Origin of the sequence: Achromobacter denitrificans NBRC 15125 (assembly GCF_001571365.1) — a bacterium.
GTDB classification, from domain to species: domain Bacteria; phylum Pseudomonadota; class Gammaproteobacteria; order Burkholderiales; family Burkholderiaceae_B; genus Achromobacter; species Achromobacter denitrificans.
Genome location: NZ_BCTQ01000001.1, coordinates 225,638 through 280,870, shown reverse-complemented (window position 1 = coordinate 280,870; position 55,233 = coordinate 225,638). Strand labels below are relative to the sequence as shown.

At 67.6% G+C, this 55,233-nt stretch carries 52 protein-coding genes (2 of these 52 only partly in view); 23 read left to right on the top strand and 29 right to left on the bottom strand.

What is annotated here, in order from left to right:
• Both ADE01S_RS01255 and ADE01S_RS01250 read left to right on the top strand, forming a co-directional pair.
• Positions 1-162: the 3' portion of an amidohydrolase gene (locus ADE01S_RS01255; protein ID WP_062679640.1), read on the top strand. 1,710 nt of this gene lie to the left of the window's left edge; only the last 162 of its 1,872 coding nucleotides appear in the window; its start codon lies beyond the left edge, outside the window; the stop codon is at positions 160-162.
• A gap of 10 nt (positions 163-172) precedes the next feature.
• Positions 173-586 carry a DoxX family protein gene (locus ADE01S_RS01250; RefSeq protein ID WP_062679639.1) on the top strand — a complete coding sequence of 138 codons (414 nt, stop codon included), beginning with the start codon at positions 173-175 and terminating at the stop codon, positions 584-586.
• Positions 587-621: 35 nt separating this feature from the next.
• On the opposite strand, the gene ADE01S_RS01245 is transcribed toward ADE01S_RS01250, so the two are convergent.
• Positions 622-1,521 (bottom strand): LysR family transcriptional regulator, encoded by a 900-nt coding sequence (locus tag ADE01S_RS01245; protein ID WP_062679638.1) that lies wholly within the window; start codon positions 1,519-1,521, stop codon positions 622-624.
• A 167-nt stretch (positions 1,522-1,688) separates the two neighbouring features.
• Here ADE01S_RS01245 and ADE01S_RS01240 point away from each other — a divergent pair, with 167 nt between their 5' ends.
• Positions 1,689-2,585: a helix-turn-helix domain-containing protein gene (locus tag ADE01S_RS01240; RefSeq protein ID WP_062679637.1), complete on the top strand. Its 897-nt coding sequence runs from the start codon at positions 1,689-1,691 to the stop codon at positions 2,583-2,585.
• Here the strand turns inward: ADE01S_RS01240 and ADE01S_RS01235 are convergent.
• Positions 2,530-3,471: a LysR substrate-binding domain-containing protein gene (locus tag ADE01S_RS01235; RefSeq protein WP_075873284.1), complete on the bottom strand. Its 942-nt coding sequence runs from the start codon at positions 3,469-3,471 to the stop codon at positions 2,530-2,532. The two genes, ADE01S_RS01240 and ADE01S_RS01235, sit on opposite strands and share 56 nt — an antisense overlap.
• 181 nt (positions 3,472-3,652) lie before the next feature.
• Here ADE01S_RS01235 and ADE01S_RS01230 point away from each other — a divergent pair, with 181 nt between their 5' ends.
• From ADE01S_RS01230 to ADE01S_RS01210, 5 genes are read left to right on the top strand one after another with little or no spacing between them, the layout of a single operon-like run.
• Positions 3,653-4,678, top strand: a complete 1,026-nt coding sequence (locus tag ADE01S_RS01230; protein WP_062679636.1) for an ABC transporter substrate-binding protein — start codon at positions 3,653-3,655, stop codon at positions 4,676-4,678.
• A 16-nt stretch (positions 4,679-4,694) separates the two neighbouring features.
• Complete coding sequence (locus tag ADE01S_RS01225) at positions 4,695-5,795, top strand: ABC transporter ATP-binding protein (protein WP_062679635.1); 1,101 nt, start codon at positions 4,695-4,697, stop codon at positions 5,793-5,795.
• Positions 5,785-6,666, top strand: a complete 882-nt coding sequence (locus ADE01S_RS01220; RefSeq protein ID WP_062679634.1) for an ABC transporter permease — start codon at positions 5,785-5,787, stop codon at positions 6,664-6,666. Before ADE01S_RS01225 ends, ADE01S_RS01220 begins: the two co-directional genes overlap by 11 nt.
• 4 nt (positions 6,667-6,670) lie before the next feature.
• Positions 6,671-7,459, top strand: coding sequence for an ABC transporter permease (locus ADE01S_RS01215; RefSeq protein WP_062679633.1), 789 nt, complete (start codon positions 6,671-6,673; stop codon positions 7,457-7,459).
• 47 nt (positions 7,460-7,506) lie between these two features.
• Positions 7,507-8,670: a M24 family metallopeptidase gene (locus ADE01S_RS01210; RefSeq protein ID WP_062679632.1), complete on the top strand. Its 1,164-nt coding sequence runs from the start codon at positions 7,507-7,509 to the stop codon at positions 8,668-8,670.
• Positions 8,671-8,704: 34 nt separating this feature from the next.
• Here ADE01S_RS01210 and ADE01S_RS01205 read toward each other — a convergent pair whose 3' ends face one another.
• The 6 genes from ADE01S_RS01205 to ADE01S_RS01180 are packed head-to-tail and all read right to left on the bottom strand — an operon-like array spanning position 8,705 to position 13,723.
• Positions 8,705-9,034: a YkgJ family cysteine cluster protein gene (locus ADE01S_RS01205; protein WP_062679631.1), complete on the bottom strand. Its 330-nt coding sequence runs from the start codon at positions 9,032-9,034 to the stop codon at positions 8,705-8,707.
• Positions 9,035-9,092: 58 nt separating this feature from the next.
• The gene (locus ADE01S_RS01200) at positions 9,093-10,094 is read right to left on the bottom strand and encodes a hypothetical protein (RefSeq protein ID WP_062679630.1); all 1,002 of its coding nucleotides are present in this window, start codon (positions 10,092-10,094) and stop codon (positions 9,093-9,095) included.
• Between the two features lie 11 nt (positions 10,095-10,105).
• Entirely contained in the window at positions 10,106-10,669 is a 564-nt protein-coding gene (locus tag ADE01S_RS01195; protein WP_062679629.1) for a hypothetical protein, read from the bottom strand.
• 38 nt (positions 10,670-10,707) lie between these two features.
• Positions 10,708-12,450 carry a hypothetical protein gene (locus ADE01S_RS01190; RefSeq protein WP_062679628.1) on the bottom strand — a complete coding sequence of 581 codons (1,743 nt, stop codon included), beginning with the start codon at positions 12,448-12,450 and terminating at the stop codon, positions 10,708-10,710.
• A gap of 29 nt (positions 12,451-12,479) precedes the next feature.
• Positions 12,480-12,809, bottom strand: a complete 330-nt coding sequence (locus ADE01S_RS01185) for an SHOCT domain-containing protein (RefSeq protein WP_131828725.1) — start codon at positions 12,807-12,809, stop codon at positions 12,480-12,482.
• A complete protein-coding gene (locus ADE01S_RS01180) occupies positions 12,806-13,723 on the bottom strand; it encodes a helix-turn-helix transcriptional regulator (RefSeq protein WP_062679626.1) in 918 nt (305 codons plus the stop codon). Before ADE01S_RS01180 ends, ADE01S_RS01185 begins: the two co-directional genes overlap by 4 nt.
• Positions 13,724-14,112: 389 nt before the next feature.
• Here ADE01S_RS01180 and proA point away from each other — a divergent pair, with 389 nt between their 5' ends.
• Positions 14,113-20,091 (top strand): anti-phage protein ProA, encoded by a 5,979-nt coding sequence (gene proA, locus ADE01S_RS01175; RefSeq protein WP_062679625.1) that lies wholly within the window; start codon positions 14,113-14,115, stop codon positions 20,089-20,091.
• A 358-nt stretch (positions 20,092-20,449) separates the two neighbouring features.
• Entirely contained in the window at positions 20,450-21,178 is a 729-nt protein-coding gene (locus ADE01S_RS01170) for an META and DUF4377 domain-containing protein (protein ID WP_062679624.1), read from the top strand.
• 5 nt (positions 21,179-21,183) lie between these two features.
• Here the strand turns inward: ADE01S_RS01170 and ADE01S_RS01165 are convergent, their stop codons facing one another.
• On the bottom strand, positions 21,184-21,903 hold the full coding sequence (locus ADE01S_RS01165; RefSeq protein WP_062679623.1) for a TehB-like domain-containing protein: 720 nt from the start codon (positions 21,901-21,903) through the stop codon (positions 21,184-21,186).
• A gap of 84 nt (positions 21,904-21,987) precedes the next feature.
• Positions 21,988-22,707, bottom strand: a complete 720-nt coding sequence (locus ADE01S_RS01160; RefSeq protein ID WP_062679622.1) for a Crp/Fnr family transcriptional regulator — start codon at positions 22,705-22,707, stop codon at positions 21,988-21,990.
• A 61-nt stretch (positions 22,708-22,768) separates the two neighbouring features.
• Between ADE01S_RS01160 and ADE01S_RS01155 the strand changes: the two genes are divergently transcribed.
• From ADE01S_RS01155 to ADE01S_RS01125, 7 genes are all read left to right on the top strand, one after another.
• Positions 22,769-23,773 carry a substrate-binding domain-containing protein gene (locus tag ADE01S_RS01155; protein WP_062679621.1) on the top strand — a complete coding sequence of 335 codons (1,005 nt, stop codon included), beginning with the start codon at positions 22,769-22,771 and terminating at the stop codon, positions 23,771-23,773.
• Entirely contained in the window at positions 23,770-24,570 is an 801-nt protein-coding gene (locus ADE01S_RS01150; protein ID WP_062679620.1) for an ABC transporter permease, read from the top strand. Before ADE01S_RS01155 ends, ADE01S_RS01150 begins: the two co-directional genes overlap by 4 nt.
• Positions 24,563-25,312 (top strand): ABC transporter ATP-binding protein, encoded by a 750-nt coding sequence (locus ADE01S_RS01145; protein WP_062679619.1) that lies wholly within the window; start codon positions 24,563-24,565, stop codon positions 25,310-25,312. Before ADE01S_RS01150 ends, ADE01S_RS01145 begins: the two co-directional genes overlap by 8 nt.
• Entirely contained in the window at positions 25,309-25,752 is a 444-nt protein-coding gene (locus ADE01S_RS01140) for a CopD family copper resistance protein (protein ID WP_062679618.1), read from the top strand. The genes ADE01S_RS01145 and ADE01S_RS01140 overlap by 4 nt, the downstream gene beginning before the upstream one ends.
• A 63-nt stretch (positions 25,753-25,815) precedes the next feature.
• Positions 25,816-27,945 carry a TonB-dependent receptor family protein gene (locus ADE01S_RS01135; protein ID WP_062679617.1) on the top strand — a complete coding sequence of 710 codons (2,130 nt, stop codon included), beginning with the start codon at positions 25,816-25,818 and terminating at the stop codon, positions 27,943-27,945.
• 93 nt (positions 27,946-28,038) lie between these two features.
• Complete coding sequence (locus ADE01S_RS01130) at positions 28,039-28,482, top strand: CopD family copper resistance protein (RefSeq protein WP_062679616.1); 444 nt, start codon at positions 28,039-28,041, stop codon at positions 28,480-28,482.
• A gap of 34 nt (positions 28,483-28,516) precedes the next feature.
• Positions 28,517-28,687, top strand: a complete 171-nt coding sequence (locus ADE01S_RS01125) for a VOC family protein (RefSeq protein ID WP_082775648.1) — start codon at positions 28,517-28,519, stop codon at positions 28,685-28,687.
• Positions 28,688-28,733: 46 nt separating this feature from the next.
• On the opposite strand, the gene ADE01S_RS01120 is transcribed toward ADE01S_RS01125, so the two are convergent.
• Both ADE01S_RS01120 and ADE01S_RS01115 read right to left on the bottom strand, forming a co-directional pair.
• Positions 28,734-30,359, bottom strand: a complete 1,626-nt coding sequence (locus ADE01S_RS01120) for an ECF transporter S component (protein ID WP_062679615.1) — start codon at positions 30,357-30,359, stop codon at positions 28,734-28,736.
• Between the two features lie 77 nt (positions 30,360-30,436).
• Positions 30,437-31,540: a hypothetical protein gene (locus tag ADE01S_RS01115; protein ID WP_062679614.1), complete on the bottom strand. Its 1,104-nt coding sequence runs from the start codon at positions 31,538-31,540 to the stop codon at positions 30,437-30,439.
• Positions 31,541-31,793: 253 nt separating this feature from the next.
• On the opposite strand from ADE01S_RS01115, the gene ADE01S_RS01110 reads away from it, so the two are divergent.
• Positions 31,794-32,891 (top strand): helix-turn-helix transcriptional regulator, encoded by a 1,098-nt coding sequence (locus ADE01S_RS01110; protein ID WP_131828726.1) that lies wholly within the window; start codon positions 31,794-31,796, stop codon positions 32,889-32,891.
• Here the strand turns inward: ADE01S_RS01110 and ADE01S_RS01105 are convergent.
• Positions 32,873-33,607, bottom strand: a complete 735-nt coding sequence (locus ADE01S_RS01105) for a hypothetical protein (protein WP_062679612.1) — start codon at positions 33,605-33,607, stop codon at positions 32,873-32,875. The two genes, ADE01S_RS01110 and ADE01S_RS01105, sit on opposite strands and share 19 nt — an antisense overlap.
• 217 nt (positions 33,608-33,824) lie before the next feature.
• On the opposite strand from ADE01S_RS01105, the gene ADE01S_RS01100 reads away from it, so the two are divergent.
• Positions 33,825-34,253 (top strand): VOC family protein, encoded by a 429-nt coding sequence (locus ADE01S_RS01100; RefSeq protein ID WP_062679611.1) that lies wholly within the window; start codon positions 33,825-33,827, stop codon positions 34,251-34,253.
• Between the two features lie 21 nt (positions 34,254-34,274).
• On the opposite strand, the gene ADE01S_RS01095 is transcribed toward ADE01S_RS01100, so the two are convergent.
• Genes ADE01S_RS01095 through ADE01S_RS01055 form a run of 9 tightly spaced genes read right to left on the bottom strand, consistent with a single transcriptional unit; the run spans position 34,275 to position 43,517 of the window.
• Positions 34,275-34,982, bottom strand: a complete 708-nt coding sequence (locus ADE01S_RS01095; RefSeq protein WP_062679610.1) for an ABC transporter ATP-binding protein — start codon at positions 34,980-34,982, stop codon at positions 34,275-34,277.
• Positions 34,979-35,698 (bottom strand): ABC transporter ATP-binding protein, encoded by a 720-nt coding sequence (locus ADE01S_RS01090; protein WP_062679609.1) that lies wholly within the window; start codon positions 35,696-35,698, stop codon positions 34,979-34,981. Before ADE01S_RS01090 ends, ADE01S_RS01095 begins: the two co-directional genes overlap by 4 nt.
• Positions 35,695-36,702 (bottom strand): branched-chain amino acid ABC transporter permease, encoded by a 1,008-nt coding sequence (locus tag ADE01S_RS01085; RefSeq protein WP_165695617.1) that lies wholly within the window; start codon positions 36,700-36,702, stop codon positions 35,695-35,697. The genes ADE01S_RS01090 and ADE01S_RS01085 overlap by 4 nt, the downstream gene beginning before the upstream one ends.
• A gap of 5 nt (positions 36,703-36,707) precedes the next feature.
• Positions 36,708-37,589, bottom strand: a complete 882-nt coding sequence (locus ADE01S_RS01080) for a branched-chain amino acid ABC transporter permease (protein WP_062679607.1) — start codon at positions 37,587-37,589, stop codon at positions 36,708-36,710.
• Between the two features lie 26 nt (positions 37,590-37,615).
• Complete coding sequence (locus ADE01S_RS01075; RefSeq protein ID WP_062679606.1) at positions 37,616-38,881, bottom strand: ABC transporter substrate-binding protein; 1,266 nt, start codon at positions 38,879-38,881, stop codon at positions 37,616-37,618.
• A gap of 53 nt (positions 38,882-38,934) precedes the next feature.
• Positions 38,935-40,161 (bottom strand): serine hydrolase domain-containing protein, encoded by a 1,227-nt coding sequence (locus ADE01S_RS01070; RefSeq protein WP_062679605.1) that lies wholly within the window; start codon positions 40,159-40,161, stop codon positions 38,935-38,937.
• Positions 40,162-40,163: 2 nt separating this feature from the next.
• Entirely contained in the window at positions 40,164-41,093 is a 930-nt protein-coding gene (locus ADE01S_RS01065; protein ID WP_062679604.1) for a phytanoyl-CoA dioxygenase family protein, read from the bottom strand.
• Positions 41,094-41,115: 22 nt separating this feature from the next.
• Positions 41,116-42,660: a class I adenylate-forming enzyme family protein gene (locus ADE01S_RS01060; protein ID WP_062679603.1), complete on the bottom strand. Its 1,545-nt coding sequence runs from the start codon at positions 42,658-42,660 to the stop codon at positions 41,116-41,118.
• Between the two features lie 8 nt (positions 42,661-42,668).
• Positions 42,669-43,517, bottom strand: a complete 849-nt coding sequence (locus ADE01S_RS01055; RefSeq protein WP_062679602.1) for a phytanoyl-CoA dioxygenase family protein — start codon at positions 43,515-43,517, stop codon at positions 42,669-42,671.
• A gap of 180 nt (positions 43,518-43,697) precedes the next feature.
• On the opposite strand from ADE01S_RS01055, the gene ADE01S_RS01050 reads away from it, so the two are divergent.
• Positions 43,698-44,666 carry an AraC-like ligand-binding domain-containing protein gene (locus tag ADE01S_RS01050; protein ID WP_062679601.1) on the top strand — a complete coding sequence of 323 codons (969 nt, stop codon included), beginning with the start codon at positions 43,698-43,700 and terminating at the stop codon, positions 44,664-44,666.
• A gap of 81 nt (positions 44,667-44,747) precedes the next feature.
• Here the strand turns inward: ADE01S_RS01050 and ADE01S_RS01045 are convergent, their stop codons facing one another.
• The 5 genes from ADE01S_RS01045 to ADE01S_RS01025 all read right to left on the bottom strand — a co-directional run bounded on the left by ADE01S_RS01045 (position 44,748) and on the right by ADE01S_RS01025 (position 49,802).
• A complete protein-coding gene (locus ADE01S_RS01045) occupies positions 44,748-45,038 on the bottom strand; it encodes a DUF4148 domain-containing protein (RefSeq protein WP_062679600.1) in 291 nt (96 codons plus the stop codon).
• Between the two features lie 221 nt (positions 45,039-45,259).
• Positions 45,260-46,345 carry a helix-turn-helix transcriptional regulator gene (locus ADE01S_RS01040; RefSeq protein ID WP_062679599.1) on the bottom strand — a complete coding sequence of 362 codons (1,086 nt, stop codon included), beginning with the start codon at positions 46,343-46,345 and terminating at the stop codon, positions 45,260-45,262.
• 235 nt (positions 46,346-46,580) lie between these two features.
• Positions 46,581-47,708 (bottom strand): ABC transporter substrate-binding protein, encoded by a 1,128-nt coding sequence (locus tag ADE01S_RS01035; RefSeq protein WP_062679598.1) that lies wholly within the window; start codon positions 47,706-47,708, stop codon positions 46,581-46,583.
• Positions 47,701-49,104, bottom strand: a complete 1,404-nt coding sequence (locus tag ADE01S_RS01030) for a sensor histidine kinase (RefSeq protein ID WP_062679597.1) — start codon at positions 49,102-49,104, stop codon at positions 47,701-47,703. Before ADE01S_RS01030 ends, ADE01S_RS01035 begins: the two co-directional genes overlap by 8 nt.
• Before the next feature lie 2 nt (positions 49,105-49,106).
• The gene (locus ADE01S_RS01025) at positions 49,107-49,802 is read right to left on the bottom strand and encodes a response regulator transcription factor (RefSeq protein ID WP_062679596.1); all 696 of its coding nucleotides are present in this window, start codon (positions 49,800-49,802) and stop codon (positions 49,107-49,109) included.
• 247 nt (positions 49,803-50,049) lie between these two features.
• On the opposite strand from ADE01S_RS01025, the gene ADE01S_RS01020 reads away from it, so the two are divergent.
• Complete coding sequence (locus ADE01S_RS01020) at positions 50,050-51,390, top strand: CitMHS family transporter (RefSeq protein ID WP_062679595.1); 1,341 nt, start codon at positions 50,050-50,052, stop codon at positions 51,388-51,390.
• A 9-nt stretch (positions 51,391-51,399) separates the two neighbouring features.
• Positions 51,400-52,140, top strand: a complete 741-nt coding sequence (phbB, locus tag ADE01S_RS01015; protein ID WP_062679594.1) for an acetoacetyl-CoA reductase — start codon at positions 51,400-51,402, stop codon at positions 52,138-52,140.
• A gap of 7 nt (positions 52,141-52,147) precedes the next feature.
• On the opposite strand, the gene ADE01S_RS01010 is transcribed toward phbB, so the two are convergent.
• Together ADE01S_RS01010 and ADE01S_RS01005 are read right to left on the bottom strand one after the other, a co-directional pair.
• Positions 52,148-53,113, bottom strand: coding sequence for a tripartite tricarboxylate transporter substrate binding protein (locus tag ADE01S_RS01010; RefSeq protein WP_062679593.1), 966 nt, complete (start codon positions 53,111-53,113; stop codon positions 52,148-52,150).
• Positions 53,114-53,153: 40 nt separating this feature from the next.
• A complete protein-coding gene (locus ADE01S_RS01005) occupies positions 53,154-54,485 on the bottom strand; it encodes an arylsulfatase (protein WP_062679592.1) in 1,332 nt (443 codons plus the stop codon).
• Between the two features lie 101 nt (positions 54,486-54,586).
• On the opposite strand from ADE01S_RS01005, the gene ADE01S_RS01000 reads away from it, so the two are divergent.
• Positions 54,587-55,233 carry the 5' portion of a LysR family transcriptional regulator gene (locus ADE01S_RS01000; protein WP_062679591.1) on the top strand. Its footprint extends 259 nt past the window's final position, so only the first 647 of its 906 coding nucleotides appear in the window; its start codon is at positions 54,587-54,589; its stop codon lies beyond the right edge, outside the window.

Sequence of the window (55,233 nt, the reverse complement as noted above, 5' to 3'; positions counted from 1 at the left end):
AGCCAGAACGGCTACCTGGCGTCGGTCGCGGCCCGCTGCGGGTGCGCCAGCGCCTGCGGCGTGCACGGGCACGAGCACCTGGCGGCGGCGCGCCGCGACATGCCGGTGTCCGACGCGGCCTCCTTCTGGGGCGCGCTGGGCTGCGCCTGCTGGGCCGTATAGGGGCGACGCCATGACGATGCCCGTTGCGGCCGCCTGGCCTTCGTCGCCGTTGCCGGGCCGGCTGGCCCGGCTGCTCCTGACCCTGCCGTTCTGGTGGAGCGGCGTGGCCAAGCTGCTGGACTTTCCGTCCGCGCTGGCCGAAGTCGACCATTTCGGCCTGCATCCTCCGCTGTTGTACGCGGTGCTGGTGATCGTCGTGCAACTGGGCGGCTCGATCCTGCTGGTGGCCGGCGCCTGGCCCTGGCTGGCCGCGGGCGCCCTGGCCGCCTTCACCCTGGCGGCATCGGTGATGGGCCACGCGTTCTGGAACCTGCCGGACCCGCAGGCCAGGTTTCATGACATGAACGCGTTTCTCGCGAACCTGGGCCTGATCGGCGGATTGGCGGCGGGCGCCATGACCGCGCGCGCCGCCGGCAGGCGCTAGGGCCTGTTCCCCCTGAATCGAGCCTTGCGCAGGCCCTAGGCCTCCAGGCTTTCCATCATGCGCGCGTAGCGGGCCTCCAGGAACTCGACGAAGGCGCAGAGGTTCGTCGATTGCTGGCGGTGCTGCGGATAGACGGCGCTGACCGGCAGCGGCCTGGGCGCATGGCCCTCCAGCACCGCGACCAGCTCCCCGCTGCGCAAGGCCTCGCCCACGATGAAGCGAGGCAGCAGCGCGATGCCCAGCCCGGCGATCGCGGCGTCGCGCACGATCTCCCCGTTATTGGATAGCAGCGGCCCGCGCACGTCGATCATGCGCGGCTCGCCGTCCACGGTAAAGGGCCAGCCGTTCCTCGCCTCGCGGCCGTAGAGCAGGCAGTCGTGGCGCGGCAGGTCGGCCGGCGTCTGGGGCAGGCCGTGCTGCCGCCGGTAGGAGGGGCTGCAACAGACCGCCATGCGCAGCTCGCCCAGCCGTTTCGCGATCAGCGTCGAATCGGGCATTTCGCCGATGCGCAGCGCCATGTCGAAGGATTCGCCAACGAGGTCCACGTGGCGGTCGTTCAGGATGACCTGGAGCTGCAGGGCGGGATGCCGGGTGAGAAATTCGGAGATCAGCGGGGACAGGTGACGCAGCCCGAAGGACATGGGCGTGCTGATCCTGAGCGTGCCATGCAGCTCCGTGCGGCGCCGCGCCATGGCCTGCTCCGCCCTGGCGATGTCTTCCAGGATGCGTTGGGCGTGCGCATAGAACTCCTTGCCCGATTCGGTCACGGTGAGCTTGCGCGTGTTGCGCACCAGCAGCTGCACGCCAAGCGACGCCTCCAGGCTCGCGATCCGGCGGCTGACGAACTGCTTGGAGAGCAGCAGCTTTTCGGCGGCAGCCGTGAAGCTGCCGGCGTCGACCGCGGCGGCGAAGATGCGAACGTCGTCGAATTGCATGGCGCCAGCTGGAGTCAAGGGCCGCTCATTTTACCCAGGGCAGCAGCGCCGCGGGCGCGCTTTCGTCAACCGGAAAGCGACAATGAATCGCGCGCCGCCTACTTGTCACACGGATTGGCTAGCGTACAGTTCCACAGCAGTGGAGCGCAAACCGATGGAGGGGAACCATGCCGCTTGCCCAACAGCCGCCCGCCGTTTCGGTCATTCATCCTCCCTACTGCATCGGGGCCCTGCGCACGCCTCTGCTGGCGGCGGCGAGGTTCCGGCACGTGGGCGACCACAAGGATGCGCGCGTCCAGCCGATCCCGCAGGCCCGCGCGTACTCGGTGATTTTCCAGATGCAGGATTTCGCATCGCACAAACTCTGGGTGGATCGCAAGCTCATCCATGCCGGCGGCCACTCCCGGGCCAGCATCGCCCTGACCGACCTGACCCATGCCTACGCCTGCCAGCACCTGTCGGACTACGACAACGTGAGGCTGCAGATCCGCAATGACGTGCTGGAGGAGCTGGGCGGCGAACTGTACGCCGGCAAGGTCCCCGGGCTGCGCCTGCAGCAAGGCGCCGAGGACGAGACCATGCGGCTGCTGGTCCAGGCGCTGCTGCCCAGCCTGATGCGCCGCGAGCCCGGCGACGAGGCGTTCATCGAACACCTGACGCTGGCCATGGTCGCGCATCTGTTGCGCCGCTACGGCCAGGCGGGCATGCGGGGCGCGGACGGCAGGGCGGCCGGCAAACTCAGCGGCCCCCAGCTGGCCAAGGCCGCGGAGTACGTGGAGGCGCACCTGGCGCAGAACATCGCGCTGGCCGACATCGCCCGGCATTGCGGCATGTCGAGGGCGACCTTCGCCCGGGCCTTCAAGGCCGCGATGGGCACCACGCCCTTCGCATGGATACGCGAGCGGCGGCTGGAGCATGCCATGAGCCTGCTCAGGCAGTCGGACTTGAGCCTGGCCGATATCTCGGCCGAATGCGGCTTTTCCGACCAGAGCCATTTCGCGCGCAGCTTCACCCGGAATGTCGGGGTCGCTCCGCGCGCCTGGCGGTCGGAACAGCGGAAATAGCGGTGCTTTCGGCCAGTATCCATTCGGCCAGGCGGGTGGCGGCTTCCGTGGGCGGGTCTTCCTCGCGTACGCACAGGTAGTAATCCAGCCCCGTGTCGAGGCGCTGCTCGAACGGCTGCGTCAGGCGGCCGGCGGCAAGTTCCCCTTCAATCAGCGCCAGGCGCAGCAGCCCCACCCCGAGGTCCGCCAGGACGGCGCCCAGCGTGAGCTGCGCATCCTCCAGCAGCGGACCGTTCAGCCGTTCCGGCCGCACGCCCGCCTGCGCGAACCAGGCCGCCCAGCGCGCGCGGTCGCCGTCGTGCACCAGCGGCGCCCGCGCCAGGTCCCGCGCATGCTTGAACGGCCCATGGCGACCGGCAAAGGCCGGCGTGCAGACCGGCACCACGGCGCCCGCCAGAAGGCGCGTGGCCTGGCAGCCGGGCCAGCGGCCGGCGCCAAAACGGATCGACAGGTCCGCCGAATCGCTCGGATACGTGCCGTGCATGGCGTAGACCACATTGATGCCGATGTCCGGATGCTCCCGCATGAAGCGCCCCAGCCGCGGCAACAGCCAGCCGGTGCCCAGCAGGCCCGTCACGCCCACGGTGACCTGGGTCAGGGTGGCGCGTTCCTGCGCCTGGCGCGTGGCGCTGCGCAACACGGTGAACGCCGTGTGGATCGAGCGGTAGTAATCGCGCCCTTCGTCCGTGAGACAAAGTGAACGGCCCTTGCGCATCGTGAGCGGCGTCTGGATATAGCTTTCCAGCAGATGCAGCTGATGGCTGACGGCAGACGGCGTGATGTTCAGCTCGGCGGCGGCGTCGGCGATGGAGCCGTGCTGGGCGAACGCTTCGAATGCGCGTATCGCCCGCAGGGGCGGCTCGGGAGTGTCGCGTTCGGAGATCATGGGTATTCACTCAAAAAATTCATGTGTTGAATTTCAATCAGTTGTTTTCGGATTCGCTGCCCTATAGTCCTCATGAAAACAAGCCGTGCTTATATTGTTTGGTTCAAAGCATATATGAATTTTTTAGATATGAATTGACCCGATGGGCATCCAACTCGATTCATGATTCAAGGGGAACACAATGAAGGCGAAGGTATTGGGCGGCATGATCCTGGCTTGCGCGGCCGCCGGCGCGCAGGCCGATGGCGGCAGCATCACCCTGGCGTCCTGGGGCGGCTCGTTCCAGAAGGCGCAGCGGGAAGCCTGGTTCACGCCCGCCGAAAAAGCGCTGGGCGTGACCATCAGGGAAGACACCACGTCCGGCCTGGCCGACGTGCGCACCCAGGTCGCGTCCGGCAAGCCCGCGTGGGACATCGTGCAGCAGGGCAACCAATCCTGCCCCTTGATGGAGAAGGAAGGCCTGCTGGAGAAGCTGGACCCGGCCATCGTCGACACGACCGGCATTCCCGACAACATGAAGTCGGACTATTGGGTCGCCGACGTGGTGTACGGCGTCGTGATCAGTTGGAACAAGGAGGCCCTAAAGGGAGCGCCGCCCCAGAATTGGAAGGACTTCTGGAACACGCGCGAATTCCCGGGCATGCGCTCCCTGAGGCGTTCCCCGCTCTACAACATCGAGGCCGCGCTGCTGGCCGACGGCGTGGCGCCTTCGGACATCTATCCGCCCGACGTCGATCGCGCCTTCCGCAAGCTGGCCGAACTCAAACCCAGCGTGGGCGCATGGTGGGGGTCCGGCGCCGAATCCGTGCAGCTGATGCAGCACGGGGAAGTCGACATGTCCGGGATCTGGAACGGACGCATCCAGGACCTGATCACCGAAGACCCGAGGATGGGCTTCTCGTGGAACCAGCAGATCGTGCTGTACGACTGCCTGGCGATTCCCAAAGGGGCGAAGAACAAGGAAGCCGCGATGAAAGTGCTGGCTTATCTCGTCAAGCCCGAAACGCAGGCGCGCCTGTCCACGCTGATCAACTATGCCCCGGCCAACGAAAAGGCCTATGAAACCGGCATCATCAGCCCGGAACTGGCGGCCAGGCTGCCCAACTCGCCGGAAAACCGCGCGGGCGCCGTGGTGCTGGATACGCAATGGTGGGCGCAGAACTACGACGCCATGTCCAAGCGCTTCGATCTGATGCTGCAACGCTGAAGGCGGGGACACGGCCATGACGGATGCGAAACAGCGAGGCCTGCCCATCGCGGCGGAGGGCCTGTGCAAAGCCTATGGCGCGCAGACAGTGCTGGACCAGGTGGACCTGGAGGTGCGCAGCGGGGAGTTCCTGACCTTGCTGGGCCCTTCCGGCTCGGGCAAGACCACGCTGCTGATGGCGCTGGCCGGCTTCGTGCAGCCCGACGCCGGCGACCTGCGGTTCGGCGGCCGCAGCATGGTGTCCGAGCCCGCGCATCGGCGCGACATCGGCATGGTGTTCCAGAGCTACGCGCTCTTTCCGCACATGACCGTGGGCGAGAACATCGGCTATCCCTTGCGGCTCAGGAAATGCGCCAAGGCCGAGATCCGCGAGCGGGTCGCCGGCGCGCTGGAACTGGTGCGCCTGCCGGACGTGGCCGACCGGCGCGTCAGCCAGCTTTCCGGCGGGCAGCGCCAGCGGGTGGCGCTGGCGCGAGCGATCGTCTTCGAGCCCGCGATCCTGCTCATGGACGAGCCGCTCTCGGCGCTGGACAAGCAATTGCGCGAGCAGATGCAGCGCGAGATCCGCCAGCTGCACGACCGCCTGGGCGTCACGACCGTGTACGTCACGCATGATCAGCGCGAAGCGCTGACCATGTCGGACCGCGTCGCGGTGATGAACCGCGGCCGCATCGAGCAGATAGCCGGCGCGCGCAGCATCTACCAGCGGCCCGCCACGCGCTTCGTGGCGGATTTCATCGGCGAATCGCATTTCCTGCCGGTCAGGCGCGAGGGCGGCCGGCACCTGGTGGCCGGTCGGCCGCTGGCGCTGCCCGCGGGGCAGGATGCGCCGGCGGGCGACGAGGCATGGCTGATGTTGCGTCCGGAAAACCTGATGTTGGCGGACGCCGCGCCGGATCCGGCCTGCAATCTGTTGAGCGGCGTGGTGGCGGATACGGTCTTCCAGGGCGAAAGCTCCCGCCTCTTCGTGCGCCTGGACGACGGCCTGGAGGTGTCGCTGCGGCTGGGACCCACGCAGATCCGCGAGTCGGGCATCGCGACCGGCCAGAAAGTGACCCTGGCCCTGCACGTCGAAGACACCGTGCTGATCCCCAAGGAGGCCCGCGATGGCCGCTGACGCCACCTTGCCGCGCGCCCAGGCTGCCCGCGCCGCGCGGGCGCGCCATGGCCAGTGGCGCCTGCTGCTGCTGGCCGCGCCGGCGCTGCTCTTGCTGGCCGTGGTGCTGCTGGGTCCCATCCTGTGGCTGTCGGCCCTGTCCGTCATCGGCCCGGACGGACTGACCTTCGCGAATTACGAGCGCCTGTGGCACGGCGCCTTCCTCTACAGCTTCCGCACGACCTTCGAACTCGCGCTGCTGGTGACGGCGGTGTGCGCGCTGCTGGCGTATCCCCTGTGCTATCTGATGGCGCGGGTATCGGCGCGCGCGGCGGCGCTGCTGATGCTCTGCGTATTGCTGCCGTTCTGGACTTCGCTTCTGGTGCGCACCTACGCGTGGCTGATTCTCCTGCAGCGGCGCGGGGTCATCAACGGCTGGCTGGCCGACCTGGGCCTGACCGACGCGCCGCTGCGCCTGGTCCACAACTTCACCGGCACCGCCATCGGGATGATCCACATCATGCTGCCCTTCATGGTGCTGCCGCTCTATGCCAGCATGCGCGCCATCGCCGCCGACTACATGCAGGCGGCGGCCAGCCTGGGCGCCACGCCGGGGCAGGCTTTCCGCCAGGTCTACCTGCCCCTGTCCCTGCCGGGGCTGGCCGCCGGTTCGGTGCTGGTCTTCGTGTTGTCCCTGGGCTTCTACGTCACGCCGGCGGTGCTGGGCGGCGGCCGGGTGGTCATGTGGTCCATGCAGATCGAACGCAACATCTCGCTCTACGGCGACTGGGGCGCCGCCAGCGCCCTGGGCGTGGTGCTGCTGGCCGTGACCCTGCTGTTCATCTGGCTGCTGGGCCGCCTGTTCGGCCTCGAAAAACTCCTGGCGAGGTAAGGCGATGCAGAACTCGTTCCATACGCGCGCGCCCTGGTGGCTGACGCCCCTCTGCGCGCTCATCGTGCTGTTCCTGGTGGCGCCCACGCTGGTGGTGATCCCCATGAGCTTCTCGGACTCGCGCTTCCTCACCTTCCCGCCCGCTTCCTGGTCGCTGCGCTGGTACCTGGAGTACTTCCAGAGCCTGGAGTGGCGCGAGGCCACCTGGGTGTCGCTGCGGGCGGCGGTGGGCACCACGGCGCTGGCCACGCCCCTCGGCCTGGCGGCCGCCTACGCCGCGGCCCGCGTGACGGCGGGCCATGCGCGCTGGCTGCGGCTGGTGTTCCTGCTGCCGCTGGCCCTGCCGGTCATCCTGTGCGGGGTAGGGGTATTCCTGCTGTATGCGCGCCTGGGGCTGAACAACACCTTGCTCGGGCTGGTCCTGGCGCATACCTGCCTAGCCCTGCCGCTGGTGTTCATTACCGTCAGCGCCGCCTTGGCCAGCTTCGACTTCAGCCAGGAGATGGCCGCGCGCAGCCTGGGGGCGCATCCGCTGCGGGCGTTCCGCGACGTGACGCTGCCGCAGATCCGCTTCTCGGTGATGGCCGCGGCCATCCTGGCCTTCATCACCTCGCTGGACGAAGTGGTGGTGGCGCTATTCATCGCCGGCGGCCCGAGCGCCACGCTCACCAAGCGCATGTTCAATTCCCTGCGCGATGAAGTGGACCCGGCCATCGCGGCGATCTCCACCCTGCTCATTCTCGTGTCGGTGGCGCTGCCGCTGGCCGCGCGGGCCCTGCAGCGGCGCCGTTGACGTCGAACCGTCTTCTTCCACAACGACTTACCTCCGGAGACCTCACAATGGCGCTACATTTTCCGCGCGAGACGTTTTTCGACCGCATACGGGAAGCGCGCAAGCGCATGCAGGCGGAAAACCTGGATGCCTTGCTGCTGTTCGCCCAGGAAAGCCATTACTACCTGACCGGGTTCGACACGGCGGGCTACGTGTTCTTCCAATGCACGATCCTGACCGCCGACGACCGGCCGCCCATCCTGCTGACCCGCCGCCCCGACCTGGTGCAGGCCCAGCGCACCTCCATCGTCGAAGACATCCGCATCTGGTACGACAACGAGGGCGCGGATCCCAGCATCGACCTGAAGGCCATCCTGGAGGAACTGGGGCTGGCCGGCAGGCGGGTCGGCATGGAAACCGACAACTTCGGCCTGGTCGGCAAGAACCATGCGCGCGTGCAGGCCCGCCTGGCCGACTGGTGCAAGCTGGTCGACGCCTCGCATCTGGTGCGCGCCTTGCGGGTGGTGAAATCGGAAGCGGAACTGCGCTACGTGCGCGAAGCCGCGAGCCTGGCCGACGATTCCCTGCTGGCCATGCTGGAGACGGCGCGGCCGGGCGCGTTCGAAGGCGATATCGCGGCGGCCGGGGCGGCGGTGCAGTTCCGGGGTGGCGGCGATCCGCCTCCGGGCGGCCCGGTGCTCGGATCCGGCGATCGCGCCTTGCTGGTGCGCACCGCCACGGGCTATCGGCACCTGGACGACGAAGACCAACTGACGCTGGAGTTCGCCGCCAGCTACCGGCACTATTGCGCCTGCCTGATGCGCACGGTTGCCATCGGAAAGCACGATCCGCGGCAGGAGCGCATGTTCGACATCACGCTGGAGGCGCTGACCGCGATGACGGCCGCCGCGCTGGCGGGCAACCCGTTGGGCGATATCGACCAGGCCCACCGCCGCGTGTTCGACCGGCACGGCTACGGCCATGCGCGCATGGCGGCTTGCGGCTATTCGCTGGGAGCGACCTTCCGACCCAGCTGGATGGACGTGCCGCCCCTGTTGTTCGCCGAGAACGGCACGCTGGCCGAGCCCGGCATGGTGCTGTTCCTGCACGCCATCCTGATCGATACGCCCAACAACCTCGCCATGTCGCTGGGCCACACCCTGGTGGTGTCGGAGAGCGGCGCGCCCGAGGTCCTGAGCAAGCTCAAGCCAACCTACCGCGTGTGCCGCTAGCGATGCGGGGAAGGGTTCAGTCCGTCTTCCAGCCTTACTTGCGGAAGACGGCCTTGCCCTCGGGCTGGCCGCCCGGGCCGGGCAGGGCGGCCAGCGCCGCGCAGGCCTGGAGGTTCAATGCCACGAATTCGCTCCAGCTGTACAGGCGGACGTAGCGCGTCGCGTACATCCGGTCGACCCGGCAAATGTCGGGTCGGTCCGCGTAGATGGCGCAGGTCCTGGTGTCGGACGCGTAGTGGCGGCAGGTGCCGTCGCCGCGGTCCAGAAACTGCGTTTCCCTGGAAAGATGCACGTTCTGGCAGCACAGGCCGCATTGGTGGCAGGGGAAGGCGGAATCGGCGGTCGGCGAGCAGGAGCTGGACATGGGGAAGGGCGGAGCCCCGGCCTGGCGAGGCGCGGGGCTATCCGGATTCTGAATCGGCCTACTGGCCGGAAGCGGCCTGGCCGATATCCTGCACGCGCGCCTTGGTCGTCTCGACCAGCTGCCCGTCCTGTTGGAGGATGGGCGTGTCGATCATGGCCTTGATCAGCTGTGCGAACTTGACCGAGCGGAACACGGTCTGACGCGCATCGGAAGAGTACGCCTGGTAGTCTTCCCCATGGGTGTCGATCGTGCTTCTCAGATCGCTCACCGAGCGGCGCAGTTGCGAGCTGACCTTGGAGAACGTGCTGTTGGCCAGGGTCGTGACTTCCTGGATCGCCTTCAGCTTCTTGGTCGTCAGGGCGGCGTCGTCGCGGATGGTCTTGGCCTTTTCCAGATTGCTGCGCGCATCATTCAGCGCGGCCTCCGCCTTGTTGCCCACGATATGTCCGAAGATCGCCAGCGCCGGCCCGGCGACCAGGCCGCCCAGCACCGCGGTGCCCAAGGCGACTCCGCCTCCGCCCGCCGAGATGGCGCCGCCGCCCAGCCAGGCCAGCGTGGCATTGGTGGCCGCGGCGCCGCTCAGCGTGGAGATGGCGGTGCCCGTGCTGGCCGTGCCCAGCAGCATGGTGCCGTTGTAGGCGCCGAAAGCCACCGCTGCGCCGCCGCCCAGGCCTGCCCCGACGCCCAGCCCGGCGTCCTTCAGCAGCTGGTAGTCCTTTTGGAGGTCTTCCAGCGACAAGGTCGAGAAGTCGCCCTGCTGCAGTTTGTCGAGTTCGGCCGTTTCGATGATATCGACGTTCTTCAGGCGCCCGAAGGTGTCGATGAAGTCGGCGATGACGCCATTGAAGGCGCGCAGCTTGCGCGAGCCGTAGTCCTCCAGCACGCCGTTGGTCGCCTCTCGCTGAGTGGCGACCAGGCTGCGCGCCTGGTCGACCATGGCTTTGGCATCGTTATTGATGCCGCTGGCATCGTTTTGGTCGATCGCGCCGTTGACGCCCTTGTATACGCCGTACAAGGCTGAACCGGCCGCGACTACACCCAGAATGATGGGAACCGCCATGATTGTCTTCCTTATTCGAGAACGATGGAGAGGGTCTTGTTGATTTCCTGCTGCGTGATCTCGGCGCGCTTCAGCAAATCCTCGAAGATGTAGTCTTCCACCTGGTAGTGGTGCTTGAAATCGTTGAGCAGACGCCATTCGACGTTGGATATCCGGCCGCCCGCGAGGGCCAGCAGCATCAGTTCGAAGAGCATGAGCTTGGGGACGGCGGGCATCTCCGACTTCTTGCCCTTGAGGATTTCCCGCAGGACGCCCGAAGCCACCGTGAGCCGGGTTTCCGGTTCTTCGATCTTGTGCAGGGGAAAGGTCCGCAGCCGCTCCACGATGCGGTCTTCGATCTGCTGGCCCGAGCCGAAGAATCGGTGGGTATCCAGACGGCACTCGGCCTTCGCTTCCTCCAGCAGCGTTTCATCGCTGCTGGATTTCTTGATGGAAATCTTGGAGATATTGGTTTGCGGCGTGATTTCGTCTTTCAGCTTGCCATCCCAGAGCAAGGGCTTGTCGGCGAGAATCAGCAGTTCCGCGACTTCAATGAAATCTTTTCTGTCGTGATCGGAAAGAAGTTTCAGCAGCATTTTTTGTTTCTGATGTGGGTGAGTGACGGGGGCGAGGCTTAGAGCTTCAGGGGCTGATCGGATGCCATGAAGTCGTCGAACTCCGCCATCGAACGCAATTGAAGTTGCTTGCCCAGCAGGCTCGCATATTCATCGATGGCGGCTGAAAACGCATTGATGTCCGCGGGATTCGGCGTGTCGACCACGGCAAGCAGCCGCAGGGCTTGCTGGCGCAGTTGCGGCATCTCCTGGCGCAGGAAGGCGTCCACGGATTCCTGTTGCTCGGCGATGCTGGCGCGGGCCGCGGCCTGGATTGCGCGCACGCGTTCCAGGTTTTCGCGGGAGGTTTCCGCCGCCGTCGCCGCATCCAGGGCGCTTTGGTAGAAGAGGGTGGAGAGCGAGTAGCCGATCATGCCGCCGATGGCCGCGCCAACGAAGGGAATCGGGATGGCGAGCTGGCCCAGCGCGGCCATCATGCCGCTCGATAGCATGCCGGCGCCTTTTTCGCCCACTTCCGTCAACAATTCCGCTTCGCTGATTTCGCCCGTAACGTACCGCTTCACGGACTGGCCCAGCGACAGGCAGACGTTCAGCGCCAGCGTCGGGGCGCTGGTGTTGGCGAGCGTGCGCAAGGCCTGGTTTCCGGACTGTTGCATGCCGCCCTTGATCGCCGCGCCGGCCAGCGCCGTGGCGTAGCCCATCGCGCCGGCCTTGGCGGTGTCGGTTGCCATGTCGACCAGCGCTTCCTTGGCGGTCTTCTCGTCCTGGGCCAGCGCCAGCGAGTTTTTCAGCAGCGTGATGCAGCCGCCGATGATGGCCCCGAACTTCGCGCCCTCCATGCCCGCGCGGTGGCTGGTGCGCGCGATTTCCATTGCGGTGGCGAGTTTCGGATTTTCGCGGCAGAAGACGGCATATTCGGACGTCATGCCGCTGTCCTTGACGTTGTCGGCCAACTGGTCGTAGTTGGCGGCTTCGCGCCGGAGTTTTGCCGCATCTTCCGGTCTGCCGGCTTGCTCAGCCCTCTGGGCGTCGGCGCGGCGGGCGGCCGCCTGGTCCTGGCAGAATTCCCTCGCGCCCATCGCTTGCCGATCGAGTTTCGCGGCCTCTTGCTGATGCTTCGCGGCCGCCTTCTCGTATTCCCGCGCAACGCCGGGGTCGCCCCTTTGACTTGCCGACTTGGCCAGCTCGCTGGCCTGTTGCGCCTGTTTGCGCAATGCCTGGCTTTGCTGCCGCAGCGCCTGGGGTCCTTCGAATTGCTCCGACGGCAACTCAAGCTTCACGCCGCGATATCGCTTGAATTCTCCCTCGTCGCGGGCGATGCTCTCGAACAGCTTTTCGCGGCTGCCGACGAACTTCATTTGCGCCTGCGAGCCTTCGATGATCTGTCCGTTGCGCAATTCGACGAGGTCGACGACGGTGTGGTTCCTGCCGTATTCGGGCAGGTCGTCGCTGCGAGAAACGCGGATATCGGACCGCTGGATATGGGCCTCGGCGTTGCGGCGGCTGGTCGCGCTGACTTCGGCGGAATAGCCGGCCTGCTGCTTGATATTCTTGGCGCCTTCCAGCGGATCGGGATGGACCCTGTGTTTGGCGATATCGGCAAGCCCCTTGGCGAACTCCTTGCCGGTTTCGTTATCCACGCCGCGATAGCCGATGATGAATTCGGCGTTCGCGCTGCCGAACCGGTTCACGGTCTCGTCGGCCGACAACGCGATGCCGGCACGCGCGATCTCTTGCTCGGCGCGCGTCTTGCGATCTTCGCGGGCGTCGGGCGCGGTAGCGTTCTGGTCATTGATGGTCATTGATGTTCCTTGGGGAATTCAAGATCGGGCTACGAGGGAATCGCCTGCAGGACATGGCGCTTGAGCCGCTCGAACTCGCTTCGCGTCAAAGCGCCGGATTGGTGCAGGGCAAATAGTGAATTGAGCTCGGCGATGCACGGGCGGCATACCGCTGGCGGTGTGCCGGATTGCGCGGGCGGCGCATCGTCCGCGCGCGCGCTGCGGTCCTGGCGTGGCGAAGCGAGGGTCTCGGATCCGTCGCCTCGCTTGCCGGGCCGGACGCGGGCGATCCCTCGGGCTATCGCCTGAACGCCCGCCGCAATGCCATAGAGCACGGAAAAAACGAGAAACAGGAATATCAGGAATGCAATCAATTTCATTCCTGCTCCCATGAGGCAATGGCGTCCTGCAGGCTTTCGAGCAAGGCATGGCGCAGGGCCGCCGGCTGCAAAATGCGCACGTGCGGCAGCCAGTAACGCACCAGGGGCAGCAATTGCTGGGGATGGCTGATCTGGGTCGTGACCAATAATGAGCCGTCCGGACCCGTTCGATTCAACTGCTGCGGCAATAGCGGGCGGCGGGTGAAATAATGCGCGGCTTCCGGAGAAACGCGAAGCAGGACTTCCGTGGTGTCCGGCGTAAACCAGACGTCGTCCTTGTTATTGATGTAATCGTGGTGCGCGGGGTCCGGGGTAAACCGGCTTCCTGCATCCACGTGCAGCGCGCCAATACGGCTGACGCTGAAATTCTTGAGCCGGCCATCCTCGGTGGCAGCCAGATACCAGATGCCGTTCTTATGGATAAGCCGGTAGGGCTGGACCCGCCGGGGTTTGTCCTTGTATTCAAAACGGCACTCGTGCTGCGCCTGAATGGCCTGCTGCAACTGGGAAAATGCCGTGTTCCGGCCCCGCAGGTCTTCCTGCGCGGCGGGCTGCACATGCACGGCGCGTTTCGCCGCCGGTGTTTGCAGCTGTTCAAGCAGGAAGCGCAGGCTGGGATCGGGAAACAGATATTGCGTGCCGGCCAATTGGGCGTAGTCGTTCAGGTTGCGCGCCGGCACGGTGCTGCGGGCGGCATGGGTGAGTTGCCACCGTCCGTCGCCGTTGCGTTCCGCAATATGTAACAGCCGTTCGCCCAAGTCGCGCTCGATCGTGCGCACGTCGACCTGGAAGTCGAGGGCGAGCTGATGCTTATCTATCGCGTCGCCCTGATGCAGCAGCGCGAGTATGTGAGAGAGGCGTTGCGCCAGTTTTTCCCCTTTGGCACTGGCGCGGCGCGTATTTTCAACAGGCATTTTCTTTCGGCGGTGGGTTATCGACGAGGGGAGTTTAGGGAACGCCTGCGACACGTTGTGTCGCAACACCCTGTCGCATTATTGTTTTTTTGTGTAATAAAAATATATTGAAAGCAGGAAATGTAAGCGAAATCGGGAAAAAATGTTTTTGCCATTCCCGGCTCGCCGCGATCCGAGAATGGCCGGCAGAGGGCTGCGATTTAATCCGGGCGCGGCCGGTCCATCCGATTCAATATGGCCCGGGTCCGGGAGGGCCTGTCCGAAATCGCAATATGTCCGATCAGCGGAAATGCGATCCGGCGTCTTAGAATTCGCAATCAGAGACGGGGCGGGCGCTCCGGCGGAGCCTGCGCGTGCGGGCCGGCGATGAATCGAACCGAGAGAAATGGATGGACAAGCGACTAGACCTGGAATTGCCGGCGATCCAGGAGGGGGCGGCACATGCCGCGGGGCCTGATACGCCCATTGCCATCGACATCGAGGCCGACCCGACGCTGGGCTATGCGTCGCTGGAGAACTCGGTGCCCGTCGTCCGCTCGCTGCGCCTGACCAACCGGTCGTCGCAGACGTTCGAGGCGGTGGAGCTGCGGGTGAGCTGCAATCCGGCGTTCGCGCAGGGCGTCACCCTGCGGTTCGACCGCCTGCTGCCAGGCGAGACGCGCCGCAACGCGCCGCTGGACCTGACGCCCGACCATGCCTATGTTGCGGACCTGCAGGAGGCGGTGCGCGCCAGCATCAATGTGGTGGTGCAGTCCGGCGATCGCGAGCTGGCCCGCGCGGCGCAGCCGGTGACGGTGCTGGCCTACGATCAATGGGCGGGCACGCGCGCCCTGCCCGAATTGCTGGCCGCCTTCTCGATGCCGAACAATCCGGCCGTGGACGTGCTGATCGGCAAGGCCGCCAGGCTGTTGCGCGGCGAGCACGACGATCTGCAGATGAACGGCTACCAGTCCAGGAGCCGCGACGTGGTCTGGAAACAGGTGTCCGCCGTCTACAGCACCCTGGCCGCCGAGAGCCTGCATTACGCCGAGCCGCCCGCGTCCTTCGGGGTGGACGGACAGAAGATCCGCACGCCGGACCGGATCCTGGAGGCCCGCGTGGCCACCTGCCTGGACTTGGCGATGCTGTTCTCCTCCTGCCTGGAACAGGCGGGGTTGCGTCCGGTGATCCTGATGAAGGACGGGCACGCCTGGGTGGGCGTGTGGCTGCACCAGGCCTGCTTCGCCGATCCATTGACCGACGATGTGCAGGCGGTGCGCAAGCGCGTGGACAGTGGCGAGCTGCTGGTGTTCGAAACCACGGGCATCGCGCAGCATCCGAACCATCGGCCGTCGCTGCGCCTGGCCATGGAGCAGGGCGCGGCGCATCTGCGCGAGGCGGACAGCTTCCGCTACGCCATCGACGTGCATCGCGCGCGCGAACTCCAGATCAAGCCGCTGCCGTCGCGCGCGGCGCCGGTGGCGCCGGGGGAGGCCGACGAGGCCAAGCTCCCCGCTGCGATCGAGCCTACGCCGGAACTGCCGCCCTTGGATCCGGAGTTCGTCATCAGCCTGGAGCCCGCCGACGACACGCCGGAAGGTCGCCTGGCCAAATGGAAGTCGCGGCTGCTCGACCTGACGCTGCGCAACCGCCTGCTGAATTTCAAGAACACCAAATCGACCTTGCCGCTGGCGGCGCCCGACCTCGGCCGCCTGGAGGATGCCATTGCCGATGGCAGCGAATTCCGCATCCGGCCCTTGCCGGCGCTGATGGAGGGCGGCGACCCGCGCATGGCGGAGGTGCACGAGAGCCGGGGCGGCCGCGCGCCGCTGGACGACATGGCGCTGGACGCGCTGTCCAACAAGGAACTGATCGCCCGCGTTCCGCAAGACGCGCTGGACGCCAACCTGCTGGCCATTTTCGGCGCGGCGCGCACCGGTCTCGAAGAGGGCGGGGCCAACACGCTGTACCTGGCCATGGGCATGTTGCGCTGGACGGAGAGCCCCGGCGCCGAGAGCGCCCACCTGGCCCCGCTGATCCTCGTGCCCGTGTCGCTGCAGCGGCAGTCGGTCCGCAGCGGCTTCCGGCTGGTCCGCCACGACGACGAGACCATCATCAATCCCACGTTGCTGCAGATGCTGCGCAACAACTACGAGTTGCGCATTCCCGGCCTGGATGCGGCGCTGCCCTCCGACGACAAGGGCGTGGACGTGGCGCGCGTGCTGCAGGCCTTCCGCCTGGCCGTGCGCGAGATCGCGGGCTGGGAAGTGCTGGAACAGGTCCACCTGGGCATCTTCTCCTTCACCAAGTACCTGATGTGGAAGGACTTGCAGGACCGCAGCGCGCAGCTCAAGGAGAACCGGGTCGTCCGTCATCTGATCGAGCATCCGGGCCAGGCCTTCGCGAAAGAAGGCGGCGAGGAGCGCTACGATCGCCTGGACGAGAGCCACAGGCCCGAAGACCTGCTGACCCCGCTGCTATCCGATTCGTCCCAGTTGAAGGCCATCTGCGCCGTCGATGCGGGCCGCGATCTGGTGCTGGAGGGGCCGCCGGGCACCGGCAAGAGCCAGACCATCACCAACCTGATCGCCCACTTGCTGGCGCGCGGCAAGACCGTGTTGTTCGTATCCGAGAAGATGGCCGCGCTGGAGGTGGTGCATCGTCGCCTGGCCAGCATCGGACTGGGGCCGTTCTGCCTGGAGCTGCATTCCTCCAAGGCCCGCAAGTCGGAGGTATTGCTGCAACTGGGCAAGGCCCTGGACCACGGCGGCCAGCGCGGCAGCGACGACTGGGCCCGCGAGGCCGAGCGCCTGGGCGCGCTGCGCCAGGAATTGAACGGGCTGGTAGACGCGCTGCACGCCGAGCACCCCAACGGCCTGACGGTCTTCGACGCCATCGGCACCTGCATCCAGCACGCTGGGCGGGAACCCTCGCCGATGTCCTGGCCGGACGCGCAGGCCCACGGCCGCAAGGAACTGTCGCAGCTGCGCGAAACCGCCAGGCGCATCGCCACGCTCTCCGGGGAACTGGGCGAGCTGGTCGGCCACCCCTTGGCTCACGTCGGCATGACCGATTGGAGCCCGAGCTGGCAGGATGCCCTGCTGGCGGCGGCGCAGGCGCTGGACCAGGCGGTCTCCGGATTTCAGGCGCGGGCCGTCGCGGCGGGCGAGGGGCTGGGCTTGCCGGCCGCCGGCCTGAGCCTCGATGCCTACGGCAGGCTGGACCGCTTGATCGATGCGCTGCTGGCGGCGCCGCGCGTGCCGGCGGGCCTGGCCGCGCAAGCGCATGACCCCGCCGCGCGCTTTCAGGTGCAGGCCATGGTTCGCCATGGCCTGGAGCGCAACGCGCAATGGGAGCGGGTGGGAACGCAGTGGAATGCGGAACTGGCGCAGTTGGACGCCAATGCGCTCAAGGCGGAATGGCTGGCGGCGGGCGCGGCATGGTGGCCCAAGTCCGCCTTGGCCAAGCGCGGCATGCGCAAGCGGCTGGCGGCTTATCGCGGCGATGGCCGGCGGCCGGACGACGCCGCCATCGCCGCCGTGCTGGAACCGTTGGCCCGGGTCAACGCGGAAGACCATGAACTGTCCGCCTTGAAAGCCGACGCGCAGCGGTTGCTGCAAGAGGGCTATGCGGGCCTGTCCACGGACTGGGAGGCCGCGCGGGGCCATGAGCAATGGGCGCAGCGTTATGCGGACGCCGTCGCCCTGGCCGCGGGAGACCCCGCTCGCGCCGCCGAGCTGCGCAGCCGCTTGCAGGCGTTGGTGGGCGAGAACAGGAGCTTCCTGCAACCCGAGGCGGCGCTGGGCAAGAGCCTGCTGGATTACCGGGACGCGTGGCGCGAACTGCGGGACAGGCTGGCCGAGGTCGATGCCCTGGCCAAGCCCACCCAGGCGCTGGCGGGCGCCGCGGAGGCCGGCGGCGCGCTGGAGCGTATCCGGGGCGTCCTCGCCGATTGGCGCCATCACAGGCAGTTGCTGATGCCCTGGTGCATCTGGCGCCAGGCCCGCGAGCAGGCCGTGCAATCGCAGCTGCAGGGGCTGGTGGCCACGCTGGAGCAGGGCGGCATTCCGTTGGAGCAGGTAGAGGCGCACTTCGAGTACAGCTACCGCAATTGGTGGGTGAAGAAGATCATCGACCAGTCTCCCGTGCTGCGGTCCTTCTCCAGTGCCGACCACGAGCGCAAGATCCGCGAGTTCAGGCTGGCGGACGACCGCTACCAGCAATTGACTTCGGCCTACATCGCGGCCACCCTGGCCGGCAAGGTGCCCGCGGGCAACGGCGTCCTGGTCAGCCCCGACAGCGAACTGGGCCTGCTGCGCCGCGAGCTGCAGAAAAAGGCCCGCCACGTGCCCGTGCGCCAGCTGATGCAGCGTCTGCCGACGCTGCTGCCGAAGCTCAAGCCCTGCCTGTTGATGTCGCCGCTGTCGGTGGCCCAGTACCTGGATGCCGGCCATTCGCAGTTCGACGTGGTGGTCTTCGACGAGGCATCGCAGATTCCGGTCTGGGACTCCGTGGGCGCCATCGCCCGCGGCCAGCAACTGGTGGTCGTGGGCGACACCAAGCAGCTGCCGCCCACCAGCTTCTTCAGCAAATCCACCAGCGAGGAGGATGGCGCCGACGACGACGGCCAGGTCGCGGATCTGGAGAGCATCCTCGACGAATGCCTGGGCGCCGACATGAACCGCCTGCGGCTGCAATGGCACTACCGCAGCAAGCACGAAAGCCTGATCACCTTCAGCAACGTCACCTACTACGATTCGCAGTTGATCACCTTCCCGTCGCCGGTCACCGACGACGTGGCCGTGCGGCTGGAAAGGGTTGCCGGCGTCTACGACCGCGGCGGCAGCCGCACGAACCGCGCCGAGGCGCAAGCCATCGTGCAGGGCATCGAACAGCACTACCTGGATCCCGCCCGCCGCCGCAAGACGCTGGGCGTGGTGACCTTCAACCAGCCCCAGCAGTCGCTGATCGAGACCTTGCTGGATGCCCGCCGCCGCGCCAACGCCGCGCTCGACAAGGCGATCTCGGCCCAGTCGCGCGAGCCGCTATTCATCAAGAACCTGGAGAACGTGCAGGGCGACGAGCGCGACATCATCTACTTCTCGATCACGTACGGTCCCGATGCCGGGGGCAAGATGACCATGAACTTCGGCCCCTTGAACGGGGAAGGCGGGCATCGCCGCCTGAACGTCGCGATCTCGCGAGCCAGGGAAGGCGTGGTGATCTACAGCACCTTGCTGCCGCAGCAGATCGACCTGTCGCGGGTGCGCGCCGCCGGCGTGCGGGACCTGAAGCACTATCTGGAATTCGCGCTCAAGGGGCCGCGCGCCCTGGTGCAGCAATCGCTGCCCACCGGGCGGGAGCCGGACAGCCCGTTCGAGGCGGAGGTCATCAAGGTCCTGCGCGAACGCGGTTGGACCGTGCATCCGCAAGTCGGGTGCTCGGGCTATCGCATCGACATGGGCGTGGTGGATCCGCGGGCTCCGGGCTGCTACCTGCTCGGCATCGAATGCGACGGCCGGGCCTATCACTCCGGCGCCACCGCGCGCGATCGGGACCGGTTGCGGCAAGTGGTGCTGGAAGGCCTGGGCTGGAGGCTGCACCGGGTGTGGTCCACGGATTGGTGGATCAATCCCGAGCGGGAAGTGGAAAAGCTGCTGGCGCGCTTGAATGCCGAGCTGGAGCGCGGGCCCGGCGATGAGCCCGAGGTTGTGCCCGAAGTCGCGGCCGACGCCGAGCCGGAGGCCGTCGACGAGGGGGATGCGCCGGTCGAATTCGTGATCATCACCGAAGAGGGCGCGGCGGCGGAAAGCGCCGCGACGGTTCCAGGAGCGGAAGGGCGGGAGACCTATCGACTGGCCGAACTGGAGGGCGGCGATGCCGAGGCATTCCACCTGCGCGCCAGCAACGATAGCCTGGCCGCGCAGTTGCGCCTGGCCATCGACATCGAGGGGCCGATAGCGGAGGCGGTCCTGCACCGTAAAGTGGCGCGAGCCTGGGGCCTGGAGCGCACCGGCGCCAGAATCGTGGAAAGGCTGCGGAGTTTGACGCCGGCGCAGGCCGCGCATGCGGATGAGAGCGGAGCCACGTTCTATTGGCCCGACGGCGCCGATCCCGGTGAATGGAAAGGCTTTCGGGGCGCGGGCGAGGACGAGGCCACGCGCCGCAGGATAGACGAGGTTTGCCTGGAAGAACTGGGCAACGGCGTGCTGCATGTGCTGGCCATGACCGGCAACACGCCGAAGGCCGACGTCATCAAGTCCGTCTGCCGGTTGCTGGGCATATCGCGGACCCTGGCGGACGCCGAGGCGCGGGTCGGCATGGCGGTGTCCAGCCTCGCGGCGCGGGGCGCGATTCGGGAAGAAGCGGGAATGCTGCGGGCGGGATGAAACCCGTTCGCCAAGAAATGCAGGATTTTGCGGGTATCGTGTCAGTCTGTAATCGCCGGCCGCTAGGCGGCGGGGGGCTCAGGCGCGTTCCCGCGCGTTCGGGGCCGCAGCGGGACGCGGGTCTGCGCGAGGCGCGCAGCCGCGTTTCGGCGGCCGCATGCGCTGCAAGGTTTTGAAACGGTCTGGGTGCCTGCGCGGCCGATTCGTCCATACCCCGGACGTAGAATGCCGCTTTTCATCAGTGCCATCCGGCTGAAAGGACCCAATCATGAAAAAAACCATCCTCCTTGCGTCCGTATGCGCCGCCTTGCTCCAAGCTTGCGCCCCGGCTTCCTCTCCTCGCGAAGGATCGTCCTCCATGCCTACTCCCGCCGCCACTACGCCCGCCAGCCAGCTGAGCCTGTCCGCCTACTACTGGCGCCTGGCCTCCGCCACCGATGCCTCGGGCAAGTCCATCGCCGCGCTCCAGGCCGGGATCGAGCACCCCTTGCGCCTGGCCTTCACCGAAGACGCCTTGAACATCCGCGGCGGCTGCAATGCGCAGTTCGGCGGATATACCTACAAGGACGGCGTGCTGCGCGTCGACAACCTTGCCTCCACGATGAAGGCATGCGAACAGAGCCTGATGCAGCTGGATGCCGAGATCGGCCAGCGCATCAAGGGCGAATTGCGCGCCACGCTCGCCGGCGATGCCGCCGAGCCCTCGCTGGAACTGGCGGCCAAGGACGGCAGCATCCTGACGTTCGTCGGCGAGCCGACGCCGGAAACGCTCTACGGCAGCGCCGGCCAGATCATGTTCCTGGAAGTCGCCGCGAAGAAGGCCGAGTGCAGCCATCCCATGATTCCGGGCTATCAATGCCTGATGGTGCGCGAACGCCGCTACAACGATGCCGGCATCCAGCAGCCCGCCAAGGACAAGTGGCATCCGCTGTACCAGTCCATCGAGGGCTATGAGCACCGGGACGGCGTGCGCACCGTGCTGCGCGTGAAGCAATACGACTGGAAGAATCCGCCCGCCGACGCGCCTTCGAAGGTGTACGTGCTGGACATGGTGGTGGAGCAGGACGCCTCGGGCAAGAAGAAGTAAGCGTCTCAGGCGCCGGGCGGGGCGGGCAGGCTGGCGTCCCCGGCCCGGCAGAACGTGATCCGGAAACTGCCCGGCAGTTCGAACGCCACGTGGTGGCGCACGCCCGGTTCGATCACCACTTGCTGCCCGGCCGCCAGCACCACTTCGGTGTGCGGCGGGTCGTCCAGGGTGTAGCGCAGGACGCCGGCGTGCACTTTCAATAGCCCCCAGGTTCCGTCCTTGGTCGTATGCGCGGCGCGCAATCCGGCCGGCAGATTGTCGGGCGTGAACACGGGACTCTCCCGATAGGGGCGCACGCCTTCAGGCAGCGTGTCGGGCAGGCGCGCAAGCGTCTGTCGGTGCTGCCACACATCCCATAGCTTGGCCGCGATCCGTTCGGACATGGCGTCGGCCCGCGCCTGCAGTTCGGGGTGCCCGAGCCCGGCGGTGACGCCGTGGAACAGGGCCAGCCAGCGCTGGAACAGCGGCCAGGACAGATCCGGAATGCGCGCATGCGCGGGGATGGGCGCGCCCTTGAACCGGCGCGTGCCCAGCAGCAGCGACGACCAGAAGTCGCAAAGCATCTCCAGGTGATGGTCCCAGTCCGCGACCCGGGCGTTGAAGATCGGGCCCAGCGTGTCGTCTCGGCGCACTTGCGCGTAGAAGCGGTGCACCAGCCGGCGGATGTCTTCCTCGGCGATCGGCGGGGAGGTCGGGTCGGACGGGGCGGTGGAGGGCTGGGACATGGCGGGGCGGGAAACGGCGTTGCGGGCATTGTCCTGCGCGGCGCGTGAACGCGCCGATGACAAAAGTCATTGGCGCCCCGCGAGTCAGAACGGCCGCCTGGCCGTCGTCGCCAGCCTGGCCAGGTGGGCCGGATCCTGGACCGCCCATTCGCGGCGCTTGCCGTTGATGTAGCCCTGCGTCTGCCACTCGTTGAGCAGGCGGCTCAACGTTTCGGCGCGGATGCCCAGGTGGGCGGCAAGCTGGCGCTGGTTCAGCGGCAGGGTCACCGTGTCGCCCTGGCGCGCGTGCAGGTCCATCAGGTAGTTGGCCAGCCGTTCGGGCGCCGAACTGGACGTCATCCAGTCCACTTTGTTCACCTGGTCGTACAGGCTTTTGCTGAGCGCGGCCAGCAGCCCGAGGGCCAGGTCGGGCCAGCGCCGGCACGCGTCGTGCAACTGGCGCCGGCTCAGCCGCCAGCCCAGCAGCGCGCTGCGGGCGCGCGCCTGCATCGGATAGCGGCCATGGGGCATGAACATGGCCGCCTCGGCCATCAGCTGGCCCGGCTCGAAGACGCGGAACACGCGTTCGTCGCCGTTGTAGCCATAGCGCATGACTTCGGCCTGCCCGCTTTCGATCAACAGGTAGTGGAAAGCCTCGTCGCCCTCGCCGAACAGGACTTGCCCGGCCTCGGCGCGCAGCGGGCTGGCGCCGCGCAGCAGGTCCGCGGCCACTTCCGGGGCCATGCCGGGCGGCAGGTCCCGCAGCAGCGGATGCGCGGCCAGCAGGGCGGCCGGGACCGGCCCGGGCAGATTGATATTTGTCATTCTGGGTCTTTCAGCGTGAATGGGAGAATCTTAAACGATAACAATTCTTATTTGAAATCCAATGAGAGATTCTCCCGCCCGCCGCCGCTATTGCGCCGCCGCCCTGATGGCGGCCCTGCTGCCCGGCCTGCCTGCCGCCCGCGCGGCGGCGCCGCGCCGCCATGACGTGCTGACGCTGGCCGGCCCCGGCGCCGTGGTCAGCTATCCCCTGATGCACATGGTGGCCACCGGCGCCCTGGCGGAGCACGCGGACAGCTTGCGCTTCCGCCTGTGGCAGACCCCCGACCAACTGCGCACGCTGCTGGTCAACGGGGAACTGGACTTCAGCGCCGCGCCGTGCACGCTGCCGGCCCTGCTGCACAACCGCGGCATGCCGGTGCGCCTGCTGAACATTTCGGTGTGGGGCATCCTGTGGCTGGTCAGCCGCGATCCGGCCGTGCGCACCTTCGAGGACCTGGCCGGCCGCGAACTGGTGGTGCCGTTCCAGCGCGACCTGCCGGCGGTGCTGCTGGATACCTTGCTGGAAGCGCAGGCCGCGCGAGGCCTGGGGCCGGTGAGGCTGCGCCGCACCCGCGACGGCCAGGACGCCATCGCGTTGATGCTCAATGGCCAGGCCGCGCAGGCGCTGCTGGTCGAGCCCATGGCGTCGCTGCTGCTGTGGCGCGCCGGACAGACCGCGGGCGCGCCCGCGCTTCATCGCGGCCAGAGCCTGGAGCAGGCCTGGCGCGGCGCCTTTCCCGCGCAGCCCTCGTTGCCGCAGGCCGGCGTCATGGCTGCCGCCCGCGTGGCGGACGACGCCGCGCTCTGCAGCGCCGTGAACCAGGCGTACGCCGCGTCCGCGCGCTGGTGCGTCGAGCATCCCGCCGAGTGCGCGGCGCTGGTGCGCGAGCACCTGCCGCATCTGCCCCAGCCCGCCATCGAGACCGCGATCCGCGGCACCCGGCTGGAGAGCCGCAGCGCGCAGCAAGCGCGTCCTGAACTGGAGGCCTTGTATCGCCTGTTGGCCGACCGCTATCCGCAGGCCATCGGCGGCAGCCTGCCGCCCGCCGGGTTCTACGCGTCATGAGCGGATCGGACCAGGGGCGGGGCCCCGTTCTCGCCGCGCCGACGCGCACTTCGCGCGCCTGGAGCGCCGCCGGCGTGCTGCTGATTCTGTTGGCCTGGCATGTGGCCGCGCGCCAGCTCGGCCCGCTATTGATGGCCACGCCCTGGGAGGCGCTGCGCGCCATCGGCCCGTTGGTGCGCAGCCCCGAGTTCTTCGCCAACGCGGGCGTCAGCCTGATGCGCATCGGCGTGGGCGTGCTGGCGGGCGCGTCCATCGGTTTCGCGCTGGGCGTGCTGGCCGGGCACAGCGCGCGCCTGCGCGGGCTGGTCGAGCCCTTGCGCTGGCTGCTGATGGCCATGCCGCCGGTCGTGGTCGTGGTGCTGGCCATGCTGTGGTTCGGCCTGGGCTCGCCCATGGTGATTTTCATCACCACGCTGATGATGGCGCCCGGCATGTACGTCAACACCGTCAAAGGCATGCTGCACGTGGACCGCAAGCTGATCGAGATGACCCACGTATACCGCTACGGCCCGTGGCTGCGTCTGCGCCACCTGTATCTGCCGGCGCTCAGCGCGCCGCTCCTGGCGGCCCTGCTGATCGCCGCTTGCGGCGGCGTGCGGCTGGTGGTGATGGCCGAAGTGCTGGGCGCGGAGAACGGCGTGGGCTATGCCCTGGCCAATGCCCGCAGCACGTTCGATACCGCTGAATTGTTCGCCTGGGTGCTGCTGATCCTGGGCCTGGTGGCCTTGCTGGAGTTCGCTTTCCTGCAGCCGCTGCAGCGCCGGCTGGGCCGATGGATGGAGCCCAGCCATGCTTGAAATGCAATCCCTGTCCCTGCGCTATGGCGCGAGCACGGTGCTGCAAGACGTAGACCTGCGCCTGCGGCCGGGAGAGCGCCTGGGCCTGATCGGCCCAAGCGGCGCCGGCAAGAGCAGCCTGCTGCGCCTGGCCGCAGGACTGGCGCGCCCCAGCGGCGGCACGCTGCGCAACGGCTTCCGGCTGCCGGTGCTGATGTTCCAGGAGCCCCGCCTGCTGCCCTGGCGTCATGCGCTGGACAACGTCGTCCTGCCCTTGCGGGGCGCCGGGCATCCGCCCGCCGAGGCGCGAACCCTGGCAGCCCGCTGGCTGGCCCGCGTCGGCCTGGACGGCGCCATGCAGTCCTGGCCCGGCGAACTGTCGGGCGGCATGGCGCAGCGCGTCGCCTTGGCCCGCGCGCTGGCCATGGCCCCCGACCTGCTGATGCTGGACGAGCCCTTCAGCGCGCTCGATCCGGCCTTGCGCCGCCAGCTCGCCGCGTGCTGCGGCGAGGAACTGGCCCGCAGCGGCGCGGCCTTGCTGTGCATCAGCCACGACCCCGAGGAACTGCTGGGGCTGGTCGACCGCTGCGTCATGGTCGACCGGGGGCGCGTCACGCCGATCGCGCTGGACGGCCCGCCGGACGGCCCGCCGGACGGCGGCCGGGGCGGCGCGGAACACCTGCGCGAGCTGCTCCTGGCGGCCGGCGGTCCGGCCCGAGGCGCGTCCCGATTCCTGTTTCCCGATACCGGAGCATCGTCATGAACACGTATCCGTTCTTGCTCATCCTGCATCTGTTCGCCGCTTTCGTCTTCGTCGGCACCGTCACGTTCGAGGTGCTGTTCCTGGAGCCCGTGCAGAAGCGCCTGCCCGTCGAGGTGCGCAAGGCCCTGGGCGGCCAGCTCGGGCCGCGCGTGCGCGCCGTCGTGCCGTGGGCGGTGCTGGTGCTGTACCTGGCCGGCCTGGGCATGGCCTGGCAGTACCGCGCCGCGCTTGCCAGTCCCGCAGGTTCGCCGCTGGGCCTGCTGCTGTCGATCAAGATCGCGCTGGCCGCGAGCGTGCTGGCGCACGTCGTCACCGCTATGACGCTGGCGCGCCGCCAGCGCCTGCACGCCGCGCTGCGCAGGCGGGTGCACATCAGCGTGTTCTGTCACATGGTCGGCATCGTGTTGCTGGCCAAGACCATGTTCCATCTGTCCTGGTAGACAGGCCGGCGCGCCGCCGGCTCTTCGTCCAGCCCATTTCTCGTTTTCCGTGGAAGCACTCCCATGACGTCCCCCGTCCTGCGCCAACTGGCGTCCAGCCTCGCCTTCGGCGCCCTCGGCCTGTCCTCGGCCCATGCCCAGCCCACCGTGCAGGCGCCGGCCTCGCAGGTCGTGCCTTCGCTGGCTCCCGTGGTGGTGTCCGGCGAGTCCCTGACGCGCGCCCTGGATCCCGGCCCCCGCCAGGCCCAGACAGAACTGCAGGCCGTGCCCGGCGGCACCAACCTGATCCAGCCCCAGCAGGAGGTGCGCCTGATCACGCTGCGCGACGCGCTGGACTATCAGCCCGGCATCATCGTGCAGGAGTTCTTCGGCGGCCTGGACCAGCCGCGGCTGAACATCCGGGGTTCCGGCATCCAGAGCAACCCCTTGAGCCGCGGCATCCTGCTCATGCAGGACGGCCTCCCGCTCAATGACGCGGACGGCTCCTTCATCATCAGCCTGCTCGAACCGCGCAACGCCGGCCTGGTCACGGTGCGGCGCGGCGCCAACGCGCTGTCGCCCGGCGCCAGCACGCTGGGCGGCGAGGTCGACTTCCAATCCCTCACGGGTGTCCAGAGCGACGTCATCCGCCTGGGCGGCGGCAGTTTCGGAACGCGCAACCTGACGCTCTCCAAAGGGTTCGAGGACGATCGCCTGGATGGCCGCTTCAGCTTCGGCTATGACAAGTCCGATGGCTACCGCCACCATTCTTCGTCCGAGCGTTCCAGCTTCCAGGGCAACCTGGGCTTTCGCCGCGGCACGTTCGAGAACCGCACCTATCTGTCCTACACCGATCTCAAGTTCGATATTCCCCAGCCCATCCCCAAGGCCCGCATGTACGAGGACCCGCGCAGCGTGCTGGGCGACGGGACCACGCCGCAGGACCTGGCCAACAACGTCTACAAGCGCGATCCCCACCGCGACACCAGCCAGTTCCGCATCGCGAACCGCAGCTACTGGGGCACGGATGCCTTGAACCAGACGGCCGGCATCTACTGGCAGCGCACCAACGACGACTTCACCAATCCGCAGGTCGCCAACGTCACCGACGCCGACACCTACGGCCTCGCGTGGCAGCTGGCCGGCAAGGCGGGCAGCGTGGACTACCGCGTGGCCCTGGACTGGCAGCGCAGCGACATGGACCGCGATCTCTACGCCATCCGTCCCGCCGACGGCAGCCGGCTGCAGCGCTTCGGCGTCTACGACCTCAAGGCGGAGAACCGCAGCGCCCTGGTGGGCGTGGACTGGCACGTCACCGAGCAGCTCAGCCTGGTCGGCGACCTGAAATACACCCAGGCTGTGCGCGACGCCCGCGAGCGCAATGCCGGCAAGACCCTGGACCAGGACTGGAACTACGCCACGCCGCGCGGAGGCATCATCTGGCAACCCGCGGCGACGCAGCGCTGGTACGCCAACGTCAGCCGCAGCAACGAGGCGCCCACCTTCTGGGAAATCGTCAATGGCGAAGTGCCCGCGCCCATGAACCCCGCCAGCGCCGTCACCTCCATGAGCAAGCTCGACCTGCAGCGCGCGCTCACCTACGAGATCGGCGGAGACGGCAGCTTCAACGTCGCGGGGCGCGACCTGAACTGGACCTTGTCGCTCTACCGCAGCAACGTCGAAGACGAGCTCATGTCCGTCACCAACGCCAACGGCACCCCGGCCGGCACGTACAACTACGCCGGCCGCACGCGCCACCAGGGTATCGAAGCCGGCGTCAGCGGCAGCCTGCCCGCGCCCGGCGCCGGTCTGTTCGACTACCGCGTCGCCTACACCTTCAGCGACTTCCGCTTCCGCAGCGGCGAATACCAGGGCAACCGCATCGCGGGCGTGCCGCGCCATCTGCTCAGCGCCGAAGTGATGTACCGCCTGGGCGGCTGGCGCTTCGGCCCGAACCTGCGCTGGCTGATGAGCGACACGGAGACCAACCATGCGAACGCGCCGGGCACCCAGCAGAACGCCTACGCGCTGCTGGGCTTCAAGGTGGCCTACGAGCATGATGCGCACTGGAGCGGATACCTGCAGGCCGACAACCTCACCGACAAAACCTACGCCAGCAGCTATGCCATCCGCAACACGGCCACGCCCGCCATGCCGATCTTCCTGCCCGGCAACGGGCGCTCCTTCAGCGCGGGGGTCGCCTACCGGTTCTAGGCGACGGGACGCCCGGGCCGGCTTGACGAATCTCATCCCGGAGGCGCGCGCCGGGATGAGACAATCACGGGCAATAGAGGGAGTCTTCCTGCCATGAATACCTATCCCTTGCTGCTCATCCTGCACCTGCTGGCCGCCTTCGTCTTCGTCGGCACCGTGACCTTCGAGGTGCTGTTCCTGGAGCCCGTGCACCGGCGCCTGCCTCCCGACGTGCGCAAGGCGCTGGGCACGCAGCTCGGCCCGCGCGTGCGCTCCGTGGTCCCCTGGGCCGTGCTGGTGCTCTACCTGGCCGGCCTGGGCCTGGCCTGGCAGTACCGCGGCGCGCTAGCCAGTCCGGGCAGCTCGTCCTTCGGCATCCTCCTGACCCTCAAGATCGCCCTGGCCGTGAGCGTGCTGGCGCACGTCGTCACCGCCCTGGCGATGGCGAAGCGCAAGCGCCTGACCGGCGAGTTGCAGCGGCGGCTGCACATCAGCGTGTTCTGCCACATGGTGGCCATCGTGGTGCTGGCGAAGGCGATGTTCCATCTGGCGTGGTAGGGGGGCGGCGCCGGACTCGGTCCAGCCGCTGGGCATGGAACTGGGCCTGGTCACCGACGATGTGGAGGCCGCGCATGCCCGGGCGATACAAGCCGGCGCGGTCGAGCTTGCCGGCCCGGACAGAAAGCCATGGGGGCAGGTCGTGTCCTATGTCCGGAGCCCGGATGGCGCCTTGATCGAGCTTTGCACGCCGGTCGGCGCTTGACGAGCCTTCGGAAAAAGGCCGCCCTCGTTGCGGATGAACGCGGGAGTCATTTGGCGAGGGAAACGAGCCAACGCCGAGTGCCACCGGGGACCTTGGCGTCGAACGGCAGCTTTATTTTTCGGCTTGTGACCTCGCGTTGGAGCACGGTGGCGCGCGCCTTCTCGGTTCGGGCCGCGCCGAGACGCTTGTCGAAGTTCTCCAGCGCCTCGACGTCGATATTCAGTTCGAGCCGTGCAATTTCCGCCAGGGTTTCATCCAGCCGAGCATTGAGCGTCTGGAATTGGCGCAACGTCCGCGCGTGTCGGTTCTGCTCCAGGCAGTCCCAAATTCGCCGCATCATCTTGCTGTGCGACAGCACGAAATGCATGCCCATCGTGACGACGCCTGTCACGAGCGCGCCGGCAAACGCAGCCAGCTCCTGCCCAAAAGGAAACGCCAGAACGGGCGCCAGCTGCGCATAGACCAGGCTGCCCACTACCGTCGCCACGCCAACCGACAGCACGCCCAGCACGGCTTTGGCCAGGTCCGTGCCGGAGAGCTTCTCGGGATTGAATATCCACAGTTTCAACGCCGCGACCAATTGGCTCCACATTTCGCGGATGATCTTGATCGCGTTCTTGGCGGTAGTGGCGAAGATATTCAGCACGGTAGTTGTCACGCTACCCAGGACGCCGGCCAGGGCGCCGTCCTTGAAGGTCGTGAGAAAGCCGCGAAAGCGGGACTGCACGCGCTTCCATGCGTCGCTCAGGGTGGTCCGTACTTCTTTCACGAACGTGCTCAGCGAGAAGTCTCGCCGCATCTTTCCGGCGATTTTTGGCAAAGCCTGACGCAGTTCGAACCAGACTTCGGCGAGAACCAGTCCGACCATCTGGCGCGTTCCCATGCGCAAGCCGGCGCTGCCGGAGGCTTGCAGGGTAGCGCCCAGGAATTTGCTGCCTGTGTAGTATTCGCGGTTGACGCGGCCGTTATAGTGCTTGCGGGCTTCACGGTCTTTCTTGCGCATGGCCTTCGGGTCAACCGATAGCCATTGTTCGACTTTTTCCTCGGTCTTGCGGATCTTGTCCTGCAGCCGTCGCGCGACCTCGCGTTCGCGGGGCGTCCCGCGAGGCAGGGCGTCCAGCGTCTTGCGTTCTTTCGCGAGGGCGTTTTGTTCGCGTTTGATTCGTTCCGGCAGGCTGGTGAGGAACTCTTCGATCGATGCGGCCTGCTTGGATCGATTGATGCTGCGATGGGTTGATACCAGGTTGGTGTCATCGTTGGCCAGCTTGACGCCGGGCACTCCCGCCAGAACACGGCCCGCATCGTCATGAATGGCCTTGGCGGCTTGCACGTGGTCGAGGTCGCGAACTCCCTTTTTCGAGGCCATCGTGAGATGGGTATAGCCATCCTTCAGGCGGCCGGCTGCCTGCCGGCGCGCGTCGGCTCGCCCTCTCTCGATGAAGCGCGGGTCCTTGTGATAGTCCTGCGACGAGTAGGCGCCGCGCTGTTCATAGTTGACTCGTTCGGCCTCGCTTGCGTAGACGCCCTTGCGGACGTTGCGAACGGTATCGACCTGTCCCCCCTCCTTGTCCTTGAAAAGCAGAAAGTCCAGGCCGAAGCTCGTGGCCAGGCTATGGACGACTGTTCTTTCCAATTCTTCGGCCCACGAATAGGGGGCGCCAAGTGCTTGCATGGTACGTCTGCCTGTTTGCGTATGGACTGCCGGGCAGCAGGAGGGAGGCGCGCGTCCTCCCGCGGATTCAGTGCCGGTCAGTCGAATTCGGCGCTTTGAGCCGTGGCGGTGGACAAGGCCTTATCGATTCTCTTGCCGTTGAGCAGCATCATGCCGTTCTCGTCCTGGAGCATTTCCGGGCGGCCGTCGGCATCGAGCGATATCTTTCTGTTGACTTTCTTGGGTTGGTACAGCGGCGTGGTGATAATGCTGGTCAGAATCGCGGCCAATGAATAGCCGTTGTGCACAATCACTTCTATCGAGGGGCCGAGTTTTCGGAATTCCGCTTCGACATTGGCTTTACGGCCCTTGCGGTTTTTGAGCTTTTCGATGAGTTGATCGACCTCCGCGAGGTCATCGTGATAGCGCTGGAACTGGCGATATATGCTGGAAAGACTGCGCTTGATTCGATTCGCGTACCCTTCGGTATCCTTGAGGAATTCTTGCGCGATTCCCAGCTTCTCGATAGCGTTTTTGGCTTCCCTGGATGCTTTCCGCGCATTTTTCAACGCGGCTTCGCCATGGCTGTCATAGGCCCAGCCAGCGATAGCCAGGATCGGCGCTGCCACGGCGGTTCCCAGGACGGCGGTGCCGCCGGCCATGCCCAGGCCCCCAGCCGCCAATGATCCGCCCCCCAGCGCGGCCAGGGTCGCGTTGGTGGCGGCGACGCCGGCCAGCGAAGAGATGGCGGTGCCGGTCGAGGCGGCGCCCAGGGCCATGACCCCGCCATACACGGCAAAGCCCGCGGCCGCTCCCGCGGCGCCCGCACCTGCAACGCTGCCCAGCACGCTCACGGCCGAAAAACTATAGTTTTCGATCTTTTTAAGTTCGCGTTCGGGGAAATCGATTTCCAGCTTTTTTCGGGAGCTGGCGTTGACCTGCGCGATCAAGTCATCGGCCAGGTTTTTGAATTTTTCAAAACTCTTGCCGATTTTCAGTTCCAGTTTTCCCAAGGCGACAAGTGCTTTTGCCGACTTGTTCTCCTGCTCATCGAAAATTTTCCGCTGCTCGTTATAGGCTGTCTTGGCCTGGTCGACGATATCGTCGGCTTCGGAGTGTTTCCGATAGCCGGTATAGCCTTTCTTGGCGCCGAAGCCAGCCGCGGCCAATGCCGCGGCGCCGATGATTAGTGGAAGGGGCATCGCGTGTTATCTATCGTGAAAGAGAGAGGCGGTCGATGGGCGACATGGATGAAAAATGTGGCCTTCGTCGATAAGCCTGCGCGTAATGGAAAGCAGCGTTGATGACGCCAACATTTTCAGATCCGTCGGACGCCAAACTTCGCGTGACAAAATACAACTATTTATAATAAAAAACAACTTCGATTAACCCCGTGCTTTGCGCGCATGATTTTGGCGGCGGTATCTATAGCGGCGGGACAAGGCAGGATCTGGTTTGGCAAATGCTTCTTTCAAGACGTCGAGCGCCACTGCGGGCGAATTAGGCCCTTTGCACTGGGACATTCTCGAATGCCTGCGGCGCGACGGTGATTGGGTGCCGTCGCGCATTCTTTATGGGTGGCTGCGGCCGAAGTATGGTCGGTCCGCGGCGTCGGCCAAGACCATGCAGCGCGGCATGCAGCGGCTTTTCGAGGCAGGCCACATCGATGGCCGCGGCCAGGGCAGTGCTCGCTGCTGGCGACTCAACCCGGATAGCGCGCCCGCGCGAGTCGAGGTGAAAAGCGTGGAACTCGCGGTAGCCCTGCTGCAGCTTGAGCAATTCGCCGCCAATCAGTTGCCTCCCGACTCGCTGAAAATCATGCGCGAGTATTGCAGCCGCAGCCGCGAACTGCTCAATAGCCACCCCTCTTTCCCTCGCTATGTGGAAGGCAGGGCCTGGCTCGGCAAGGCAGCCATTATCGATTCGGGTTATCCGCTGGTGCCGCCCGAGCACGATGAAACCCTGATGCAGACGCTCGCCGATGCGCTCTATCGAGGCCAGAAGCTGGCGTTGCGCTACCAGAACGGCGCTTTGTCGACCGGCGAGCCGGCCCATTATCAAGTATCTCCGTTGGCGCTGGTCGAGCGCGGCAGCGTGCTGTATCTGGTTTCCGGTCGTCTGTCGCGGCGCAGCGGGCGGTTCACGCGTTATTTGCACCGAATAGACCGGATCGTCGACGCGGCCGTCACGTCCGATCCCGCCGATATCGACCCGAGTTTTGACCTTGAGCGGTTCTTGCGCCATGAGCACACCCTGCTGTTCTTTCCCGAGGCGCCGCAACGAATCACATTGAAAGTGCGCGAACGCGAATTTCAGAGCCGCTTGCGGCATTACCGGCTTTCCACCGACCAGGTCATCAAGGAAACCGCCGGAGGTTTCGAGCTGACCGCTACCGTGCGCCCGTCGCTGACGCTCAGGCAGTTCCTGCTCGGCCTCGCGCCCGACGTCATACTCGTCAAGCCGGCGAAGCTGCGACGGGATCTGCAAAAAATCCTGGGGTCCGCCGCGTCGGCATACTCCCGCGGCGCGTTCTCTCAAGATCCTGAGGGTTGATTCGCGCCGGGCCAGGCGAACCCCACGAGCGTGTCGACACGGACGGCGCCATCGAGGGTCATGGGCGCGGCGGCCTGTAGCGTGATGTCCTGCAGGCCCGCCTGTACCAAGGTGCGGCCATAGGTCCGGGCCGGTACGCCGGCGGCGACCAGGGCCGTCGGATGCATCAGGGACGCCGCGCAAATCTCGCGCAGCATGGCGGGGAACTCCTCCGCCTCGGTGCCGGAGGCGGTGATAGCCAGAAGATCGGCGCGTGCCAGGGTTCGCACCGCGCGCCAGCCCTGCATGGCGCGGTATCCATCCTGTGCATTCCACTCCAGCGCGGCCAGTGCCCGGGCCACCGTCAGAAGTTTGCTTTCCCAGCTCTCGGCGTGGGTGGTGATCCACACCCCGTCACGCAGGGCGGGAAGTTCGCTGACACGTCCTCGGCAGAGGGCCAGGGCGGGTTCTCCGGCCCGACGCGCGCGCTCCATGGATTGGAAGGGGCCGAGGGCATTCCAGAAGGCATGGCCCTTGCCGCCCGTCAGCGCCGCGATGTCCACCAGCAGCAGCGTCAACGCGCCCGAGGCGGCGACCTCTCCGGCATGCCAATGAATGTGCGGGAGCGATTGATTGAGCCGACCCGTCAGGGCCAGTACGTCATCGGTGGACATGCCCCAGCCTTCCAGGTGAATGACGGCTTTGTCGAAGGTAGCGAGCGATTGGGCGAGGGGCACAGGGAACTCCGTTCAAGTAGGGGAGTTCCCACTGTGGAGGTGCCTCTGGACAATTCCTGTCCAGAAATCGCGGCGCGGCATGCCGAGCGATTCCTGGCGAAAGCCGCGCCGCCCGGCAGGAGCTGGGTCTATTTCGCCTGGGGTTGCGCTTTGTTGCGGTCCGGCCCGGCGGGCGGACGGTATAGTCGAAAGCTCCCCCTTCCGACAGGAGCGTCTCATGGAAACCCATGAAATCCATCGTGGCCGGCTGATCGACCACATTCAGCTGGTGGTGCGGGACCTGGCCGCCAGCCAGCGGTTCTACCAGGCGGTGTTCGATGCCTTGAAGGTGCCGATGGGCGGCACGGGCGAGGACTATTTCTGGGCCGATGAGCTGTTCGTGTCCACGGCGGACAGCAAGGCCGCGCTGGGCCAGTTGACCGGCAGGCACCATCTGGCGTTCCAGGCGCAGGACCAGGCAATGGTGGACGCGTTCTACCGGGCGGCGATGGCTCACGGCGGCAAGGACAACGGCGCGCCGGGCTTTCGCGACTATCACCCGGGCTATTACGGCGCCTTCGTGCTGGATCCGGACGGCAACAATATCGAAGCCGTGTTCCACGGCGAGGCGCGGCGCAGCGCGCCGTCGGTCAAGGTGACTTTCTGACGGGGCGCCGCGCCGGCCTGGCTACACCCCCAGGTAGGCGCGGCGCAGGCCTTCGTCGGCCAGCAGGTCCGCGCCTCGGCCCGACATCACGATTTCGCCGTGTTCCAGCACGTAGCCGCGTCCAGCCATGCTGAGCGAGCGGTGCACGTCCTGCTCGACGAGCAGGATGGTGATGCCGCGCGCGTTGATCAGCGGAAGCTTGTCGAAGATGTCCTTGACCATGATGGGAGCCAGCCCGATCGAGGGTTCGTCCAGGAGCAGCAGCTTGGGCGAAGTCATGAGGGCGCGGCCGATGGCCAGCATCTGCTGTTCGCCGCCGCTGAACGAGCGGGCGAGCTGGCGGCGCCGTTCGCGCAGGCGCGGAAACAGCTGGTAGACCCAGTCCAGGTTTTCGCGGCTGCGGCGCTTGTCGCGCAGCACGTCGGCGCCCACCAGCAGGTTGTCTTCGACGTCCATGTGGCCGAACAGCCGGCGGCCCTCCATGACCTGCGCCATGCCCAGCCGGGCCACCTGGTGGGCCGGCAGGCCGCTGATGCGTTCGCCCAGGAAACGGACTTCGCCCGACAGCGCTGGCAGCGAGCCCATGACCGTGCGGATGAGCGTGCTTTTCCCGGCGCCGTTGGCGCCGACCAGGCTGACGATCTCGCCTTCGCCGACGTGCATGTCCACGCCGCGCAGCACCTGCACGTCGCCGTAGCCCGCGTCGAGTTGCCGTATTTCCAGCATCATGCCGCGGCCTCCCCAAGATAGGCCCGCACCACCAGCGGATCGTTGGCGACCTGCTGGGGCAGGCCGTCGGCGATCTTGCGTCCTTGCTGGATGACGACGATGCGGTCGGATAACTGCATGATGGCCTTCATATTGTGTTCGATCACCAGGACGCTGATGCCGTCGCCGCGCAGCGACAGGATCAGCGCCACCATCTCTTCGGTTTCGACCGGCGTGAGCCCGGCCATCACCTCGTCGAGCAGCAGCAGGCGCGGCTGGGTCGCCAGGGCCTTGGCGACTTCCAGGCGCTTGCGGCCGGACAGGGTCAGGGTGCGCGCCACCTGGTGCTCGCGCCCTGCCAGCCCGACGCGGGACAGCACGGCCTGCGCGGCCTCGGCGGCCTCTGCCGGAGCGCGATGCCGCAGGAAGGCGCCGATCATGGCGTTCTCCAGCACGGTCATGTCGCCGAAGGGCTTCACGATCTGGAAGGTGCGCGCCAGGCCGGCGGCGCAGATGCGCGCGGGGTCCTTGCCATTGATGCGGTCGCCGTTGAAGCGGATGTCTCCGCTGCTGGGCGGCACGAAACCGGATGCCATGGAGAACAGGGTGGTCTTGCCGGCGCCGTTCGGGCCGATCAGGCCGACGATTTCATCGGCCCCCACGGTGAAGCTGACCCGGTCGGAGGCTTGCACTCCGCCGAAGTTGCGGCTGACGTCCAGGAATTCGAGCAGGCTCATCGCGTTCCCCCCGCGGCTTGTCCGAGGGGTTTGGTCGCGCCGCCGCCGTGGCGGATCGGCGCGCCGGCCCGCCGGGTGAGCAATGCCATCAGACCGCGCGGCTCCCAGCGGATGATGATCATCAGCAGCAGGCCGTACAGCATCATGTCGGCCCCGACCATGCCTCCGGTCAGCGAGCGCGCCAGCTCTTCGCCGGGCAGCAGCAGCACGGCGCCCAGCACCGGCCCCCACAGCGTGCCGCGGCCGCCGATGATGCAGACCACGGCGATGATGACCCCGAGGTTGGCGCCGAACACCTTGTCCGGGCTGATGTACAGCACGAACTGGGCATAGAAGGTGCCGCCCAGCGCCGTCATGGCGGCGCTCAGCGCGGCCGCCGACAGCTTGTAGCGTCGCACCGGCACCCCCAGCGCCATTGCCGCCTCCTGGTCGTTGCGCACCGCCGTCAGGCAGTAGCCGAAGCGGCTGCGCAGCACGTGGCGGTTGACCAGCAGGGCGGCGACGGTAAAGACCAGGGCCACGATGTAGTAGAAGGCCTTGCCCGTATGCTGGAAGTACAGCGGGGCGTCGCGCAGCAGGGTCACTTCCATGCCGCGCGGCCCGCCCAGCAGCGTATCGGCGTTCTCCACGAGGGTCTTGAGCACCATGCACGAGGCGATCGAGGCCAGCGCGAAGTAGGCGCCGCGCAGTTGCAGGCAGGAGATGCCGACGAGCAGCGCCGCGGCGATCGCCACTGCCGCGCCGGCCCACATGCCCAGCCACGGGCTGATGCCCAGGTTCACGAACAGCCAGGTCGAGGTATAGGCGCCCAGGCCGAAGTAGGCCGCATGGCCCAGCGAAAGCTGACCGGCGATGCCGCCCAGGATGTTCCAGGACAACGCCAGGTACGCGTACAACAGGGTCATCGCGCCGACCGACAGGATGTACTGGCTGCCGCTCGCCAGCGGCAGCAGCGCCAGCACGCCGAAAATGACGGCGCCGGCCGACGCAGGCAATTTGTTCATGGCCATTATTCGTTCTCCACGCCGAACAGCCCGCTGGGGCGGAAATACATGGTGGCGAGAAACAGCAGGAAGATGAGGGCCTCGGCGTAGGTGATCGGGATCAGCTGGCTGCCGACCGATTCCAGCACGCCCACCAGGATGCCGCCCCAGAAGGCGCCGGCCACCGAGCCGATGCCGCCCAGCACGACGATGACGAAGGCGCGCAGGCCGAAGATGTCGCCGACGAAGGGATTCACGGGATAGAGCGGCAGCAGCAGCGCGCCGGCCGCGCCCAGCACCAGCAGCCCGATGGCGAAGGACAGCCGGTAGACGCGGACGCTGTCGATGCCGAGCACGCTGGCGGCCTCGCGGTCCTGGCCGGTGGCGCGAATGGCCCGGCCCGTGCGGGTATGGCGCAGGAACAGCACCAGCGCGGCGGTGATCAGGCTGGCGAATACCAGGCCGGCGATCTGGGGATAGGTGAAGATCAGGTCGCCGGGCATCCACACTTCGTTGGCCCAGGGCGCATCGATCGTGCGGCTGTCCGGGCCCGCCAGGGCGAGGAAGGCGTTGTCGAGAAAGATCCACAGGCCGGTGGTGAAGATCAGCACCCCGATGGGCTCGCGGGAAGTCTCCTTGCGGTAGATGCCGTCGATCAGCCAGCGCTGGCAGGCGTATCCGACCGCGAACAACACGACGGCCGTCAGCGGCATCGCGGCCAGGGGGTGCAGGCCATAGCGGCTGGTGAGCGCGAAACAGACGTACATCGACATCATCAGGAACGCGCCGTGCGCGAAGTTGATGATCTTCATCACGCCGAATTGCAGGCTCAGCCCGAGCGCGATCAGGCCGTAGACGGCGCCGCTGGCGATGCCGCCGAGCAGCGCCTGGAGCAGGGTAGTGGTCAAGGGAGAGGCTCCTTGCGGGAACGGGGTCAGGGCTTGGCGGGAGTGGCCGGCCAGGTCATCTTGTAGGATTTGGACGCCAGGTTCTCCGGCCATACGGTGCGGTACTGGCCGTCGGCGGTGATCTGCTGCATGACGTAGCGCTTCTCGGGGTTCTGGCCCTTGGCGTCGATCACGATGTCGTAGCCCACCAGCTTGTTCAGGTCGGTGCCTTGCAGGCGCGTCTGGGCGAGGGCGTCGCGGATCGCTTCGGGGTCGGCGCGGCCCGCGCGTTCCAGCGCATCCTTGATGACCCATACGGCGGCGTAGGCGCTGACGGACAGCTCGTTGGGGTCCACCTTGTAGGCAGCCACGAAGTCGTCCCAGAACTTCTTGGCGAACGGCGTGGTGATGGAAGACTCGTAGCCCGCCCAGCCGTTGGTCGTGTAGACCTGGCTGGCGATGTCCTTGCCGACCAGCGGGATGAAGGTGCTGTCGATCTGGCCGGCGGCGCTGCCGATGAAGGTCGCGCCCACGCGCAGTTGCGCCAGCAGCTTGTGCAGCTGCACGGCGTCGGCGCCGTAGGACGTCACCGTGACGACGTCGGGCTTCTTGCCCTTGATCTTCAGGACCAGCGGGCGCAGGTCGGGGGAGTTGGGCGGGTAGCCCTCGTCCAGCACCAGGTCGATGCCCGCCGCCTTGAACTTGGCGCGCAGCGTGTTGGCCATGTCCTGGCCCCAGTCGGTGTTCTCGTAGACCATGGCCACGGTCTTGGCCGGCTTGCCGGTGGTCTTGCCCGCGTACTGGATGAAGTCGGCCATGCTCTCGGCGTTGCCGGACGCCGGGATCTGGGTGGGGCGGAACACGTATTTGAAGCCGCGCTCGGTGATGTCGGCCTTGGCGGCCAGGTCGACCACCCATGGCACCCGGTTCTTTTCGGCGACGGCGGTGGCGGGGAAGGTCACTCCGCTCTGGAAGGCGCCCAGCAGCACCGGCGTTTTCTCGCGCGTGATCAGGCGCTCGACCTCGGTCATGGCGACCTTGGCGTCGCCGCGGGTGTCGACCTCGACCAGCTCCAGCTGGGCGCCGCCCAGCGATTGGATCCCGCCCGCGGCGTTGATGTGCTTGACGGCCAGGTGGGTGGCGCGCGACATGTCCTTGCCGATGGAGGCGGTGGCGCTGCCCGACAGCGGGATCAGATAGCCGATCTTGACGGGCTCGGCGGCGCCGGCGGCGCCGTTCAGCAGCAGGCAGGCGCCGGCGGCGGCGAACAGGCGCCGGAGGGCGGCCGGGCGGTGGGGTGCGCTTGCATTCATGGGGGTTGTCTCCAGGTTTTCTTGTGGTGTTTCCGGTGCACGCCGGGATGGCGTCAGCATGGCGGCGGCACGCCGATGGCGGCATGCGCCGCGCGGACCAGTCGGTGCGCGCGCTCGTCGAGCAGCACGGTGCGGCCCATCCGGTTCATCGTGTAGGCGAAGGAAAGGCGTCGCCGGGGCCATGCGAAAGCCAGCGATCCGCCGGCCCCCGTGTGGCCGAAGGCTTCCTCGCCGAAGCAGGCGCTGTCCAGCCCGCGCCCGCGGTTGTCCATCTGCCGCATGAAGCCGCTGGCAAAGCGCGTGGGCACGCGCAGGCAGGCGTCGTCGTCCGACTGGGCCGACAGCGCGGTGGCCGAGGCCAGCGTGTCTTCGCGCAGCAGGCGCACGCCGTCGCGCGCGCCGCCCAGCGCCAGCGCCCCGTACAGCCGCGCCAGGCTGCGCGCATTGCCGATGCCGCCGGCCGCGCACAGCCCGGCGGCATGGCCGGCGCGGCTATTGAAGCCGGAAGGACGCCAGCCGCCCGTGTTCTTGGCATAGAGGGCGGTGGGGCTGTGCGCCTCGTTCAGCGACTGCTCGAAGGGACTCAGGGGCGGTTGCGGCGCCGGCGGCGGCACGATGGGAGCGACGCGCGCTTCCTCGCTTTCGGGCAGGCCGATCCAGAAGTCCAGGTCCAGCGGCTGGGCGACGTGGCGGCGGAAGAACTCCCCGGGCATGCAGCCGCCCTGTCTGCGAACCAGTTCGCCCACCAGCCAGCCGTAGGTCAGCCCGTGGTAGGCCACGCGAGAGCCGGGCGCCCAGAAGGGGGCGGCCCGCGCCAACCGGCCGGTCATCTCCTCCCAGTCGAAGGCGGCGCCCGGCGGCAGCGGGTCGCGCAGCGCCGGCAGCCCCGCCGTGTGGTTGAGCAGCATGCGCGGGGTGATGCCGTCCTTGCCCGCCGATCCGAACGCCGGCCAGTAGCGGGAGACCGGCGCGTCCAGGTCCAGTTCGCCGGCCTCGGCCAGCATGTGGGCGCACAGGGCGGTGGCGGGCTTGGTATTGGAGAACACAATACAGACGGTGTCGCGTTCCCAGGGACGCTGGCGTTGCGCGTCGGCCCAGCCGGCCCACAGGTCCACCACGAGGCGTCCGTCGACTTCGATGGCGACGGACGCGCCCAGTTCGTCGGCGTCCAGGAAGTTGCGCGCGAAGGCTGCGCGCACGGCGTCGAACCCGGGGGCGCAGTAGCCGTGCACGGCCACCTCCGCCGCGTCGGCGGCTTCGGGGAAAGTTGCGGTCGCCATGGCTAGCGCGTCAATGGCGCGCGGGCGCCGTAGCCCAGCAGATAGCGCGCGTCGTTGGACAGCCCGGCGGCCACGTCGGGCGCCAGCGTGCTGGTGAAGTCGGCAAAGCCGCGCAGCCAGGACACGTTGTAATTGCAGAGAATGGCGCGGCGCTCGCGGCCGGTGTGGTTGGGCCCCGAGCGGTGCCAGGTATTGGACAGCCAGATGGCGACCGAACCCGCGGGGGCGGTCAGGGTGACCTCGCCGTCCAGCGGGCCGCTGCCCCACGGTGGCGATTTGCGCAGCTTGTGGCTGCGCGGCATGACGCGAGTGGCGCCGTTGTCGGCGGTGAAGTCATCCAGCATCCAGACATTCTGCAGCGTCAGCGGAAATTCCGGCAGCGGTTCGGCGATCTGGCCCAGCGGCGCGTCCACGTGCCAGGCGCCGCCGCCGGTGCCCGGCCCGATGCTGGTGGCCTGGAAATCGTGCAGATTGCAGTCCGCGCCCATCACATGCCGCACCATCGGCAGCACCTGCGGGTGCTCGATCAGCGGGATCATGTCCGGGGCCTTGTTCAGCAGGTTCCAGATGCGCTGGGACTTATCGTCGTCGAACAGCGTGGGCAGGTGCAGGAAATTCTTCGAGACCTTGCTGATCGGCACCGGCCAACGCGTGCCCTGATTGTCGCGGCGATACTGGTGGATGCGCGCGACCATGCGCCGGGCTTCCTGGTCGCTGACCGTGTAGTGCTTCTTGTAGTAGGCCAGGATTTCGTCGTCGTCCTCGTGCCGTTCGTCGTCGAGCGGGAAAGGATCGGCGCGCTCGGCGGCCATCAAGCCCGCCACCCGCTCGCGCGCGCGGGCCAGCGCTTCGGCGTCCAGAACGTTCTCGATGACGGCGTAGCCTTCTTCGGTGAGCTGATTCTGCAACGCCTGCAGATCGATTGTCTTCATGTTCCTCCCCTTTTATTGCGGTTCACTGCGAAATCGGATCGGGCGCGGAGACGGGCTCCAGCGCGTTGCGCGCAAGCTTGCCTATGCTGGTGCGCGGCAGCGCGCCGGCCGCGCCGATGCGGCGCGGCACTTTGTAGCCTGCCAGGTGCGCCGCGCAATGCGCTTGCAGCGCGTCCAGGTCCAGCCGTTGGCCGGGTGCGGGCGTCACCCACGCGTGGACCACCTGGCCGAGACGTTCGTCGAGCACGCCGAAGGCGGCGGCCTCGCCGACCTCCGGCCGGGAAAGCAGCACCTGTTCGACCTCCAGCGGATAGACCTTGAAGCCGCCCACGTTGATGCAGTCGTGGCGGCGTCCCTGTAGATGGAGATAGCCGTCGGCATCCATGACCGCCACGTCGCCGGTATGGAACCAGCCTTCGCGCAGCGCCTGTCCCGCGTCGGGAGCGGCCCGGCGGTAGCCGGCCATCACGTGCGGCCCCCGCACCCGGATCTCGCCGGGCTGGCCCGGCGGCATGCCTTTCCCGCCGTTGTCCAGGTCCACCACTTGCAGCTCGCCGCCGGGCACGGGCAGGCCCACCGACCCCGGCCTGCGCGGCCGGTGCATGGGATTGAACGCCAGGCATGGGCCGGCCTCGCTCATGCCATAGCCTTCGTAGATCGGGCAGCCGGTGCGTTCCTCGAAGCGGGCCAGCACTTCACGGGGCAGCGGCGCCGCGCCGGAGAAGCAGGCGCGCAAGGTGCCCAGCCGCTCCGTGCCCAATGCCGGACAGCGCAGCAGGTCATGGAAGATGGCGGGGGCGCCGGGCAGCAGCGTCGCGCCGTGGGCGGCGACGGCTTCCAGGGTGCGGGCGGCGTCGAAGCGCCGCAGGATCACCAGTTCCCCGCGCGCGTGCAGGCTGAGGTAGAGCGACATCGACACCGCGGACACGTGGAACAGCGGCATCACGCAAAGCACGACTTCGGCGCCGCGCCGCGTGGGCAGCCAGGCCTCGCGTTGGGCGATGTTGTAGGCGATCTGGCGATGCAGGATATTCACGCCCTTGGGGCGGCCGGTGGTGCCGCCGGTGTATTGCAGCGTGGCCAGGTCTTCATGGCGCGGCAGGTCGTCGGGCAGCGCGCAGGCCTGCGGCAGCAACGCAAGCAGCCCCGCGCCGTCGCCGGTGCGGACGATGGCATCGGCGTCCAGCCACGGGCAGAGGGCGCGCAGGTCGGCTTTCACGCTGTCGTCATGCAGCACCATGCAGGGCGCCGCGTCTTCCAGCATGAAGGCCAGCTCGCGTTCGCGGTAGCCGGGATTGAGCGGCACGGCTTGCGCCCGCAACGCGTGCACGGCGAAGGTGGCGACGGCCAGGTCCAGCGAATTCTGCATCAGCAGCGCGATGCGCTCGCCCGGGCCGACTCGTTGCCCCAGGCGCTGCGCCAGCGCGCCGGCCAGGCCCGCGTACTGGGCGTAGTCCAGGCGCGCGCCCTCGAACGACAGGGCGGGCAACGCTGGCGTTTCCCTTGCCGCGTCGCGCAACAGATGAACCACCGAGTCCGCCACGACGGGCAGGGCGGGCGCGGGCATGTCCGCATTCATGCCTGGCCGCCTCCGGCGTTGCGGGCGGCCTTGGCGTCGGTAGCCTGCCAGACGGTGGGCCTGCCTTCGCCGCCGAGCAGGGTGATGGGGTCGGCGTTGTCGATATGGCCGTACTGGCCTTTGTAGATGCTGTAGCCGCACAGCTCCTGCAGCCGGCGCGGGAAGCGCCGCGCCACGTCGGCCGGGATGCCGAGCTGCAGGTTTTCCTGCTGGCGCATCCAGCCGGCGCAGTAGTAGCACGACAGGGCGTAGCGGCGCGCATTGCTCTCGTTGGCGCCGCCCTTGTGCCACAGCGCGCTGTCGAACAGCATGACGCTGCCTGCCTTCATGGTGGCTTGCACGGTTTCCACGTCCTGCGCGCCGTACGGCGGCGCGCTGTCGTAGCGATGGCTGCCGGGCACGAGGTGGGTGGCGCCGTTTTCGGGCGTGAAGTCGCTCAGCGCCCAGATGGCGTTGACGGCCAGCGGCGGCCGCGGCCGCGGCAAGGCCAGCTGCTGCGTGTCTTCGTGCAGCGGCTGGGCGCCCTGGCCGGGCGCCAGCGTCAGCGAACACAGCGACGACAGCAGCAGCTCGCGGTCCAGCAGGCGTTCGGCCAGCGACAGCACGTCGGGCTGCAGCGGCACATCCCAGAAGCGGGGGTCGTAGACCAGCAGATTGTTGATGCGCACCGTCCTGCGCCCTTCGAAGGAGGTCTTGGCGAAGCCGAGATCGTGCTCGGCCTCGACCCGGATCAGCGCTTCCTGGAGCTGGCTGACCTGGGCGGGCGGGATGATGCCGTCCAGCACCACGAATCCGTCGCGTTGAAAGGCAGCGATCCGCTCGTCGAGCGGTTCGGGTGTGGACATCGTTTGTCTCCTGGCTGTTCCGGCCGGCGGCGCCTGGCTCTAGCGTCCGGCGATATAGGTCTGTGCGTATAATCGGCCGGTAGTCCTTGCCTTGCCAGCGCTAAGCGTCCACGGCAATGGCGCAAAGCGTCCATCCGCGCCAGGATGGCGGCCCCATCGACACGATCCCCGGTATCCAGGATGAGCGCCCAGGCCTATCGCCACACCACCGATGTCATCGCGCCGCAGGACCAGTTCGCATACTGGCGCGACGCGATCTGCGACGCCTACGTGCCGCTCGAACCGGAACGCAGCGCGGCCCCCAGCTTCCGCGGCCAGATCGACGGACTGCTGCTGCCCGACCTGCACGGATCCACCATCACGGCGCAGTCGCATGTGGTCCGCCTATCGCCGACCGGGCTGGCGGCCCGCGCGCATTCTCCTTTTTTCGCCAACCTGCTGTGTGCAGGCGAGGCCGTGGTGTCGCAAGGCGGCAGCACCCAGCGCGCGCGGGCGGGCGATGTCTACGTCGTCGATTGCGCATCGCCCTGGGAAGTGGATTTCCGCACGGATTTCCGCATGTTCTGCATCGAGATCCCCGAAGGCCTGCTGCGCCCGCAACTGGGCCGCAGCGGACGCCTGGCCCTGCCCGTGGTGGACGGCAGCTCGGGCGCGGGGCGCGTGCTGGCGAGCTACATGCGCCTGGTCAGCGAATTGCCGGCGAACGAGCTGCAGCAGGTGCAGGCGCTGATGATCAAGCATTGCGGCGAGTTGCTGTCGCGCACCCAGCTGGAAGACGCGGGCGCGCAGATCGCCGAACGGGTGAGATACGAAGTGCTGGAGCGCATCCTGGCGCTGGTGCAGCGCCGCCTCGCCGACCGGGCCCTGACGCCGGCCTCGGCCAGCGAAGAACTCGGCATTTCGCGCAGCTATCTGTTCAAGGTCATGGCCGAACACGGCCTGAGTTTCAGCGCCCACGTGCGCCAGTGCCGGCTGGAACAATGCCGGCTGGCGATCGAAACGCAGTCCGGCCGGTCCATCGCGGACATCGCCGCCAGCTGGGGCTTCGAGGAAGTCTCGACGTTCAATCGGGCCTACCGCGCGCAGTACGGCCGATCGCCGGGCAGCGAGCGCGCGGGGACATCCTCGCGGGACGGCAGGCGGATCTGACGCGCCGCGCGGCGCGGGAACGGGCCTGCGCCCGTTCCCGCGTGCCGCGGATCGTCGCGGGGTGTCCGGCGCTGGGCCGGCTCACTGGGTCCGGACCGGCGGCGCCGAGGCGGGCTTGACCGTATCCACGTACTTCTTGTAGCTGGCGACGTACTCCGGGCTGTTGATGTCCGGCGTGTTTTCGCTGTTCCAGTTGTTTTCCAAGCCGGCCTGCTTCCATGCGGCCAGGTCGCGCATCACGTCTTCGCGGGTGACCGTTGCGCTGGTGTCGGACGAGGTGGAGGCCGTTTGCGCGCCTGCCGGGCCCGAGAGCAACGCGGCAGTCGCCAGGGCGACCGGAACGGCGGCGCGGAGAAATAGGGCGGTCTTCATGAAGTGCTCCTCGATGGCAAGAGAGAACGCAGCATTGGGACCCGGTGTCCTTGGGCTCACGGCAAGGCAGTCTTGGGCAAGGACAGCTGCGCGACCGGCATGTCCTCCCTGGCTTCATGCCTTCGGAGCCATCGTAGGTCGTGTACGGGGGGCGCCGCATACCCAAAATGGAGTATGCCGCCGCGGGCGGATGGCGCCCGCCGGGGCGAAGCCGGGGCCGGCTACAGCAAAGAGGCCAATCTGACCAGCTCGGATTGGCGGCTGCATTCCATCTTGTTGAGCAGGGAGGCGACCTGCTTGCGCACCGTCAGCACCGAGGCGTTGCGCAGCGTGGCGACTTCCTCCACGCTGTGGCCGGTGGCCAGCCCGGCCAGCACGGCCGCTTCGGCGTGCGTGATGGCGAACACGGATTCCAGCCGGTCGATGTCGGGCGGCGCGAACGCGCTCTTGCGCCGCATGCGCACGAGCAGCATCGCGCCGCCGATCAGGTTGAGCGCTTCGGGCGCCGCGCTGATGTCGATCCAGAACAATTCCCCCCAGCCGGAGGCGGCCGCCAGGGAACGCGCTTTTCCGTCGCGCGCCACGGCCTGGCAATGGGTGTCGAACAGCGCCTGTATCTTGCCGTTGGCGTGGCGCAGCCTGCCGGCGCGCACGTGCCATCCATGCCCGTCGTCCAGGTAGCGCATGGCCAGCGTGGACATCTTGTCGACCATGGCGTCCTTGCTGATCAGCAGGACGGCTTCGCCCACGTCGGTGAACGCGCTTTCGATGGAGCGCCATCCGATCGCGAGCGCTTTTTCGCGCTGCGCCAGCTGGCTGCGCAGCGTGCGGAAGTATTGGCCGAAAGCGCCCGTCTGGAGGCGGTCGCTGGCGCCGCCGTCCTCGGTCGAGCGCTGGAAGCCGATGGCCGCGTGCACCACGGCGTTCGATTCGACCACCAGGGACAGGATCTGCGCCATGCGGTGCTTGACCATGAAGTCGGTGTAGAACTCGGAGCGCTGGAGCTGGCCGCGCGGGTACATCCGGGCGGTGTCGAGCCAGGTCCCGCTGGGCGACAGCCGGGAGTCGCGTTCGAGGATGTCGCAGCGGTAGTAGTGGTTCTGGTAGTCCGCCGCGCAGGCCTCGGAGAAGCCGATGGAGGCGAGGTTCAGGAGGTTGTGCCGGGCATCGAAGACGATGAGCGTGCCGCTATCGGCGCCCACCATGTCCCGCGCGGTGCGCAGGATGTCCAGCCACGGGGGGGCGGGATCGACAAGATGGCTGACGGCTTCCACGGCCCGCCGGACCGCAATCGGGTGTTCGGCCATTTGGTGCCTCCGGCTCTGGTTCAGGCAGCTATCGCCGCCGGGCATCACAGATTGTTATGGACGGCTCCGGCCTCGTCGGGGGGAGCGGCGCGCGGCGATGGTGCGCACGCGCGGGCGGGGCAGGGCGGTCGATCGCGAATGGCTGTCGGCCGCCGGGGATCCCAACGGAAATTATCCTCGCAAATCCGCGTTCCGGAAGAAAATCATCGATCTGGTGCGCCCGTACCGGAGCGTTTCAATCAATCGGGCCGCCAGGGCCGGGGCCGCCCGCGGCGGGAGGCGCGCCCGGGCCGGCGGCCGCCGGCTGGATGGCCGCCTTCCACAGGTCGAGGAAGTGCTTTTTCTTCAGGGGATCCAGGTACACCAGCAGGCCCACCCCCAGCCCCATCGGCCGCACGCCGGCGGCGGCGATGACGGAGGCGCTCACCGGCCGCATGCCCGACTGCTGGGCCACCATTTCCTGTCCCCGGGGCGATAGCAGGTAGTCGAGGAACAGCCGGCCCAGGTCCGCGCGCGGCGCCTGCTTCGGGATGATGGCGGAACGCGACAGCATCAGCGTGTAGTCCTGGGGGTACACGATGGCCAGCGGGGCGCCCCGGTCGATGCGATGCCGCGTATAGGATTCCAGCAGGTTGTAGGCCAGCGTGATCTCGCCGCGTTCGAGGCGGTCCAGCGCGTGTTCGGTCGATTCGTGGACCGTGACGCCATTGCGGCCCAGGGCCGCCAGCAGCGCGCCCGCCATGCTGTCCAGGCGGGTGTCCTGGGTGGCGGCCAGGTAGCCGATGCCGCTGCCTTCCACGTCGTAGGTGGAGATGCCCCCGGCCAGCGGCTGGTCGGGCGCCTGCAGCAGGGACAGCAGTTCGCGCCGGGTGCGGGGCGCCCGCGCGGCGTCGAGCCTGTCGGTGTTGTAGACCATGACGATGGGGTCGGTGCCGATACTGAAGACCTCGTCGCGCCAGTTCGCCCAGCCGGGCAGGGCGCGGGTCTCGGGCGAGACGTGGGCCTGCGCGTAGCCGTCGTTGACCAGCTTGGTCTGCAGGTCCATGGCGCTGCTGATGACGATGTCCGGGCCGATCCTGGCGGCGGGCGATTGCCACGCGCGCGCCACGGTCTGCGCATACAGGTCCTGCGTCGACAGCTCGGTGTATTCCAGGCGGATGGCGGGATTCAGCCTGCTGAAGTCCTCCAGCACGCCGCGGAATACCTGCACGCTGTTGGAGGCGTGCACGACCAGCACGTTGTTGCCGTCCGCCGGCCCCAGCGTGAGTCCACCGCCGCTGGTCTCGGCGGCCTGGAGCGCGATGGGCAGCAGCAGGGCGGCCGCGGCGGCGAGGCGGCGCAGGGCCGCGAGAGTCTTACGCATCCTGCGGCATCCCCGGCAGCGTGATCGCGGCCTCCAGGCCGCCGCCCACGCGGTTGCTCAGGACCAGCCTGCCCTGATGGATATCGACGACGCGCTTGATGATGGACAGTCCGAGGCCCGCGCCGGGCGAACGCGGATTGGGGCCGCGGGCAAAGCGCTCGAACGCGGTGTTGGCCAGGGCGGGGGCAATGCCGGGGCCCTGGTCGGACACGATGACGCGCCAGTCCGCGCCATCGGCTTCCAGCCGGACGTCGATGTGGCCGTCTTCGGTGGCGCCGTGGCGCAGCGCGTTGTCGATGAGATTCTTGAAGGCCTCGCGCAGCATCAGGCTGTCGCCCATGATGCGCGGCGGATTCGCGGCGGCGGGCAGGCTGAGGCGCACGTCGGGCTGGGGATCGGCCTGCGGCACGGTGTCGTAGAGCGCCTGGCTTAGCAGTTCCGCCAGGTCGACGGGCTGGAACTGCCGGACGTTGCTGCGGTGGATGACGCTGGCGTCGCTGAGCAGCTGGTTGACCAGGCGCGAGAGTTTCTCGGCGTTGCGCAGTACCGCCAGCAGGCTGCGGCGTTGCTCGGCCGGGTCTTCCTCGTCCAGCGCCACTTCCATTTGCGCGTGCAGGGCGGCCAGCGGCGTGCGCAGTTGGTGCGCGGCCTCGGCGATGAAGAGCCGCAGCGTGTCCAGGTTCTCCGACAGGCGGGCCATGAAGCCGTCCAGCGCATGCACCAGCGTATCCAGTTCTTCCGGCACGGGCGCGGCGATGGGGTGCAGGTCCGAAGCGTTGCGGGCGGCCAGCTCGCGTTCGATGCGCTGGATGGGCGAGAGCGAGCGCTGCAGGCCCCAGTAGGCCAGCGCCAGCGCCGCGGCGGCGAAGCCGATCAGGGCGAGCGTGCCTTGCCAGAGGATGCCGGCCGCCAGCGCGTTGCGGGCCTCGCGGGTCTGGGCCACCTGGATGACGGCGGTTTCGGCGTCGCGCGGGCCGGCGATCTTGCGCTCCATCCAGGCGACGCGCACGGGTTCGTCCTGGTAGCGGGCGTCGTAGAGGCGCGGCGTATCCGCCGGGCCGGCGTCGCCGCGCGCCGGCGGCGAAGGCAGGTCCGCATAGCCCGAAACCAGCTCGCCGCCCGTGGCGACGACGCGGTAGAAGACGCGGTCGCGGGGGGCCTGTTCCAGCAGCGCGAGCGAGGCGTAGGGCATGTCCATGCGCCATTCGCCCTGCACCAGCTGCAGGCTGTCCGCGATGGACAGGACCGAGGCCCGCAGCAATTGGTCGTAGGTGGTGTCGGCGGTCTGGTGGGCATAGCCGCGCACCAGCAGGTAGAGCGCCGCCAGGGCGGCGGCGAACAGCGCCAGCAGGGTGGCCAGCAGCCGGCGGCGGACGGAAATGCGGCCGTGCTGCACGGCTAAGGCGATTCGGAGCCGTCGGCCGCGTCCTCGGCGGCCGTGAGCAGATAGCCGGTGCCGCGCTGCGTTTCGATGCGCAGGGGCGAGCCTTCCAGTTTGCGGCGCAGCCGCGCGATGTAGACCTCGATGGCGTTGGGGGCGGCGTCGTCGTCGAAGGCGAACAGCTTGTTGGCGATTTCCGTCTTGCTGACCGCGCGGTTCATGCCGGCCAGCAGAATTTCCAGCAGGCTGTATTCGCGCTTGGGAAGCTCGATGCGCTGGCCCGCCAGCGTAACCTGGCGCGCGGCGCTGTCGATGACCAGGTCGCCGAAGCGGAGCACGCCCGCGGCCTGGGCGATCGGCCGGCGCAGCAGGGCGCGGCAGCGGGCTTCCAGTTCGCGGAAGTCGAACGGCTTGGCGAGATAGTCGTCGGCGCCGGTATCCAGGGCGTGGACGCGGTCTTCGATGTCGATGCGGGCGGTCAGGGCGAGCACTGGCGTCTTGCTGCCCCGGTCGCGCAGGCGGTGCAGGATCTCGAAGCCCGACATTCGGGGCAGGCCGATGTCCAGGATGACGAGATCGAAGGACTCGTATTGCAGGACCCCGTCGGCGCTCATGCCGTCGCCCTGGCGGTCCACGGCATGGCCGAGCCGGCGCAGCCGGCGCACGATGGCGTCGGCCAGGTCCTCGTCGTCTTCGATCACCAATATGCGCATGAGGGAATTGTCGCATGGGTGTGGAGGGCCCCCACGCCGCGCTCGCTGCGCTCGCTTGCTGCCCCCCGAGGGGACGCTTCCGCCTTGGGGCGGCCCGGCGGCGGAAGGGGCCCCCACGCCGCGCTCGCTACGCTCGCTTGCTGTTGGGAAAAACGACAGGTTGTAGACAGGTTTTGTTCCTAGTCTTGCGGGCCGGCTTCCCCCGCCGGAGGCATCGCATAACAACGACGAGTCGGAGATAACCCTCATGCTATTGACCCTGCTTGGCTTCGGCATGGTGATCACGTTCATGACGCTGATCATGACCAAGCGCCTGTCGCCCCTGGTGGCGCTCATCCTTGTCCCCATTATCTTCGCCTTGCTGGGCGGGTTCGGGGCGGGGATCGACAAGATGATGCTGGACGGAATCCGCAAGATCGCACCGACGGGCGTGATGCTGATGTTCGCCATCCTGTACTTCGGCGTCATGATCGACGCCGGCCTGTTCGACCCCATCGTCGGCCGCATCCTGCGCGCGGTGAAGGGCGACCCGTTGAAGATCGTGGTGGGCACGACCGTGCTGGCGCTGGTGATTTCGCTGGATGGCGACGGCTCGACCACCTACATGATCGTGGTGGCGTCGATGCTGCCGCTGTACCGCCGCCTGAAGATGAATGCCTTGTCCATGACCTGTCTGGCGATGCTGGCCAGCGGCGTGATGAACCTCACGCCCTGGGGCGGGCCGACGGCGCGCGCCGCCAGCGCCCTGCACGTGGACGCGGGCGACATCTTCGTGCCGCTGGTGCCGGTGATGGGCGTGGCGATCGTGGCCATCCTGGTCCTGGCGTTCTTCCTGGGCCTGCGCGAGCGCCGCCGGCTGGGCGTGCTGTCCCTGCCCGGGGGCGCGTCGCTGCACGCGGGCTACGACGAGGACGGCCCCAAGACGCTGCCCGAGATCGAGGTCGACCACGATCTGCGCCGCCCCAAGCTGCTGTGGGTGAACGCGGGCCTGACGCTGGCGCTGATGGTGAGCCTGGTGCTGGGCGTGCTGCCCTTGCCGGTGCTGTTCATGATTGCCTTCGCGATCGCGCTGGTCATCAACTATCCCGACCTGGCCGAGCAGCGCCGTCGCGTCGCGCAGCACGCGGGCAATGTGCTGTCGGTGGTATCGCTGATTTTCGCGGCCGGGATCTTCACCGGCATCCTGTCGGGCACGGGCATGGTCGAGGCCATGTCGCGCAGCCTGCTGGCGGTGATTCCCGACGCGATGGGGCCGTATCTGGCCGGCATTACCGCGCTGGTCAGCCTGCCGTTCACTTTCTTCATGTCCAACGACGCCTTCTACTTCGGCGTGCTGCCCATCCTGAGCGAAGCGGCCCAGGGCTACGGGATTTCGGCGGTCGAGATGGCGCGCGCGTCGCTGGTGGGCCAGCCGGTGCACTTGCTGAGCCCGCTGGTGCCGTCCACCTATCTCCTGGTGGGTCTGGCCGGCGTGGACTTCGGCGACCACCAGCGCTACTCGCTGAAGTGGGCGACGATGGTCTGCCTGGTGATGTTGGCCGCCGCGCTGGCGTTCGGCCTGTTCCCTCTCGTCGGTCAATCTTCCTAAGGACGCATCATGGCTTTGCGCATTGCTTATGTCACCAGCGGTATGGGCCATACCGGCACCGCGATCTGCCAGGCGCTGCACCGCGCGGGGCATCGCGTCGTGGCGGGCTGCGGGCCGCGTTCCTCGCGCAAGCGTCATTGGCTGGAGGAACAGAAGTCGCTGGGCTACGACTTCATCGCGTCCGAAGGCGACGCCACCGACTGGGCCTCGACCGAGGCGGCTTTCGACAAGGTGCGGCGCGAGGTCGGCGAGATCGACGTGCTGGTCAACAATGCCGGCTCGATGCTGGACATGCGCTTTCGCCAGATGACCCACGCGGACTGGTCGGCGGTGCTGCGCAGCAATCTGGACACGCTGTTCAACAGCACCAAGCAGGTCGTCGACAGCATGGCCGACCGGGGCTGGGGCCGCATCGTGAACATCGGTTCCGTCGCGGCCGAGAAGGGCCAGATCGGCCAGATCAACTACGCCACGGCCAAGGGCGCGGTCATCGGCTTCACGCGCTCGCTGGCTCAGGAGGTGGCGGCGCGCGGCGTGACCGTCAACCTGGTGTCGCCGGGCTTCATCGCCGACGACACCGTGAAGGCGTTTCCGCCGGCGCTGCTGGACCGCATCGTCGAAAGCGTGCCCGTGGGCCGGCTGGGCACCGCCCAGGACCTGGCGGGCCTGTGCGCCTGGCTGGCCTCCGACGAGGCCGCCTTCGTCACGGGCGCGAACTACGCGATCAACGGCGGCGTGTACATGAGCTAGGGCCTGCTCAGTTCTCCAGCTTGACCGCGCCGCTGTCCAGCAGCTTCTTCCACTTGGCGTCGTCCGCCTGGATGAAGGCCTGCAGGTCCGCCCGCGAGCCGCCGCCCGCGATCATGCCTGCGTTGTCGACGGCGGCCTTGAATTCCGGCGCGCGAATGGCGGCCTGCAGCGCCGCGTTGACCTGTTCCAGCTGCGCCTCGGGGATGGCCTTGCCGGCGGCCACGGAGAACCACTGCGTGGCCGCATAGCCCTTGAATCCGGACTCCTCCACGGTGGGCACGCCGGGCAGGCTGTCCAGCCGGTAGGGCGTGGTGACCGCGTAGGCCTTGAGCGTGCCCGCCTTGATCTGCGGCATGACCGGGGCCGACCCGAGGATGGCCAGCGGAATCTGGCCGCCGGCCACGTCGGCCACCGCCTGGCCGCCGCCCTTGTAGGGCACGTGCACGATGCGGGTGCCGGCATACTGGTTGAGCAGTTCGCCGGCCAGGTTCTGCGAGGTGCCGTTGCCCGAACTGCCGTAGCTCCAGGCCTCGGGCCGGCGCCGGGCGTCTTCCAGCACGTCCTGCAGCGATGCCCGCGCGTCCTTGGCCGGGCCGACGATGACCATCGGCCCCTGGGCCATCAGGATGACAGGCGACAGCTCGCGGCCGATCTGCGGCTGGGGCGTGGGATAGATCAGCGGTCCGGGCACGGTCAGCAGGTAGCCGTCGGCGGCCTTGCTGCGCGCCACCAGCTGCAGGGCGATGGCGCCCGCCGCGCCCGGGCGGTTTTCCACGACGACGTTCAGCCCGCTCTGCCGGGCCAGCTCCTGGGCGGCGATGCGGGTCAGCACGTCCGCGGTGCCGCCCGGCACGAAGCCGACGACCCAGGTGATCTGCTTGCCGGGCCAGTCCAGCTTGACGTCCGCCGCGACGGCGGCGGAAGAGACCGCGGCGCCGAGCAGCAGCGCGCCGCAATGGATAGCGAATTTCATGTTTTTCCCCTGCTGTTTTTGTCGGTCTGCCGCCTGGGCGTCAGCTGGGATCCAGCTTGCCGGGCGGGGTGTTCGGATGCGCGATGCACGACTGGTTGAACGCCTGCACCATTTTCAGGATAGGGCCGAGCACCCAGGTGTTGAAGATCAGGATGTCGCTCTCTTCCTTGGGATCCTGCTTCAGGTTGAACAGGTACGGCGATTCCAGCTTGCCCTTGCCTTCGTTGACTTCCGGTTCCCAGTAAAAGTGCAGCTTCCAGTCGCGCCACTTGACCGCGCGCAGGTCGTTCTTGATGTAGAACAGGAAGCCCTCGCGCGGCGAGGCCGCGCTGGCGCCGGTGAAGAAGTCGGTCTGGTCCACGCCGTCGATGGGCCGGTCCTGCGGAATGGGCGCGCCGCCGATCCGCGATAGCGTGGTGTACAGGTCCGTCACGTGGACGATCTCGTTGGACACCTGCCCCGGCTTCACCTTGCCGGGCCAGCGGATGATGAAAGGCACGCGCAGGCTGCCTTCCATGGCCGTGTGGTAGGTGCCGGTCCAGGGGCCGGCGGTGCCGCGGTACGGCTTGCGGAACTCCGGGCCGTTATCGCTGCAGAAAATGAAGACGGTGTCTTCGCGCAGGCCCAGTTCGTCCACGGCGCTGGCCACCTGTCCCACGCGGTGGTCCATTTCCACCATGGAGTCGGCGAAGTCGCCGGCGCCGGTGCGGCCCGCGAAGTCGGGGTGCGGCAGGGTGGGGAAATGCAGGTGCACCAGGGGCAGATAGAGGAAGAAGGGGCGGCCCGCCTCGGCATGCTTGCGCATGAAGCCCACGGATCGGTCCACCAGTTCGGCGTCGATCCCGCGGCGGGAGTCCAGGTCGTAGACCTTGACGTTCTCCGACGGCTCGCCCGCCTGGCCCTGCATGATGTGCGGGAGGTCCGCCACGGCCGGATCGAAGCCGATCGACGAGGTGAACTGGCTTTCGTCGGTGGTGCGCGGAATGCCGTACCACTCGTCGAAGCCGCGGTCGGATGGGTAGCGCCCGGGGATATCGCCCAGGTGCCATTTGCCATAGTGCGCCGTGGCGTACCCCTGCGCCGACAGCTGCTGCGCCAGGGTGATCTCGTCGCGCGCCAGCCCTTGGGGCAGGCCCGGCGGCACCGATTGCAGGCAACCGGTGCGGATGGGATGGCGGCCGCTCATCAGCGCCGAGCGCGTCGGCACGCAATCGCTTTCCACATTGAAGTTCTGCAGCAGCAGGCCTTCGGTGGCGAGGCGGTCGATGTGGGGCGTGGGGGCGCCGCGCAAGGCGCCGCCGCCATAACAGCCCAATTCCCCCCATCCCAGGTTGTCGGCCACGATCAATACGATGTTGGGCTTCTTTTCCATGCGCTGCGCCTCTTGTGTTGCTTCAGGGTCATGCCGGAAATTCTAGGATCGCCGGCTCGGCGTAATATTCCTTAAGATGAGCTAATGCATAACTACTGATTATGAATCTGTCGCTGCGGGACATTGAGTATTTCCTGGCCGTGGTGGAACACGGCAACCTGGATCGGGCCGCTTCCGCCTGCGGCGTCAGCCAGCCGGCGGTGTCCAAGTCCCTGCAAAGGCTGGAGGCGGACACGGGCCTGGCGCTGCTGGACAGGGGCGGGCGCGGCCTGCGCCTGACGTCGGCCGGGCTGGCGTTCCGCGAGCACGCGCAGCGGTTGTGGGCCGAGTATCGGGACGCGGTGCGCAACGCCATGGAGCTGCGGGTGGGGGAGGCGGGCCTGCTGCGGATCGGCGCCACCGGCGCTACCGTGGACAGCGTGGTAATGCCTGCCCTGCGGCTGTTGCTGCCGCGCCGGCCCGCGCTGCGGGTGCAGCTCACGCAGGGGCAGTCGGACGATCTCAACGAGCAGGTCGCGGGCGGCAAGCTCGACCTGGCCGTGACGCCGATCTATGCCGACGTGCCGGGCACGCTGCACCACGAACCGATACGGGAGGACGGCCTGTGCGTGGCCGCCAGCCGCAAGCATCCGCTGGCATCGCGGCGCAAGCTGGCGCTGCGCGATCTCGACGGCCAGCGCTGGATCCTGCCCATGCCCGGGTCCGTCGCGCGCCAGGCGATGGAGGCCGGCTATGCCGAGGCCGGCCT

What these genes read in the sequence shown, in the direction of transcription:
- ADE01S_RS01250 (WP_062679639.1), top strand. Translation starts at nt 173, where the DNA reads ATGACGATGCCCGTTGCGGCCGCCTGGCCTTCGTCGCCGTTGCCGGGC.
- ADE01S_RS01245 (WP_062679638.1), bottom strand. Translation starts at nt 1,521, where the DNA reads ATGCAATTCGACGACGTTCGCATCTTCGCCGCCGCGGTCGACGCCGGC.
- ADE01S_RS01240 (WP_062679637.1), top strand. Translation starts at nt 1,689, where the DNA reads ATGCCGCTTGCCCAACAGCCGCCCGCCGTTTCGGTCATTCATCCTCCC.
- ADE01S_RS01235 (WP_075873284.1), bottom strand. Translation starts at nt 3,471, where the DNA reads ATGATCTCCGAACGCGACACTCCCGAGCCGCCCCTGCGGGCGATACGC.
- ADE01S_RS01230 (WP_062679636.1), top strand. Translation starts at nt 3,653, where the DNA reads ATGAAGGCGAAGGTATTGGGCGGCATGATCCTGGCTTGCGCGGCCGCC.
- ADE01S_RS01225 (WP_062679635.1), top strand. Translation starts at nt 4,695, where the DNA reads ATGACGGATGCGAAACAGCGAGGCCTGCCCATCGCGGCGGAGGGCCTG.
- ADE01S_RS01220 (WP_062679634.1), top strand. Translation starts at nt 5,785, where the DNA reads ATGGCCGCTGACGCCACCTTGCCGCGCGCCCAGGCTGCCCGCGCCGCG.
- ADE01S_RS01215 (WP_062679633.1), top strand. Translation starts at nt 6,671, where the DNA reads ATGCAGAACTCGTTCCATACGCGCGCGCCCTGGTGGCTGACGCCCCTC.
- ADE01S_RS01210 (WP_062679632.1), top strand. Translation starts at nt 7,507, where the DNA reads ATGGCGCTACATTTTCCGCGCGAGACGTTTTTCGACCGCATACGGGAA.
- ADE01S_RS01205 (WP_062679631.1), bottom strand. Translation starts at nt 9,034, where the DNA reads ATGTCCAGCTCCTGCTCGCCGACCGCCGATTCCGCCTTCCCCTGCCAC.
- ADE01S_RS01200 (WP_062679630.1), bottom strand. Translation starts at nt 10,094, where the DNA reads ATGGCGGTTCCCATCATTCTGGGTGTAGTCGCGGCCGGTTCAGCCTTG.
- ADE01S_RS01195 (WP_062679629.1), bottom strand. Translation starts at nt 10,669, where the DNA reads ATGCTGCTGAAACTTCTTTCCGATCACGACAGAAAAGATTTCATTGAA.
- ADE01S_RS01190 (WP_062679628.1), bottom strand. Translation starts at nt 12,450, where the DNA reads ATGACCATCAATGACCAGAACGCTACCGCGCCCGACGCCCGCGAAGAT.
- ADE01S_RS01185 (WP_131828725.1), bottom strand. Translation starts at nt 12,809, where the DNA reads ATGAAATTGATTGCATTCCTGATATTCCTGTTTCTCGTTTTTTCCGTG.
- ADE01S_RS01180 (WP_062679626.1), bottom strand. Translation starts at nt 13,723, where the DNA reads ATGCCTGTTGAAAATACGCGCCGCGCCAGTGCCAAAGGGGAAAAACTG.
- proA (WP_062679625.1), top strand. Translation starts at nt 14,113, where the DNA reads ATGGACAAGCGACTAGACCTGGAATTGCCGGCGATCCAGGAGGGGGCG.
- ADE01S_RS01170 (WP_062679624.1), top strand. Translation starts at nt 20,450, where the DNA reads ATGCCTACTCCCGCCGCCACTACGCCCGCCAGCCAGCTGAGCCTGTCC.
- ADE01S_RS01165 (WP_062679623.1), bottom strand. Translation starts at nt 21,903, where the DNA reads ATGTCCCAGCCCTCCACCGCCCCGTCCGACCCGACCTCCCCGCCGATC.
- ADE01S_RS01160 (WP_062679622.1), bottom strand. Translation starts at nt 22,707, where the DNA reads ATGACAAATATCAATCTGCCCGGGCCGGTCCCGGCCGCCCTGCTGGCC.
- ADE01S_RS01155 (WP_062679621.1), top strand. Translation starts at nt 22,769, where the DNA reads ATGAGAGATTCTCCCGCCCGCCGCCGCTATTGCGCCGCCGCCCTGATG.
- ADE01S_RS01150 (WP_062679620.1), top strand. Translation starts at nt 23,770, where the DNA reads ATGAGCGGATCGGACCAGGGGCGGGGCCCCGTTCTCGCCGCGCCGACG.
- ADE01S_RS01145 (WP_062679619.1), top strand. Translation starts at nt 24,563, where the DNA reads ATGCTTGAAATGCAATCCCTGTCCCTGCGCTATGGCGCGAGCACGGTG.
- ADE01S_RS01140 (WP_062679618.1), top strand. Translation starts at nt 25,309, where the DNA reads ATGAACACGTATCCGTTCTTGCTCATCCTGCATCTGTTCGCCGCTTTC.
- ADE01S_RS01135 (WP_062679617.1), top strand. Translation starts at nt 25,816, where the DNA reads ATGACGTCCCCCGTCCTGCGCCAACTGGCGTCCAGCCTCGCCTTCGGC.
- ADE01S_RS01130 (WP_062679616.1), top strand. Translation starts at nt 28,039, where the DNA reads ATGAATACCTATCCCTTGCTGCTCATCCTGCACCTGCTGGCCGCCTTC.
- ADE01S_RS01125 (WP_082775648.1), top strand. Translation starts at nt 28,517, where the DNA reads ATGGAACTGGGCCTGGTCACCGACGATGTGGAGGCCGCGCATGCCCGG.
- ADE01S_RS01120 (WP_062679615.1), bottom strand. Translation starts at nt 30,359, where the DNA reads ATGCAAGCACTTGGCGCCCCCTATTCGTGGGCCGAAGAATTGGAAAGA.
- ADE01S_RS01115 (WP_062679614.1), bottom strand. Translation starts at nt 31,540, where the DNA reads ATGCCCCTTCCACTAATCATCGGCGCCGCGGCATTGGCCGCGGCTGGC.
- ADE01S_RS01100 (WP_062679611.1), top strand. Translation starts at nt 33,825, where the DNA reads ATGGAAACCCATGAAATCCATCGTGGCCGGCTGATCGACCACATTCAG.
- ADE01S_RS01095 (WP_062679610.1), bottom strand. Translation starts at nt 34,982, where the DNA reads ATGATGCTGGAAATACGGCAACTCGACGCGGGCTACGGCGACGTGCAG.
- ADE01S_RS01090 (WP_062679609.1), bottom strand. Translation starts at nt 35,698, where the DNA reads ATGAGCCTGCTCGAATTCCTGGACGTCAGCCGCAACTTCGGCGGAGTG.
- ADE01S_RS01085 (WP_165695617.1), bottom strand. Translation starts at nt 36,702, where the DNA reads ATGAACAAATTGCCTGCGTCGGCCGGCGCCGTCATTTTCGGCGTGCTG.
- ADE01S_RS01075 (WP_062679606.1), bottom strand. Translation starts at nt 38,881, where the DNA reads ATGAATGCAAGCGCACCCCACCGCCCGGCCGCCCTCCGGCGCCTGTTC.
- ADE01S_RS01070 (WP_062679605.1), bottom strand. Translation starts at nt 40,161, where the DNA reads ATGGCGACCGCAACTTTCCCCGAAGCCGCCGACGCGGCGGAGGTGGCC.
- ADE01S_RS01065 (WP_062679604.1), bottom strand. Translation starts at nt 41,093, where the DNA reads ATGAAGACAATCGATCTGCAGGCGTTGCAGAATCAGCTCACCGAAGAA.
- ADE01S_RS01060 (WP_062679603.1), bottom strand. Translation starts at nt 42,660, where the DNA reads ATGCCCGCGCCCGCCCTGCCCGTCGTGGCGGACTCGGTGGTTCATCTG.
- ADE01S_RS01055 (WP_062679602.1), bottom strand. Translation starts at nt 43,517, where the DNA reads ATGTCCACACCCGAACCGCTCGACGAGCGGATCGCTGCCTTTCAACGC.
- ADE01S_RS01050 (WP_062679601.1), top strand. Translation starts at nt 43,698, where the DNA reads ATGAGCGCCCAGGCCTATCGCCACACCACCGATGTCATCGCGCCGCAG.
- ADE01S_RS01045 (WP_062679600.1), bottom strand. Translation starts at nt 45,038, where the DNA reads ATGAAGACCGCCCTATTTCTCCGCGCCGCCGTTCCGGTCGCCCTGGCG.
- ADE01S_RS01040 (WP_062679599.1), bottom strand. Translation starts at nt 46,345, where the DNA reads ATGGCCGAACACCCGATTGCGGTCCGGCGGGCCGTGGAAGCCGTCAGC.
- ADE01S_RS01035 (WP_062679598.1), bottom strand. Translation starts at nt 47,708, where the DNA reads ATGCGTAAGACTCTCGCGGCCCTGCGCCGCCTCGCCGCCGCGGCCGCC.
- ADE01S_RS01025 (WP_062679596.1), bottom strand. Translation starts at nt 49,802, where the DNA reads ATGCGCATATTGGTGATCGAAGACGACGAGGACCTGGCCGACGCCATC.
- ADE01S_RS01020 (WP_062679595.1), top strand. Translation starts at nt 50,050, where the DNA reads ATGCTATTGACCCTGCTTGGCTTCGGCATGGTGATCACGTTCATGACG.
- phbB (WP_062679594.1), top strand. Translation starts at nt 51,400, where the DNA reads ATGGCTTTGCGCATTGCTTATGTCACCAGCGGTATGGGCCATACCGGC.
- ADE01S_RS01010 (WP_062679593.1), bottom strand. Translation starts at nt 53,113, where the DNA reads ATGAAATTCGCTATCCATTGCGGCGCGCTGCTGCTCGGCGCCGCGGTC.
- ADE01S_RS01005 (WP_062679592.1), bottom strand. Translation starts at nt 54,485, where the DNA reads ATGGAAAAGAAGCCCAACATCGTATTGATCGTGGCCGACAACCTGGGA.